At 68.3% G+C, this 56,897-nt stretch carries 53 protein-coding genes (1 of these 53 running past the window's edge); 16 read left to right on the top strand and 37 right to left on the bottom strand.

What is annotated here, in order from left to right; translation table 11 throughout:
* Positions 1-87: 87 nt before the first annotated feature.
* The 18 genes from EII35_RS06580 to EII35_RS06665 form a co-directional block, all read right to left on the bottom strand.
* Positions 88-1,146 carry a hypothetical protein gene (locus tag EII35_RS06580; RefSeq protein ID WP_125227668.1) on the bottom strand — a complete coding sequence of 353 codons (1,059 nt, stop codon included), beginning with the start codon at positions 1,144-1,146 and terminating at the stop codon, positions 88-90.
* Positions 1,143-1,706 (bottom strand): RNA polymerase sigma factor, encoded by a 564-nt coding sequence (locus tag EII35_RS15870; RefSeq protein WP_260465043.1) that lies wholly within the window; start codon positions 1,704-1,706, stop codon positions 1,143-1,145. Before EII35_RS15870 ends, EII35_RS06580 begins: the two co-directional genes overlap by 4 nt.
* 5 nt (positions 1,707-1,711) lie before the next feature.
* Positions 1,712-3,991 (bottom strand): RelA/SpoT family protein, encoded by a 2,280-nt coding sequence (locus tag EII35_RS06590; protein WP_125227670.1) that lies wholly within the window; start codon positions 3,989-3,991, stop codon positions 1,712-1,714.
* A 44-nt stretch (positions 3,992-4,035) separates the two neighbouring features.
* A complete protein-coding gene (locus tag EII35_RS06595; RefSeq protein ID WP_125227671.1) occupies positions 4,036-5,103 on the bottom strand; it encodes a potassium channel family protein in 1,068 nt (355 codons plus the stop codon).
* 2 nt (positions 5,104-5,105) lie between these two features.
* Positions 5,106-5,627, bottom strand: coding sequence for an adenine phosphoribosyltransferase (locus EII35_RS06600; RefSeq protein WP_125227672.1), 522 nt, complete (start codon positions 5,625-5,627; stop codon positions 5,106-5,108).
* On the bottom strand, positions 5,624-6,742 hold the full coding sequence (gene secF / locus EII35_RS06605) for a protein translocase subunit SecF (protein WP_125227673.1): 1,119 nt from the start codon (positions 6,740-6,742) through the stop codon (positions 5,624-5,626). Before secF ends, EII35_RS06600 begins: the two co-directional genes overlap by 4 nt.
* On the bottom strand, positions 6,742-8,214 hold the full coding sequence (secD, locus tag EII35_RS06610) for a protein translocase subunit SecD (RefSeq protein WP_395858231.1): 1,473 nt from the start codon (positions 8,212-8,214) through the stop codon (positions 6,742-6,744). The genes secF and secD overlap by 1 nt, the downstream gene beginning before the upstream one ends.
* A gap of 84 nt (positions 8,215-8,298) precedes the next feature.
* Positions 8,299-8,673: a preprotein translocase subunit YajC gene (yajC, locus tag EII35_RS06615; RefSeq protein ID WP_125227675.1), complete on the bottom strand. Its 375-nt coding sequence runs from the start codon at positions 8,671-8,673 to the stop codon at positions 8,299-8,301.
* A 52-nt stretch (positions 8,674-8,725) separates the two neighbouring features.
* Positions 8,726-9,745: a Holliday junction branch migration DNA helicase RuvB gene (ruvB, locus tag EII35_RS06620; protein ID WP_125227676.1), complete on the bottom strand. Its 1,020-nt coding sequence runs from the start codon at positions 9,743-9,745 to the stop codon at positions 8,726-8,728.
* A 10-nt stretch (positions 9,746-9,755) separates the two neighbouring features.
* The gene (ruvA, locus tag EII35_RS06625) at positions 9,756-10,367 is read right to left on the bottom strand and encodes a Holliday junction branch migration protein RuvA (protein ID WP_125227677.1); all 612 of its coding nucleotides are present in this window, start codon (positions 10,365-10,367) and stop codon (positions 9,756-9,758) included.
* On the bottom strand, positions 10,364-10,876 hold the full coding sequence (gene ruvC, locus EII35_RS06630; protein WP_125227737.1) for a crossover junction endodeoxyribonuclease RuvC: 513 nt from the start codon (positions 10,874-10,876) through the stop codon (positions 10,364-10,366). The genes ruvA and ruvC overlap by 4 nt, the downstream gene beginning before the upstream one ends.
* Positions 10,877-10,915: 39 nt before the next feature.
* The gene (locus EII35_RS06635) at positions 10,916-11,689 is read right to left on the bottom strand and encodes a YebC/PmpR family DNA-binding transcriptional regulator (protein ID WP_125227678.1); all 774 of its coding nucleotides are present in this window, start codon (positions 11,687-11,689) and stop codon (positions 10,916-10,918) included.
* Positions 11,690-11,787: 98 nt separating this feature from the next.
* Complete coding sequence (locus EII35_RS06640) at positions 11,788-12,726, bottom strand: GNAT family N-acetyltransferase (protein ID WP_125227679.1); 939 nt, start codon at positions 12,724-12,726, stop codon at positions 11,788-11,790.
* Between the two features lie 8 nt (positions 12,727-12,734).
* On the bottom strand, positions 12,735-13,475 hold the full coding sequence (locus tag EII35_RS06645; RefSeq protein ID WP_125227680.1) for a lysophospholipid acyltransferase family protein: 741 nt from the start codon (positions 13,473-13,475) through the stop codon (positions 12,735-12,737).
* On the bottom strand, positions 13,472-14,986 hold the full coding sequence (locus tag EII35_RS06650) for a lactate racemase domain-containing protein (protein ID WP_125227681.1): 1,515 nt from the start codon (positions 14,984-14,986) through the stop codon (positions 13,472-13,474). Before EII35_RS06650 ends, EII35_RS06645 begins: the two co-directional genes overlap by 4 nt.
* Positions 14,983-17,334 carry an HAD-IB family hydrolase gene (locus tag EII35_RS06655; protein WP_125227682.1) on the bottom strand — a complete coding sequence of 784 codons (2,352 nt, stop codon included), beginning with the start codon at positions 17,332-17,334 and terminating at the stop codon, positions 14,983-14,985. Before EII35_RS06655 ends, EII35_RS06650 begins: the two co-directional genes overlap by 4 nt.
* Positions 17,331-18,065, bottom strand: a complete 735-nt coding sequence (priA, locus tag EII35_RS06660; protein WP_185744214.1) for a bifunctional 1-(5-phosphoribosyl)-5-((5-phosphoribosylamino)methylideneamino)imidazole-4-carboxamide isomerase/phosphoribosylanthranilate isomerase PriA — start codon at positions 18,063-18,065, stop codon at positions 17,331-17,333. The genes EII35_RS06655 and priA overlap by 4 nt, the downstream gene beginning before the upstream one ends.
* Before the next feature lie 11 nt (positions 18,066-18,076).
* A complete protein-coding gene (locus EII35_RS06665; RefSeq protein ID WP_125227684.1) occupies positions 18,077-18,667 on the bottom strand; it encodes a pyroglutamyl-peptidase I in 591 nt (196 codons plus the stop codon).
* Between the two features lie 77 nt (positions 18,668-18,744).
* Here EII35_RS06665 and EII35_RS06670 point away from each other — a divergent pair, with 77 nt between their 5' ends.
* On the top strand, positions 18,745-19,524 hold the full coding sequence (locus EII35_RS06670; RefSeq protein WP_125227685.1) for an SIR2 family NAD-dependent protein deacylase: 780 nt from the start codon (positions 18,745-18,747) through the stop codon (positions 19,522-19,524).
* Here the strand turns inward: EII35_RS06670 and hisH are convergent.
* The 6 genes from hisH to dnaE are packed head-to-tail and all read right to left on the bottom strand — an operon-like array spanning position 19,515 to position 27,192.
* Entirely contained in the window at positions 19,515-20,120 is a 606-nt protein-coding gene (gene hisH / locus EII35_RS06675) for an imidazole glycerol phosphate synthase subunit HisH (protein WP_185744217.1), read from the bottom strand. The genes EII35_RS06670 and hisH overlap by 10 nt on opposite strands.
* The gene (gene hisB / locus EII35_RS06680) at positions 20,117-20,725 is read right to left on the bottom strand and encodes an imidazoleglycerol-phosphate dehydratase HisB (protein WP_125227686.1); all 609 of its coding nucleotides are present in this window, start codon (positions 20,723-20,725) and stop codon (positions 20,117-20,119) included. The genes hisH and hisB overlap by 4 nt, the downstream gene beginning before the upstream one ends.
* Complete coding sequence (locus tag EII35_RS06685; RefSeq protein WP_125227687.1) at positions 20,722-21,801, bottom strand: histidinol-phosphate transaminase; 1,080 nt, start codon at positions 21,799-21,801, stop codon at positions 20,722-20,724. The genes hisB and EII35_RS06685 overlap by 4 nt, the downstream gene beginning before the upstream one ends.
* Positions 21,798-23,099, bottom strand: coding sequence for a histidinol dehydrogenase (gene hisD, locus EII35_RS06690; RefSeq protein WP_125227688.1), 1,302 nt, complete (start codon positions 23,097-23,099; stop codon positions 21,798-21,800). The genes EII35_RS06685 and hisD overlap by 4 nt, the downstream gene beginning before the upstream one ends.
* A gap of 6 nt (positions 23,100-23,105) precedes the next feature.
* Positions 23,106-23,663, bottom strand: a complete 558-nt coding sequence (locus EII35_RS06695; protein ID WP_125227689.1) for a hypothetical protein — start codon at positions 23,661-23,663, stop codon at positions 23,106-23,108.
* Between the two features lies 1 nt (position 23,664).
* Complete coding sequence (dnaE, locus tag EII35_RS06700; protein WP_125227690.1) at positions 23,665-27,192, bottom strand: DNA polymerase III subunit alpha; 3,528 nt, start codon at positions 27,190-27,192, stop codon at positions 23,665-23,667.
* A gap of 152 nt (positions 27,193-27,344) precedes the next feature.
* On the opposite strand from dnaE, the gene EII35_RS06705 reads away from it, so the two are divergent.
* Together EII35_RS06705 and EII35_RS06710 are read left to right on the top strand one after the other, a co-directional pair.
* Complete coding sequence (locus EII35_RS06705) at positions 27,345-28,607, top strand: sensor histidine kinase (RefSeq protein ID WP_125227691.1); 1,263 nt, start codon at positions 27,345-27,347, stop codon at positions 28,605-28,607.
* On the top strand, positions 28,595-29,239 hold the full coding sequence (locus tag EII35_RS06710; RefSeq protein ID WP_125227692.1) for a response regulator transcription factor: 645 nt from the start codon (positions 28,595-28,597) through the stop codon (positions 29,237-29,239). Before EII35_RS06705 ends, EII35_RS06710 begins: the two co-directional genes overlap by 13 nt.
* 1 nt (position 29,240) lies before the next feature.
* Here EII35_RS06710 and EII35_RS06715 read toward each other — a convergent pair whose 3' ends face one another.
* The 7 genes from EII35_RS06715 to EII35_RS06745 all read right to left on the bottom strand — a co-directional run bounded on the left by EII35_RS06715 (position 29,241) and on the right by EII35_RS06745 (position 36,359).
* Positions 29,241-30,293 (bottom strand): hypothetical protein, encoded by a 1,053-nt coding sequence (locus EII35_RS06715; RefSeq protein WP_125227693.1) that lies wholly within the window; start codon positions 30,291-30,293, stop codon positions 29,241-29,243.
* Between the two features lie 153 nt (positions 30,294-30,446).
* Positions 30,447-31,271: a tryptophan synthase subunit alpha gene (trpA, locus tag EII35_RS06720; protein WP_125227694.1), complete on the bottom strand. Its 825-nt coding sequence runs from the start codon at positions 31,269-31,271 to the stop codon at positions 30,447-30,449.
* Complete coding sequence (gene trpB, locus EII35_RS06725) at positions 31,268-32,506, bottom strand: tryptophan synthase subunit beta (protein WP_125227695.1); 1,239 nt, start codon at positions 32,504-32,506, stop codon at positions 31,268-31,270. Before trpB ends, trpA begins: the two co-directional genes overlap by 4 nt.
* Before the next feature lie 83 nt (positions 32,507-32,589).
* Entirely contained in the window at positions 32,590-33,363 is a 774-nt protein-coding gene (trpC, locus tag EII35_RS06730) for an indole-3-glycerol phosphate synthase TrpC (protein WP_125227696.1), read from the bottom strand.
* Entirely contained in the window at positions 33,360-34,853 is a 1,494-nt protein-coding gene (locus tag EII35_RS06735; RefSeq protein WP_125227697.1) for an anthranilate synthase component I, read from the bottom strand. Before EII35_RS06735 ends, trpC begins: the two co-directional genes overlap by 4 nt.
* A complete protein-coding gene (gene hisI / locus EII35_RS06740; RefSeq protein WP_125227698.1) occupies positions 34,850-35,197 on the bottom strand; it encodes a phosphoribosyl-AMP cyclohydrolase in 348 nt (115 codons plus the stop codon). Before hisI ends, EII35_RS06735 begins: the two co-directional genes overlap by 4 nt.
* 49 nt (positions 35,198-35,246) lie before the next feature.
* Positions 35,247-36,359 (bottom strand): ROK family transcriptional regulator, encoded by a 1,113-nt coding sequence (locus tag EII35_RS06745; protein WP_125227699.1) that lies wholly within the window; start codon positions 36,357-36,359, stop codon positions 35,247-35,249.
* Positions 36,360-36,589: 230 nt separating this feature from the next.
* Here EII35_RS06745 and EII35_RS06750 point away from each other — a divergent pair, with 230 nt between their 5' ends.
* From EII35_RS06750 to EII35_RS06790, 9 genes are all read left to right on the top strand, one after another.
* Positions 36,590-37,861, top strand: a complete 1,272-nt coding sequence (locus EII35_RS06750; protein ID WP_125227700.1) for an ABC transporter substrate-binding protein — start codon at positions 36,590-36,592, stop codon at positions 37,859-37,861.
* The gene (locus tag EII35_RS06755) at positions 37,858-38,757 is read left to right on the top strand and encodes a carbohydrate ABC transporter permease (protein WP_125227701.1); all 900 of its coding nucleotides are present in this window, start codon (positions 37,858-37,860) and stop codon (positions 38,755-38,757) included. The genes EII35_RS06750 and EII35_RS06755 overlap by 4 nt, the downstream gene beginning before the upstream one ends.
* A complete protein-coding gene (locus EII35_RS06760; protein WP_125227702.1) occupies positions 38,747-39,607 on the top strand; it encodes a carbohydrate ABC transporter permease in 861 nt (286 codons plus the stop codon). The genes EII35_RS06755 and EII35_RS06760 overlap by 11 nt, the downstream gene beginning before the upstream one ends.
* A complete protein-coding gene (locus EII35_RS06765) occupies positions 39,604-40,512 on the top strand; it encodes an ROK family protein (RefSeq protein WP_125227703.1) in 909 nt (302 codons plus the stop codon). The genes EII35_RS06760 and EII35_RS06765 overlap by 4 nt, the downstream gene beginning before the upstream one ends.
* 7 nt (positions 40,513-40,519) lie before the next feature.
* Positions 40,520-42,046: a M81 family metallopeptidase gene (locus tag EII35_RS06770; protein WP_125227704.1), complete on the top strand. Its 1,527-nt coding sequence runs from the start codon at positions 40,520-40,522 to the stop codon at positions 42,044-42,046.
* Position 42,047: 1 nt separating this feature from the next.
* Positions 42,048-43,358 carry an alpha-L-fucosidase gene (locus tag EII35_RS06775; protein ID WP_125227705.1) on the top strand — a complete coding sequence of 437 codons (1,311 nt, stop codon included), beginning with the start codon at positions 42,048-42,050 and terminating at the stop codon, positions 43,356-43,358.
* A 19-nt stretch (positions 43,359-43,377) separates the two neighbouring features.
* Entirely contained in the window at positions 43,378-43,959 is a 582-nt protein-coding gene (locus EII35_RS06780; RefSeq protein WP_125227706.1) for a MarR family winged helix-turn-helix transcriptional regulator, read from the top strand.
* Complete coding sequence (locus EII35_RS06785) at positions 43,956-44,492, top strand: hypothetical protein (protein ID WP_125227707.1); 537 nt, start codon at positions 43,956-43,958, stop codon at positions 44,490-44,492. Before EII35_RS06780 ends, EII35_RS06785 begins: the two co-directional genes overlap by 4 nt.
* A 215-nt stretch (positions 44,493-44,707) precedes the next feature.
* Positions 44,708-45,313 carry a TIGR03085 family metal-binding protein gene (locus tag EII35_RS06790; protein ID WP_185744215.1) on the top strand — a complete coding sequence of 202 codons (606 nt, stop codon included), beginning with the start codon at positions 44,708-44,710 and terminating at the stop codon, positions 45,311-45,313.
* Between the two features lie 54 nt (positions 45,314-45,367).
* Here the strand turns inward: EII35_RS06790 and EII35_RS06795 are convergent, their stop codons facing one another.
* From EII35_RS06795 to EII35_RS16630, 6 genes are all read right to left on the bottom strand, one after another.
* The gene (locus EII35_RS06795) at positions 45,368-46,813 is read right to left on the bottom strand and encodes a catalase (RefSeq protein WP_125227709.1); all 1,446 of its coding nucleotides are present in this window, start codon (positions 46,811-46,813) and stop codon (positions 45,368-45,370) included.
* A complete protein-coding gene (locus EII35_RS06800) occupies positions 46,810-47,247 on the bottom strand; it encodes a Fur family transcriptional regulator (RefSeq protein ID WP_125227710.1) in 438 nt (145 codons plus the stop codon). The genes EII35_RS06795 and EII35_RS06800 overlap by 4 nt, the downstream gene beginning before the upstream one ends.
* Positions 47,248-47,309: 62 nt before the next feature.
* Positions 47,310-48,806: an Asp-tRNA(Asn)/Glu-tRNA(Gln) amidotransferase subunit GatB gene (gene gatB / locus EII35_RS06805; RefSeq protein ID WP_125227711.1), complete on the bottom strand. Its 1,497-nt coding sequence runs from the start codon at positions 48,804-48,806 to the stop codon at positions 47,310-47,312.
* Entirely contained in the window at positions 48,803-50,314 is a 1,512-nt protein-coding gene (gene gatA, locus EII35_RS06810) for an Asp-tRNA(Asn)/Glu-tRNA(Gln) amidotransferase subunit GatA (RefSeq protein ID WP_125227712.1), read from the bottom strand. The genes gatB and gatA overlap by 4 nt, the downstream gene beginning before the upstream one ends.
* Positions 50,315-50,317: 3 nt before the next feature.
* Positions 50,318-50,611, bottom strand: coding sequence for an Asp-tRNA(Asn)/Glu-tRNA(Gln) amidotransferase subunit GatC (gatC, locus tag EII35_RS06815; RefSeq protein ID WP_125227713.1), 294 nt, complete (start codon positions 50,609-50,611; stop codon positions 50,318-50,320).
* A 47-nt stretch (positions 50,612-50,658) separates the two neighbouring features.
* A complete protein-coding gene (locus EII35_RS16630) occupies positions 50,659-51,396 on the bottom strand; it encodes a FadR/GntR family transcriptional regulator (RefSeq protein WP_221739692.1) in 738 nt (245 codons plus the stop codon).
* Positions 51,397-51,544: 148 nt separating this feature from the next.
* Between EII35_RS16630 and EII35_RS06825 the strand changes: the two genes are divergently transcribed.
* The 4 genes from EII35_RS06825 to EII35_RS06840 form a co-directional block, all read left to right on the top strand.
* Complete coding sequence (locus EII35_RS06825) at positions 51,545-53,179, top strand: ABC transporter substrate-binding protein (protein WP_125227714.1); 1,635 nt, start codon at positions 51,545-51,547, stop codon at positions 53,177-53,179.
* Positions 53,180-53,250: 71 nt separating this feature from the next.
* The gene (locus EII35_RS06830; RefSeq protein WP_125227715.1) at positions 53,251-54,249 is read left to right on the top strand and encodes an ABC transporter permease; all 999 of its coding nucleotides are present in this window, start codon (positions 53,251-53,253) and stop codon (positions 54,247-54,249) included.
* Positions 54,249-56,333 (top strand): dipeptide/oligopeptide/nickel ABC transporter permease/ATP-binding protein, encoded by a 2,085-nt coding sequence (locus EII35_RS06835; protein WP_125227716.1) that lies wholly within the window; start codon positions 54,249-54,251, stop codon positions 56,331-56,333. The genes EII35_RS06830 and EII35_RS06835 overlap by 1 nt, the downstream gene beginning before the upstream one ends.
* Positions 56,326-56,897 carry the 5' portion of an ATP-binding cassette domain-containing protein gene (locus EII35_RS06840; RefSeq protein ID WP_125227717.1) on the top strand. The gene runs 232 nt beyond the window's last position, so only the first 572 of its 804 coding nucleotides appear in the window; the start codon lies at positions 56,326-56,328; its stop codon lies beyond the right edge, outside the window. Before EII35_RS06835 ends, EII35_RS06840 begins: the two co-directional genes overlap by 8 nt.

Raw genomic sequence — 56,897 nt, forward strand, 5'->3', positions numbered from 1 at the left:
GCGCACTGGATCGTGCGTTCAAGGAGGACAACGTCGTCAGGGGGTCACCGGGGTGACCGCAGTAGATGCGCCTATCCGCGCACCCTCTTAGCTCTCCTCGATGACCGGCTGATCCATCTCCACGCGCTCGGCGCCGAGCCGATCCACGAAGTCCTGCGGCAGCTCCGCGACGTGCTCATCGACGGTCACCGTCGTCCCCCAGGAGAACTTGGCGTCCCTGTCCTGGTCCCCGCCGATGAGGATCCCCTCGGCATTGATGAGCACGCTGTGGCCGCCCTCCGGGTCGAGCGCCGAATCCACGAAGTGGGCGCGATACCCGACCGTGCCATCGGAGATGAGGAGTTCGGTCACGGTGACCTTCGGGTTCGTCGGCACTCCCTCCTTGCCCACGCCCGGTCCTTCCGGGTTCTCGGCGATCCGCTGGAGCACCCGGATCGCCGCGGCACGCACCTCGGGCCGGGTCTGGGCCGAGAGCAGGTTGGTCGCCTCCTTGAACACACGCTCATCCGCGGAGTTGTTGCCGCCCCGCCCGCGCAGCACCGCGTCGAGTTCGACCGGATCGGTGGGCAACTCCCGGTCCTCGTTGGGGGCGAGCTTCAGCCACGTGACCACTCCCGGTTCGACGTCCGAGACCCGTCGTGTCCACGTCCAGCCCTCGGCGTCCATGTAGATCTCGTGGGTGGTCTCGGGGATGACCTCGTTGTTCGGGCCGCGGGATCCGATCACCTCGACGAGGTGGCGGAATCCCTGCCCGGCGGGTTCCACGGCCTTCGTCGAGGCGACAGCCACCTCCTCCAGGACGCTCGGCGCGACCTGGGCGCCTTCCCGCCAGGTCAGCGCCGCCTGCACCCCGGGACTCTCGGCCGGTGGAACGGATGCGGCGGGTGTGGGCGACGCCGTCGCGGGCATGCTGATCCGGGGCTGAGCCGCCGGCGCCGGGCCCGGGCGGTTCAGGTGGACGAGGACGGGAGCGGTCAGGGCCACCGCCGTCACCGCGGCCGCCACCACGCCCAGGGCGACGACGGGTCCTCGACGTCGGGTGGGACCGGTGGCCCGCGTCTCGGTGATCTCCGCGTACAGCGCGGCACGGCGTTGCGGGGTGAACTCGGATTCGAAGTCGGGACGGTGTTTCGACAGATCGGTCATGCTGGGCTCCTCACAGGGATGGGGCGGATGGTGTGGGTGGGGTCGACCAACTCCTCGAAGCGTTGCCGAGCCCGCCCCAGTCGTTTCGTGAACGCGGACTTGCTCATCCCGAGCACCTTGGCCGCCGCCTCATGGCTGAGGCCGTCCCAGCCCACGAGGAGCAACGCCTCACGGTCGGTGTCGGACAGCCGCTCGAGGGCAGCCAGCACCGTCTGCCGTTCGACGACGGCGCTCTCCGGCCCCGGGAGCGAAACGCTCCGCTCGAGGATGTGGATCTGCTCGGTCAGTCGGGCGCGTCGCGATCGGGAGCGTTGATGATCGATCAACGTCCGTCTCGCCGTGGTGATGAGCCACCCCAGGGGCTCCGGCCCCATCGAGTCGAGATGCCGCCACGCCTTGACGAACACCTCCGCCGTGACGGTCTCGGCCAGATCGGGGTCACTGTGCCTTCTCAGGAAGGCGTACACCCGTGGGGATGTCGTCTCGTACAACCCCCTGAATCGGGATTCCGCATCATCGTTCACACCCCGAACACGATCCGCGACCCCACGAGGTGACACGGGATTCAGGAATTCACCCTGAAGGCGTCGTAGACCCCGGGGATGCGCCGCACCTGGGTGAGGACGTGTTGCAGGTGGGTGGGGTCCGGGGCCTCGAAGGTCAACCGTCCCACGAACTTGCGGTTGCGCCCCGTCGTCATCGACACCTCGAGGAGATCCACGTGGGCCTCCGAGATCGCCGCGGAGACATCCATGAGCAGACGGGCCCGGTCGATTCCCTCCACCTGGATGGTGACCTCGAACTGGCCCGCCTCGTCGCCGTCCCATTCCACCGGGACCAGGCGCTCGGGGGTCTCCCGCAGGGCGGGCATGTTGCTGCAGTCCTCGCGGTGCACCGAGACCCCGTCGCCGCGGGTGATGAACCCCGCGATCTCGTCGCCGGGAATCGGGTGGCAGCACTTCGCCAGCTTGACGGTGATCGTCGGGTCACCGTCGACGAGCACCCGCGCCTCACTCGCCGGTCGGGGACGACGGCGGGGACGCACCACCTCGTCCTCGGTGATGGTGTCGACCGCCTCGTCCTCCCCACCGTGCAACTGGATGAGATGGGTGACGACGGACTGGGCGGAGACGTGTCCCTCGCCGATGGCCATGTACAGCGAGGGGACGTCCTGGTGCCTCAGCACGTTCGCCACCGCTGTGAGGTTCTCGAGGGTCAGGAGACGCTGCAGCGGCAGCCCGGTGCGGCGCAGCTGCTTCGCCAGGGACTCCTTGCCGGTCTCAATGGCCTCGTCGCGGCGTTCACGGGAGAAATACTGCTTGATCTTCTGCTTGGCCCTCGTCGAGGCGACGAAGCTCAGCCAGTCCCGGCTGGGACCGGCGTTCTCCGACTTGGAGGTGAGGATCTCGACCTTGTCCCCCTGGACCAGCTTCGCCGACAGCGCGACGAGGCGGCCGTTCACCCGGGCCCCGATGCAGCGGTAGCCGACCTCGGTGTGCACGGAGAATGCGAAGTCGACGGGGGTCGCGCCGACGGGGAGCGCCACGACCTCCCCCTTGGGGGTGAAGACGTAGATCTCGTCCGAATTGATCTCGAACAGCACCGAGTCGAGGAACTCGGTGGGGTCCTCGGTCTCCTTGCTCATCACGCCGAGCTGGTGCATGGCCCGCAGCCCCGCCTGCTCCGGGGTGACGCCGTTGCGGAGGTTCTCCTTGTACTTCCAGTGGGCGGCGACACCGTACTCCGCCCGTCGGTGCATCTCGTGGGTGCGGATCTGGAACTCGACCGGCTCGCCCCTGATCCCGAGCACCGTCGTGTGCAACGACTGGTACATGTTGAACTTCGGGTTCGCGATGTAGTCCTTGAACCGGCCCGGGATCGGCTTCCACTTGGAGTGGGCGACCCCCAGCACCGCGTAGCAGTCGCGCACCTCCTCGACGAGGACCCTCAGCCCGATGAGGTCGTAGATGTCGGCGAAGTCCCGTCCCCGCACCATCATCTTCTGGTAGATCGAGTAGAGGTGCTTGGGGCGGCCGTACACCGTCGCCTTGATGCGGTTCTCCGCCAGCAGCTGCTGGAAGTCGGTGATGAGCTCCCGGAGGTAGCGTTCCCGGCCCGGCGCCTGCTGCGCCACGAGTTCGGAGATCTCCTGAAACACCTTCGGTTCAATCGCCTGGAAACTGAGGTCCTCCAGTTCCCACTTGATGGTGTTCATGCCCAGCCGGTGCGCCAGGGGGGCGAAGATGTTGAGGGTCTCGGTGGCGATCCTCACCTGCTTGTCCGGGCGGAGGAAGGAGATTGTCCGCATGTTGTGGAGCCGGTCGGCGAGCTTGATGACCAGCACCCGGACCTCCTCGGAGGTGGCCATGATCATCTTGCGGATCGTCTCGGCCTTGGCCGTCTCGCCGTAGGTGACCTTGTCGAGCTTGGTCACGCCGTCGACCATGCGTGCCACCTCGTCGGAGAAGTCCGAACGGAGCTGATCGAGGGTGTAGTCGGTGTCCTCGACGGTGTCGTGCAGCAGCGCGGCCGCGATGACCGGCTCGGTCATTCCGAGCTCCGCCAGGATGGTGGCGACGGCGAGCGGGTGGGTGATGTAGGGATCCCCCGACTTGCGCTTCTGGCCGTGATGGTGGTGTTCGGCGATGCGGTAGGCGCGTTCGATGACGTTGAGGTCGGCCTTGGGGTGGCTGGCCTGGATGATCTTGAACAACGGGTCGAGCACGGCGGAGCGGGGCCGCACCGCCCCGAGCCGGGCCAGTCGCTGCCGCATGCGCAGCCGCGGCTGTTCCGGCCCGCCCGCGAAGCGTTGCAACGCTCCTGGTCCACTCACCTGCTCAGCCATGACAGGATTCTAGTGTCACCGCACACCCGCAGGCGATCCGCGCATCAGGACAGCCGATCGAGGTCCGTCTCCGCGCGTTCTGCGCGCCGGACGACAATGAGTTGATCCCCCGTCTCGATCCGGGATGCGGTGGAGTCGTAGAAGCGACGCAGGGTGCCACCACGGATGATGCCGATCACCCTTTCGTTGTGCAGGGAGGACGGCGTCTGGCCGACCTCGTGGGCGGCGGCCTGGCGTTGGCTGACCTCGAGTCCCGTGCCGGCGGTCAGCAGGTCCTGGATGATGGAGCCGAGTTCGGGACCCACGGCCGACAACCCCATGAGCCGCCCCACCGTGTCGGAGGAGGTCACCACGGAGGTCGCGCCGGACTGACGCAGGAGTGGGACGTTCTCCTGTTCCCGCACGGAGACGACGATTGCCGCGCTCGGGTTGAGCTGCCGCACCGTCAGGGTGGAGAGGATGGCGGAGTCGTCGCGGGAGAGACAGATGATGATCTTGCGGGCCTTGCTGATCTCCGCCCGACGCAGCAGCTCACGTTGGGTGGCGTCCCCGAGGAAGGCCGCCAGGCCATCGAGGTTCGCCTCGTTGACGGCGACGTCGTTGTTGTCGATGACGACAATCCTCGCGTCCTTCTCCCCGTGACGCCGCAACGTGTTGACGGCACTGCGTCCCTTGGTGCCGTACCCGATGACCACGACATGGTTTCTCATGGCTCGCCTCCACTGGAGATCACGGATGATTCGGTTGCCCTGATTGGCCAGCACGGCGATCGTGGTCCCGACGAGGACGACGAGGAAGCCGATGCGCATGGGGGTGATGAGGATGGCGTTGAGGAGCCTGGCGTGCGGCGCCAGCGGCGTGATGTCGCCGTAGCCGGTGGTCGTCATCGTGACGGTCGAGTAGTACAGGGCGTCGATGAAGCTGACCCCGTCGTTGCGGACGTTGTCCACGTAGGCGTCCCTGTCCAGCCAGACCGTGATGGTGCTGACCGACAGCAGGACGCAGGCCAGGATGAACCTCTTCGCCAGTTCCCTGAGGGGATGCAGGTCACGCCTCGGCAGGCTCACCATCGACGTGGCGTAGCCTCGCTGGACCAGCTTCCTTGCGGGCATGGCTAGTCCGTCACCACCGCCGAGCAACTGTCGATGCCAGCCTCGAGCAGCCGGGCGCGTCCGCCCAGGGAGGTGAGCTCCAGCAGGACGCTCACGTGGACGAGTTCGGCCCCCAGCCGGGTGAGCAGCGCGGACGTGGCCGCGATCGTGCCCCCCGTGGCCAGGACGTCATCCACGACGAGCACCCGCGCCCCCGCCACCATGGCATCGACGTGCATGGTGAGCGTCTCCGTCCCGTACTCGAGGGCGAAGCTCTCGCTCAGCACCGCCCGCGGCAACTTCCCCGGCTTGCGTACGGGCACGAATCCGGCGCCGAGCCGCAACGCGACGGGGGCCGCGAAGATGAAGCCACGCGCCTCCATCCCGACCACGAAGTCGATGCCGCCCGGCGCGGATTCGGCGATGGCGTCGACCGCCTGCCGGAAGCCCTCCGGGGAGGCGAGCAGCGGGGTGATGTCCTTGAACGTGACCCCGGGTTTGGGCCAGTCCGGGACATCGGTGATGAGGGACCTCACCAGATTCATCGGTTCAGCCTCTTGCGCTGTTCCCGGCTGAGGTGGGTCCGGCGCTGGCGACGCTGCGCCGCCCCGACCATTTCGGCCTCCTCCTGGGGCTCTGCATCGGCCTCCGACGCCTCGGCCGCCCGACGTTCGGCACGGGCCTCCTGACGTTCCTTCCGGCGCTCCAGCGTCTTGCGGTGGGCGATCTGCTCGGGTTCGCGTTCCTTCATCTGGACCAGCAGCGGGGTGGCGATGAAGATCGACGAGTAGGCGCCGGCGATCATGCCGATGAAGAGGGCCAGGCCGAGGTCGGCGAGGGGGCCGCTGTGGAGCATGGATCCGCCGATGAGCAGGGCGGTGACCGGGAGGATGCCGATGAGGGTGGTGTTCAGTGAGCGGATGAGCACCTGGTTGACGGCGAGGTTCGCCGCCTGCCCGTAGGTCTGGCGGCTCTCCTTGATGCCTCGGGTGTTCTCACTCACCCGGTCGAAGACCACGACGGTGTCGTAGAGGGAGTAGCCGAGGATCGTCAGCACACCGATGATGGTGGCGGGGGTGACCGTGAACCCGACCAGCGCGTAGACGCCGATCGTCACGACGAGGTCGTGCGCCAGGGCGATGACGGCGGCCAGGGACATCTTCCAGTTCCTGAACCACACGCCGATGAGGATCATCACGAGCAGGATGAACACAACGAGGGCGATGAGCGCCTGTTGGGACACCTGCTTGCCCCACGAGGCGCCGATCGCGGTGTAGGCGACGTCCTTGGGCTCCTTGCCGGCCATCTCCGCGATCGCGGCGCGTACGATGCTGGTCTCCTCAGGGTTGAGCGCCCTGGTCTGGATCCGAACGGCGGAGTCCCCCAGGGAGAAGACCTGGGCGCCGAGGTTCTTCACCTCGAAGGAGTCGACCTTGCCCCGCACCTCGTCGACGGTGCTGGCGGTCACCTCCATCGGCACCTGGAAGTCCGTGCCGCCCCGGAACTCGATGCCGAGGGCGAGGCCACGCACGAGCAGGCCGACGACACAGATGCCGAGGATGACCGCGGAGAGGATGTACCACGTGCGGCGCTTGCCGACGAAGTCGTAGGAGACCTGCCCCGAGTAGAAACGATGTGCCAGACCGTGCTTGCTGGTCATCAGGCCTCCTTGACGATCTGGGTGGAGCGGCGGCGACGTCCGAGCAGCGAGTCACGGGTGACCCCCATGTGGGAGGCGTCGAGACCCGACAGCTTGTGTCCCTGCCCGAAGAACTTGGTCCTGCCGAGCACCTGGACGAGCGGCTTGGTGAAGAAGAAGCACACCGCCAGGTCGATCAGCGTGGTGAGACCGAGGGCGAAGGCGAAGCCCTTCACACCACCCACCGCGAGGATGAACAGCACCAGCGCGGACAGGATGGACACCATGTCCGCCACGACGATGGTCGACCTGGCCTTCGTCCACCCCGTGGTGAGGGCGGACTTCAGGCTCCTGCCGTCCCGGATCTCGTCGCGAATCCGCTCGAAGTAGATGACGAACGAGTCGGCCGTCACGCCGATGGCCACGATGGCGCCGGCGATGGCGGGCAGGTTGAGCGTGAATCCCATGGCCTCGCCGAGGATGACCATGGAGGCGTAGGTGGCCAGGGCGGCGACGGCGAGCGAGCCGATGACCACGAGGCCCAGGCCACGGTAGTACAGCAGGCAGTACCCGATCACGAGCCCGAGCCCGATGAGGCCGGCGATGAGACCGACCCGCAGCTGCTCGCCGCCGAGGGTGGCGGAGACGGTCTCCACCTGGGAGGGCTCGAAGTTCAGCGGCAGCGAACCGAAACGCAGGATGTTGGCGAGCTGGGCGGCCGACTCGGGCGTGAAGTTGCCGGAGATCTCCGCGTTGCCGTCGTTGATGGCGCTGCGCACAGCGGCATTGGACTCGACGACCCCGTCGAGGACGACGGCGAACTGGTTGGTGGGGTCGGGCTTGTTCACCAGCGCCGTGGTCATGGCGCGCAGCTGCTCCGTGCCCTCCGCGTCGAAGGAGAGCACGACGACGTTCTGCACCTGGCCGGCGTGGACCGTCGACGCGGCGTTCGTGACCCGCTCCCCGATGATCGCGACGGGGCCGAGCAGGAACTTCATGGTCTTGGTCGAGTCGCAGGCGTAGGTGGCCTTGTCGAGGGGCTCGACCACCTCGTCGCCACACTGGTAGCTGTGGAACGCGCTCTGCTCCTCGGCGCTCGCCTGGTAGGCGACCACCTGATCGACGGGCAGCTGGGTGCCGACGGCTCCCGGCTCCGGGGTCGGGGTGGGGAGTCGGTCGACACCGTTCTCCTCGACCGGGGCGACCGGCTGGTAGCTCAGCACCGGCCGGAAGGACAGCTGGGCCGTGCTCCCGATGAGGTCGACCAGGTCGTCGCGCTGGACGTTGGGGGCCGAGACGACGATGTGCCGATCACCCGAGGTGGTGACGGCGGCCTCGCTCACCCCGAGGCTGTCGACGCGGTTCTGGATGATCTGTCGCGCGAGTTCGAGATTGTCCGCCTCCACCGTGGAGTTGGTTGCGGTGAGGGTGATGGTCATGCCGCCCTGGAGGTCGAGACCGAGTTTCGGGGTCCAGATCCGCCCGATGGCCATGATGCCGAACAGCGCGGCGACACAGACCAGGAAGATCGTCAGGACGAGCCCCGGACGGGGCTTGCGGGATGTGGTTGCCATGGATCAGTTCTTCTCGTCGGCCTCATCCGGGATGACGGGGGCGACGTCGGCGTCCTCGGTGAGGTCCTTGACCTCCTCCACCCCGAGGTCATCCGCCTCGTCGTCGAACTCGAACTCCTCCTCGTCCGCGGTGGCGGCGCGCATGATGGCGGCCTTGAGGATGGTGACCTCGGTGCCGGGGGCCAGTTCCACGATGGCCTGCCGGTCCCCGACATGGGTGATGGTGCCATAGATGCCGCTCTGCATCAGCACACGCGCTCCCGGGCCGAGGGCGTTGACCGCTTCCTGCTGTTCCCGCATTCTCCGCTGCTGCGGACGAATGAGCAGGAAGTACATGATGGCGAAGATTCCCACCATCATGAGCATCATTTCAATCATGGAACAAGTCCTTCAAGAGTTGTGGGCGTGACAGACCGATGGTCAGGATAGCTCAATCGAACAGAGAAGCCCCATCGACGGGCGGCTGCAAACCCATGTGCCGCCATCCCGCCCCCGTCGCCACCCTGCCCCGTGGGGTCCGCATCATGAGTCCCTCCCTGATGAGGAAGGGTTCGGCCACCTCGGAGACGGTCTCCGTCTCCTCCCCCACACTGAGCGCCAGGGTGGACAGGCCCACGGGTCCCCCGCCGAAGAGGGTGCAGAGATTGCCCAGCACGGCACGGTCCAGTCGGTCGAGCCCGCGGGCGTCGACCTCGTAGAGGTCCAGGGCGGCCCGGGCGTGATCGACACCGACGCTCGCCTCCCCGGCGACCTGGGCGTAGTCCCGAACCCGCCGGAGCAGGCGATTCGCGATCCGGGGGGTGCCGCGGGAACGCCCAGCGATCTCCCGTGCCGCATCCGGCACCAATGCCACCCCCAATTTCTGGGCCGATCCCGCGACGATTCCCGCCAGATCCGCCGAATCGTAGAACTCGAGTTGTGCGGTGAATCCGAAACGATCGCGGAGCGGGCCCGGCAACAATCCGGCTCTCGTGGTCGCACCGACGAGGGTGAAGGGTGGCAGGTCGATGGGAATTGCCGTCGCGCCGGGTCCCTTGCCGACGACGACATCGACGCGGAAGTCCTCCATGGCGAGATAGAGCATCTCCTCCGCCGGGCGCGCGAGCCGGTGGATCTCGTCGAGGAACAACACATCCCCTTCATCCAGCCCGGAAAGGATGGCGGCGAGATCCCCCGCGTGCTGGATGGCCGGCCCGGAGGAGATCCGGAGGTTCACCCCCAGCTCGGCGGCGATGATCATGGCCAGGGTGGTCTTGCCGAGTCCCGGCGGCCCCGAGAGCAGCACGTGATCGGGGCTCGTCCCACGGTGACGGGCCGCGTCCAGCACCAGCCCCAGCTGGTTGCGCACCCGGGGCTGCCCCTCGAACTCCGCCAGCCGCTTGGGACGCAGTGCCGCCTCGAAGTCCTTCTCCTCGCCGCGACGGTTCGGATCGACCGCTGACTCGTCCATCGTCGCCTCCTCAGCGCTTCGCCAGTGAGCTCAGGGCCGCGCGCATGAGCTCCCCCACGGGGGCCCCGGCGGCCGCCCGATCCGCCACCGCGTCGCAGGCCTGGGCCGCATCCTTCGCCGACCATCCGAGCCCCTGGAGCCCCTCGGTGAGCTGATCCCGCCATTCCTCGCCGGCCCCGGGTGCCGGGCGGGGTGTGTCGACGCCGGAGTCGTCGAGGGCCAGCAGGGCCGGCTTGTCCCGCAACTCGAGGATGATCTTCTGGGCCATCTTCGGCCCCACCCCCGGCGCCTTGGAGATGGCGCGGGCATCGTCGGCGAGCACCGCCCGCTTGAGCTCCGCGGGGGCCAGGACCGAGCAGATGCCCAGCGCCACCTTGGGACCCACCCCGCTGGGTGCCTGCACGAGTTCAAAGGTGTCCCGTTCCACGTCGGTGGCGAACCCGAACAGGGTCAGGGAGTCCTCGCGCACCACCATGGAGGTGTGGACGGTGGCCTGCTCCCCGGGGCGGAGCGCCGCCGCCGTCGAAGGGGTGCACTGGGCGTGGAAGCCCACTCCCCCCACATCGATGACGAACCATGTGGTCCCGGCGCGGACGACGGTTCCCGAGAGCTGAGCGATCATGACCTTCCCTTGGCTGCCGCGACGAGAGCGGCGTAACGATTGGTGTGTCCACCCCGCCAGGCATGGCAGACGGCGAGGGCCAGGGCGTCGGCGGCGTCGGCGGGCCTGGGCGGCGCGTCGAGTCTGAGGATGGCGGTGACCATCGCCGTCACCTGGGCCTTGTCGGCCCGACCCGATCCACTCACCGCGGCCTTGACCTCACTCGGCGTGTGATGGGTGACGGGGATGCCCCTTCGGGCGGCGACGAGGGCGGCCACCCCGGCCGCCTGCGCCGTGTCGATGACGGATGCCCGGTTGTGCTGCGCGAAGACCCGCTCGATGGCCACCACATCGGGCAGACACCGGTCGAACCACTCCTCGAGTCCTACCTCGAGGGCAAGGAGCCGACGTGCGACGTCGAGTTCGGTGGGGGTGCGCACCACCCCCACCGCGACGAAGGACGGCGGGCGCCCGACCGATCCGTGCACCACCCCGATACCGCATCGGGTGAGGCCGGGGTCGATCCCCAGAATTCGCTTGCTCTCGAACATCAGTTCGATGGTAGCGGATCAGTCCTCGTTCTCGAGGGCCGCCGCGACCTCATCCGTGAGATCAAGGTTGGTGTAGACGTTCTGCACGTCGTCGGAGTCCTCGAGGGCATCGATGATCCGGAAGGCCTTGGTGGCCACGTCGACGCTGTCGACCTGCTGGTCGAAGGAGGCGACGAACTGCACCTCGGCCGAGTCGTACTCGAAACCGGCGGCCTCCACGGCCTTGCGCACCTCGACGGTGTCGTTCGGGTCGCAGATCGCCTCCCAGTTCTCGCCCTCGTCGCTGACCTCCTCGAGCCCCGCCTCAAGGGCGGCCTCCAGCAGATCGTCCTCGGTGAGCTCCCGCTCCCCCTGCTGCTTGGGCACCACGACGACTCCCTTGCGGGAGAACAGCCGCTGCACCGAACCGACATCCGCCATGGTGCCGCCGTTGCGGGTCACGGACACCCGGACGTCCGAGGCGGATCGGTTCCGGTTGTCGGTGAGGCACTCGATGAGGATGGCGATCCCGGAGGGCCCGTAGGCCTCGTACATGATCGTCTCGTAGTCGGCACCACCGGATTCGGCCCCGGAGCCCCGCTTCACCGCCCTGTCGATGTTGTCATTGGGCACCGACGACTTCTTCGCCTTCTGGATGGCGTCGTAGAGGGTCGGGTTGCCGGCGGGGTCCCCGCCACCCAGTCGCGCCGCGACCTCGACATTCTTGATGAGTTTCGCGAACAGCTTGCCGCGCTTGGCATCGATGACTGCCTTCTTGTGCTTCGTCGTCGCCCATTTGGAGTGGCCGCTCATTCGTCCCCGTCCTTGCGTGGTGGTCTCAACTGCAAGGCGCAGCATAGCTCAGTGACCGGGTCCGGGCAGTCATCGCCGTCCCCGAGCGGCCATGTCGGTCAGTCGATCACGAGTTCCAGGGAGGCGACGCTGTCGCACTCGACGTAGCCCAGCACCCGGGTCAGCCACTCGGAGATGCCGCGGCTGGGGACGTCGACGCTGATGCCACACGACTGGATGCCGTCAGCGGCCATGGCCCGCATCGACCGGGCCAGCATCGCCTCGGCGATCCCATGACCCCGCTCCTCGGGGGCCACCCCCAACCGGTCGCACCAGCCCTGGTCCTCAACACCCTCGGTGTGACTGACGAGGCCGTTCAGGCAGTACCCGATGAGGCGTTTGTCCCGGAGCGCGACGACCGACCAGTCGGCGCGGAAACTGGGGGCCGACAACGATTCGGCCCACCGCTGCGCGCAGAAGGGCGCCTCGAAGCACACCCGATGAAGAGCCAGGACCTCCTGGCTGAACCGTTCGGAGAACTCGACGAGTTCCACCCCCTGGGGAACCTGCACCGAGGGGAGGGGGTGGAGCGGCCGGGTCATGTCGGCGAGGCAGCGGATCAGCCGGAAGCCCCGCTGGACCAGCAGCTGCTCCTGGGCCGGATTGCCCTCCACGAAGCACTGGAGCCGCAGCGGCTCGCCCGGCCGCGTCACGTCACGCCACTCCACGGCACGGTCGATCTGCCACTGCAACAGGTTGGCCCCGATCCCGAGGTGCCGGTGCGTGGGATGGATGGTCCCGAGGAGATGGACGAGGGGATCGGTCGCATCCGGGTCCACGTGGTTCCAGGCGAACGCGAGCAGGCTGCCGTAGTCGTCCCAGCCTCCCACCGCGATCCCGCGTTCGCTGCCCTCGGGCAGCGATTCCAGCAGGTCGAGCACCGGGGTCACCAGCGGCTCGTCGATGATGGCCACCTGCGCCTGCAACTCGGTCACGGCCACCCAGTCGTCCCCCTCGACGGGACGCCAGTTCAGGTGCGGTTCAACGAATGGATCCACGTCGCTGCCTAGGGGCTCCGCCAGATGCCGGGCCCGTGCCCGGGACGAGGGGCCGTCTGCTGCCAGCGTCGACGCCACCGCGGCATCAGCGGCTCCTCCGCCGTGAGCGGGCGCCGCTGCTGCAGCGACCACCACGAAACGTCGTTGCGATGGAACAGCGCCCCGACGGCGGCCTGGAGTTCCGCCGTGGCCTCGTCGATCGACTGACCGCGCACATAGATGGGGGCGCCGAATCGCACGGACACCTTGGGACGGCGTTTGAGGGCCAGCCGCAGGACCTCCTTGAGGTGGTACGTGCCGACGAGGGCGACCGGCACGACGGGCACGTTGTGGAGGTTCGCCAGCTCCGCCGGCACCGTGGAGAACTCACCGACGGCCCCGTCGATGTCGGACGGCTCGGAGAACACCACTGCGCTCCGCTGTCGACCGAGCGCTTGGTTCGGACGCCTCATCGTGGCCCGGAGCCGGGGCGGCAGGGCCGCCTTGAGGACCCGCCAGTCGAGCACCCCCTGCTCGTTGCAGGCGAGGATGACGGGGGCGTCGAGTCCGTTCAGCGCGTCCAGGCCCGCCACCTGGTACTCCAACCGCCAGGCCAGCTGGTTGAGCATGCTGGGGGTCTCGCTGAGGTCGCCGCGTCCCAGCCGATGACGACGTCGAGGGGCCCGCGGGGGCGCCCCCTCGGGCCTGCCGTTGCGCAGCCCGAACCCGGTCCGGGCGAATCGGACCAGATCGGCGAACCAGGTGATCACCGGCACTCCCCTGCCGCCAGACCGGGACCGTGGAGGTAGGTGATCCGCTCCACGTCGGCGCGTTCCCGCGCCAGTTCGAGGGCGTCGTCGAGGGTCGTCGCGGCGCGATGCCCCAGCACCGCTGCGGAACTGCGGGAGCCACCGACCCAGATCACCTCGGCCAGCCGCGACGTCACCTCCTGGATCCGGTACCACGAGTGGAACACGGCCAACGGATGGTGGGCATGGTGCTCCCGATAGAGCTTGAGGTGCCAGTCATCCTCGAGGGCCTGCGGCTCGAAACGTTGCCGGATCTCGTGGGGGTCCCGCGTCACCGGCAACACCTTCTCGAAGAAATCGGAGGTCGGGGACTGCAGGCGGTTGGAGAACGCACGGGTGAGGGGATGGAGGGCCAGCGCCACCCCGCCCTCACGCACGAGGGGCTGGTCGCCGTGGCTGCCCACCCGCTCGACGAGGGCGTGGTGCGCGGCGTTGATGGGCGAGCCGATGGGGTCGCCGGGGTCGAAACTGCTGCCCCACACGGAGGTGATGACCACATCCGCGGTGGGGACGGAGACGGCGTTCGCCGCGTGCCACACCTCCGAGGCCTGGGGCACCACGGCGGCCGCGTCCCCGGCCACGATGTCGAGCAGTTCGTAGTCCGCCCGGGGCGCCGCGTAGAGCCGGTGCGAGCCATGCATCGGCATGAGACCGATGAACTGTCGCGTCGCCGCGAAGGACAACTGTTCCGGCAACCGCCACTCCCACTCCCGCTCGTTGAGGAAGCCGAGGGGACCGCGCATGAGGGGCTGGCCGAGCACGGCGGAGATGGCGAAGACGTTGACGGCCCTGCCGATGGCGGCCGAGACGGTGTCGACGGCGTCGCGGGAACCGTCGATCCCGGCGACCCGGTTGATCGTGGCCACATCGGTGGCTCCCGTGGCCAGGACGCAGCCTGCGCCTCGGCCGTGACACAGGTCGACCACGACGACGAGGTCGGATTCGGCGATCCGCGGATCCACCCGGACCGGTTGGCCATCGACACTGGTGACCTCGACCAGATCCGGGGAGGCCACGTCGTGGCTGTGCACGAACCCATCGGGCAGGAAGGACGCCGCGACACGATCCCCCAGGGCCGCCACGACGTCCTGCGTGGCCCAGCGGGGGGTCAGACCGGCCGCGATGACGATGGCCACATCGTCCACCCCGGCCCTGGCGGCATGTTCCAGCACCCGTTCCACGATGCTGCGCCGGATGTCGAAACGCATCCGGGGCTGCACGGGATGGACGCTCCCCACGACGATGGTGAGTTTCATCCCGGGCCGCAGCACGGCCGGTAGCGGGTCACTCGCGATGGGGGCCGCGAGGGCCCCGTCGATGAGGAGCACCGGATCGCTCGAGGGGGAGGCATCCGGCGGGTACACCACCTGGGTCCCGGCCGGGAAGCGCTGCAGCTGCACCCGGCTGCCGGCGAGCGTCAGCAGGTCGGGGGTTCGTTCGTCGACCGTGAGGACGAATCCTGGACGTGTCATGAGGGCAACTTCCAACGAGGCTGAACGGAGTGGGACGGCCAGTCGATGATCGACCAGCCGGAGGTCCGTGCCGCCCGCATGAGACCGACGTCGGGGCTGACGGCGACCGGGTTGCCGACGGTCCGCAGCATCGGCAGGTCGACGTGGCTGTCCGCGTAGGCGAACGAGGCCCCCAGATCGATGCCGTGCAGTCCGGCGTAGTGGGTGAGCCAGGCGGCCCTTGAGTCACCCACCATCGGGGGCCCGGTGAGGAAGCCGGTGCACACCCCGTCCGCGTCCGTCGCGAGGTCGGCCGCGATGATGTGGTCGAAGAGTCCCTCGAAGGGACGCGTCAACGGCCGGATGACCCCGGTGATGAGGATGGTGGTGTGTCCCGCCTCCTTGTGCTCGCGGATCCGGCGGACCGCCTCCGGGGACGTGCGGTCGAGCACGAAGGGGGTGACCTTCTCGTCGACGAATCGTTCGAGCTCGGCCAGGTTCGCCCCCTCGTAGCGTCGGTACACCTGCCGGAGGAACACCCCGCGGTCCTTGCGTTCGGCGCCGAGATAGTTCGGCAGCTGCCCGATGACCTTCGCCAACTCGCCCATCCGCGCGGACAGGCTCATCTCCGGCAGCCGCAGCCACAGGTAGGTCTCGATGACGTTGGTCCTCATCACCGTGCCGTCGAGGTCGAAGGCGGCGAGCACCGTGCCCGGCTCGGAGGGCTTCAACTCCTTGTAGGTGGCTGCCCGGACCCGGCGCCGTTTGCGGGCCGCCTCCAAGCGCCGAACGGGATCCGTCACGGCCGGCGCGTGGACCTCCTCGATGTAGTGGGTCCAGTCGAGATCGGCCGAGTCGAAGCCGAAGGACTTCTTGTCGTCGTCGTGGAGGGAGGTGTGCAGGGCGAGGGTGCAGTCGTCGACGAAGTGCAGTTCCGACTGCAGGTACTCCCCGTACAGCCCCAGGTACTTGTTGAGGAAGTCCAGCTGCTTCGCCGTCCGGTCAAGGGCCCTGGCGGCACCGAGGGTCCGTCGGCCACGTGGGGCGAAACTGAGCAGTCGGTTGCCGATGTTCACCCCGAGGCCGGCGAACCAGAGCTTGCGTTCCACCGGTTCGGGGCCGGGGAAGTTCCACGTGGCGAGCTTCGAGGAGTCCTGGCCCTCACGGTAGGGGTGCCGCGAGAAGTAGGCGCGGATGTGCTCGTAGATGCCGCGGAAGGTCAGGGGGTTCCGGGCGCCCGAGGAGCAGTGGTAGTACTCCGGCTGACCGATCTCCGGCTGGGTGGCGCACACCGCCACGATGGCGTTGACGACGTAGTCGCACGGGATGATGTCGATGACGGCGTCCGGTGATGCGGGGAACTCCGGGAGCTGTCCCTTGCCGTAGGCGAGGATGATGGGGTCGGCCATCTTGAAGCCCTCGATCCAGCCGGGGTGCGGATGGCGCAGGGAGGATTCCACGATGGCGGGCCGCACGATGGACACCCGCATGTCGCGGCACAGGTCGGCGACGACGGCCTCCCCCATGGCCTTCGCGAACGTGTACACATCGGTCCAGCCGAGGGAACGGGCCCGTTCGGTCCCCGCCGCGATGAGTTCCTGCTTCACCCATTCGACACGGCGTCGTTCGGTGTCCTCGCTCGTGGTGAGGTATCCGGCGCGGCGGTGCAGCTTCTCCGCCTCCTTGCGGAGCAGGGTCAACTGCTCCGAGGTACGGGAGCGGGCCTCCACCATGGCGGCCATCGCCAGTGCCGCGTCGGTTTCCCGCGCGTAGTCGACGGAATGCGGATGCGCGGCCTCCGGGATCGGACCGCGGCGTCGCCCGGCCGTGTAGGCGGTGGAGATGTGGACATAGTGCGGCACCCGCTCGAGGTTGCCCTCCCGATCGGAGCAGGACTCCCTGAATCGGGCCAGCAACGCCTCGGTGCCGAGCACGTTGGTCTTGAAGGCCTGGTCGATCGGGGGATCGAAGGAGACGTCCCCCGCACAGTGCACGAGCACGTCGATGTCGCGCGGGAGCACCGGCACGTCGGGGAGGTCACCCTCGATGACCTGCACCCGCGCGGCCATCAGCTCCTCGACGGAACCGGCCGCCTCGACGACCTCCTTGAACACGGGCTTCCTCAGCAGGGAGCGGACCCGATCCTCGGCGCTGAGCGACCCCTTGCGTCTCACGAGGACGGCCGTGCGGGTGTCCGGGCACTCGGTGAGGACCTTCCAGAGGAGCTGCTCCCCGATGAATCCCGTGACCCCTGTCAGGGCGATCTTCTCGCCCGCGAGCAGGTCCCGGATCCGGCCGGTCAGCAGCGGCGGCGTGTGGAGTCTCGTGGTCTCGGAGGCACCGAAACTGGTGCGCGGCGCCGGGGTCATCGTGGTCTCCTCTCGGGCTGGGGGCCGGCCACGTCGATGGCCTCGGCGAGGGTGAAACGCCCCAGGTACAGGGCGGTCCCGATGATCGCGCCCTCAACGAGTCCCCGCAACCCGGCCAGGTCGGCGAGGGACGATATCCCCCCGGAGGCCACGATCGCGGCCTCGGTGCGTTCGCTGACCTCAGCCAGCAGTTCACGATTCGGCCCCGTCAGCATGCCGTCCGAGTTCACATCCGTCACCACGAACCGCGGGCATCCCGCCGCCGAGAGGCGGTCGAGGGTCTCCGCCCAGGGCCCGCCCTCCGTCGTCCATCCGCGGGCGGCCAGTCTCTCCCCCCGAACATCGAGGCCGATGGCGATCCGCTCCCCGTGCTCGACGATCACCCGCTCACACCACTGGGGATCCTCCAGGGCCGCGGTGCCGATGTTGACCCGCCGGCATCCCGTCGCCAACGCCCGACGCAGTGACTCATCGTCACGGATGCCACCCGACAACTCGACGTCGATGTCGAGTCGGTCGATGATCCGGGCCAGCAACTCCGCGTTCGAGCCGCGCCCGAAGGCGGCGTCGAGGTCCACGAGATGGACCCAGGCCGCGCCCTGCTCCTGCCATCGGAGCGCCGCCGCCATCGGATCCCCGAACTCCTTCTGGGTTCCCGCCACGCCCTGGACGAGCTGGACGGCCTGCCCGTCCTGCACATCCACCGCGGGCAACAACTGCAATGTGTCCACGAGCGGCAACCCTACCGCCTCACGGCGTCACCCGTGAGAACGTTCAGGGCCGCACGGAGCCCCCGCTCCTGGGAGTCGAGGTCGAGGGTCGCGACCGGGGGCACGTGCACGAAGCCGCACCGGGGCCGATCCCCCTCCGGACGACGCCCGGCCTCCGTGAGCAGGGTGTACAGCAGGGCGTTGCAGACGTAGGCCCCGGCACTCAGGGACAGCTCCGCCGGCACGTCCACGGCTCGGGTGGCCGCCATCATCTCCTTGACGGGCAAACCCACCCACAGAGCATCGGGACCGCCCTCGACCACGGGAACATCGACCGGCTGTTGCTCCGCGTTGTCCGCGATGGGGGCGTCGATGAGGTTGAGCGCCACGCGTTCGTAGATGATGCCCGTGGCCCTGGCGGACAGCCCGAGCGAGACGACGTGGGTGGGACGCCACTGCTCCATCAGCTCGTTGACCCGTTGCCGAAGGTTCCGGAACTCAACGGGCAACACCACCCCCGGGTGGGTGTCGGCGAGTCGCTCGACGAGCTGTTCGGAAGGATTGGTGTCGTCGCCCCCGAACGGTTCGAAGCCGGTGACGAGTACCCGTGCGGTCGTGGTCATGGTGTCGTGTTCCTCCTGCTGCCGGTTCGGCAGCACAGTCTGGCACGAAGTGTTGCGGCGAGTGCAAGGATGGGGGAATGAACGAGCCTCACTCCTTCGTCCCCGAGGCCCTCGTGGAGCGGGCCGGGGCGGCCCGGCGCGTCCTGGTCCTGACCGGCGCGGGCATGTCCGCCGAGTCGGGGGTGCCCACCTTCCGCGACGAGTCGGCGGGCCTGTGGGCACGCTGGTCGCCCGAGGCGATGGCCACCGAGCAGGGGTGGCGGGCCGACCCCGAGCTGGTGTGGGCCTGGTACCTGTGGCGGATCGGCATCGTCGCCGGGACCCGCCCCAACGCGGGACACCGTGCCCTGGGCCGGTGGCAGCACAGCGGGTCCCTCGAGCGGCTGGACATCGTCACCCAGAACATCGACGACCTGCACGAACGTGGCGGCGCCGAGGTGCTGGCCCACCTGCACGGGCGACTCGACCGGTTCCACTGCCTCGACTGCGGATCCCCCGGTCAGCCGGACCTCTCCCCCGCCGGGTCCGAGCCCGTCCTCAGGCATCCCCCCTCGCCGTGTCCCCGGTGTGGCGGGGATCTCCGGCCCAGCATCGTGTTCTTCGGTGAGGCCCTCGACCCCGTCGACATCGACAACGCCGTGGCGGCGGCGCAGAGCGCGGACCTGACCCTCGTGGTCGGTACCTCCTCCATCGTGTACCCGGCCGCGGCGCTCCCGGGGGTGGCACGACGCAGCGGTTCCTTCGTCGTGGAGATCAATCCCCACCCGACCGATCTGGACTGCGACCTGCACTGGGCCACCACGGCGGCCGTCGGGCTTCCGGCCCTCGTGGCGGCCTTGGGCCCCGATCAGGCCTGAGCCACCCAGTTCCGCAGCAGGAGCGCCCCGGCCTGCCCGGACTTCTCGGGATGGAACTGGGTGGAGGAGACGTTGCCCCGCTCCACGGCCGCGACGAAGCCCCCGTCGTGATCGGCGGTGCTGACGAGGGCGTCCCGCGGCGGCGTGAGGCAGGCGTAGCTGTGGACGAAGTAGAACCGCTGTCCGTCGAGCCCCGCGAACAGGCGGCTGTCGTGGGGCGCCGTCACCGTGTTCCATCCCATGTGCGGCAGCCTGCGGGCGGGAAGGCGCTCCACCTCGCCGTCCCACACCCCGATGCCCTCCACCCGGATACCGTGCTCCGTGCCTGCGTCGAAGAGCACCTGATGCCCCACGCAGATTCCCAGCAGGGGCCGCCCTGAGCCGACCCAGTCGCGGACGAGCGCCTCCCCGTCGGCGGAACGCAACCCGGCCATGCAGGCCGCGAAGGCCCCCACCCCGGGGACGACGAGCCCGGCGCACGCCTCGAGCTCCGCACGCGAGGAGGACTGAACCACCTCGGCCCCCGCCGCCTTCAGGGCGCGACGCACTGAGTGCAGGTTGCCCGACCCGTGGTCGAGCAACCCGATCCTGGTCAGAGCGCACCCTTCGTCGAGGGGATGTCCGTGACGCGGGGATCGATGGCGATCGCATCCCTCAGCGCCCGGGCGAGGGCCTTGAACTCCGCCTCCACGATGTGGTGGGGGTCGCGTCCGGCCAGCAGCCGCAGATGGATGCACAGCCCGGCGTTGAGGGCGAGCGATTCGACGACGTGGTAGGTCATGGAACCGGCATAGGGCACGCCGCTGCCGCCGATGCGGGCCAGGACCTGGCTGTCCGGCTCACCGGAGCACACCGCGTAGGGTCGTCCCGCCACATCCACGACGCAGTGCGCGAGGGCCTCGTCGAGGGGCACCGTGGCGTCGGCGTAGCGGCGGATGCCGACCTTGTCGCCGAGGGCCTGCCGCAGGGCCTGACCCAGCACGATGGCGGTGTCCTCGACGACGTGGTGCCCGTCGATGTGGACATCCCCCTCGGCGGCGATCTCCATGTCGATGAGGGAGTGCTTGGACAGCGCGGTGAGCATGTGGTCGTAGAACCCCACACCCGTGGAGATCGTGGAACGACCCTGCCCGTCGAGGTTGACGGTGACCGTGATGCGGGACTCGCTGGTCGTCCGGGTGCAGGTCGCGGTGCGGCTCATGACTGTGGTCCTTCCGGGTGGAGGCTGACGAGGGCGTCACGGAGCGCGGCCATCTCCTCGGCCGTCCCCGCCGAGGCGCGGAGGAACCCGTCGGGACCGGTCTCCCGGATGAGGACCCCCTGGTCGAGGAGCCCCTGCCAGACGGCGTGTCGATCCCGGAACCGTCCGAAGAGCACGAAGTTCGCATCGGAGGGGACCACCTCATAGCCGCGTTGGCCGAGCCAGACCTGGAACTCCCGCGCCTGCCGTCCCAGTTCGGCCACCCCCGCGAGCAGCTCGTCCCGGTGCGCCAGGGCGACCCGGGCCAGGACCTGCGTCTGGAGGCTGAGGTGGTAGGGCAACCGCACGATCCGGCACGCGTCCACGATCTCCGTGCCCGCCGCCAGGTATCCGACCCGCCCCCCGGCCATCGCGAAGGCCTTGCTCATGGTCCTGGCCACCACGAGGTTGACGTGGTGGTCGAGGAGGGAGACGCTGCTCGGTTGGGTCGAGAACTCCTGGTACGCCTCGTCCACGACGACGACCGCCTCCGTCTGGCGGCACACCTCGTCGATCACCGCCGGGGGTACGGAGGTCCCCGTCGGGTTGTTGGGCGTGGTGATGATGACCACGCTGGGCCGGTGCCGCTCGATCCCCTCCAGCACGAGCGGGGCATCCACTGTGTGGTCGGGATGTCGGGCCTCGGTGACGTAACGGGTGCACGTGTTGCGGGCGTACTCCGGGTACATCGAGTACGTCGGCGTGAACGTGAGGACGTTGCGACCGGGACCTCCGAAGGCGGTCAGGAGCTGGGTCATGACCTCATTGGACCCGTTTGCCACCCAGATGTTCTCCGACCGGAGTCCGTGCCCGAGATACCCGGCCAGGTCCTCCCTCAACCCGAGCGCCTCCCGATCGGGGTACCTGTTGAGCCGGCCAGTTGCCTCGTGAATGGCCTCGGCGAAGGCCCGTCTGAGGGCCTCGGAGGGACTGTGGGGGTTCTCGTTGACGTTGAGCACCACCCTGGCGTCCAGTTGCGGGGCCCCGTACGGCTCCTGACCGACCAGGTCCTCCCGCAACGGCAGGCCGGCCCTCACGGCCGCCTCCGGACGCTGATGGCGTTCGCGTGGCCAGGCAGGTCCTCGGCCAGGGCGAAACGCTCGACCCCATCGGCGATCTCCAGCAGGGCCGCCTCGGAGTAGTGGATGACATGGACGGTACGCATGAACGAGCGCACACTCAGCCCGGAGCTGTGGCAGGCGCAGCCCGCGGTCGGCAGCACGTGCGTGGAGCCCGCCGAGTAGTCGCCGAGGCTCACCGGGGAATGGGGACCGACGAAGATCGCCCCCGCATTGCGGATCCGTGCCGCGACCTCGGCGGCGGCCCGGGTGTGGATCTCCAGGTGCTCGGCCGCGTAGGCGTCGGCAACGGCGATCCCCTGCTCGAGATCCCGCACCAGGAGCACCGCCGACTGCTCCCCGGTCAGGGCCGTCCGGATGCGCTCCGCGTGCCTCGCCGTCGCCACCTGGGCCTCGACCTCCCGCTGCACGGCGGCCGCCAGGTCCCTCGAGTCGGTGATGAGCACGGAGGCGGCCATCGGGTCGTGCTCCGCCTGGGAGATGAGGTCGGCGGCGATGAAGCGCGGGTCCGCCTGGTCGTCGGCGAGGATCGCGATCTCCGTCGGGCCGGCCTCGGAGTCGATGCCGACGATCCCCCTGAGAAGGCGCTTGGCCGCGACGACGTGGATGTTGCCGGGGCCCGTGACCATGGCGACGGGAGCGCACAGCCCCTCCACCCCGAGCGCGAACATCGCGATGGCCTGGGCCCCGCCGATGGCGTGGACCTCGGTCACCCCCAGCATGTGGCACAGGGCGAGGATGTTGGGATGGGGCCAGCCGCCGTGATCGGCCTGGGGCGGGGAGGCCACCGCGATCTCCGTCACACCCGCGACCTGGGCGGGGACGACGTTCATGATGACGCTGGAAGCCAGCGGCGCCAGACCACCGGGAACGTAGAGCCCGACACGGTCCACGGGGATGTTTCGCAGCCCGACCTCGGCGCCCTTCGCCAGGACGGCCGGCCTGGGGTCAGGGTCCAGTTCCAGGGTGGTGGCCACCTCACGCCGCCGCCGGATCGCCTCCTCGAAGGCCGATCGCAGCTGAGGATCGAGTTCGGCCTCGGCACGCTGCAGCACCTCGGCCGGGACCCGGAACGAGGGGGGTACCACGCGGTCGAACCGACGCGAGTACTCCTCAAGCGCCTCGACGCCTCGGGTCCGCACGTCGTCGACGATGCCTCGCACCGCCTCCATGGCGCGGCTGACATCCATGGGCGACCTCGGGATGAGCCGCCGGTGGTCGCCTCGCTCGGCGGTCAGGTCAACGGTTCGCAACACGACCACTCAGTCTACCGTCGCGATACGCCGGGCTTCCGGGGCCGATCGGCTTGTGGACGGGTTCTCCGGCCAGAAGGCCGCGAAGAACATCACCGGGGTGATGGCGCCGAAGGGCCCCACCAGCAAGGCAGCCAGGGAGTGCAGGGCCAGGTCGATCGGGACCCGGTCCCCGGCCACGGCTGTGGCGAGCCGTTGATCGAAGTCGTCCGGGGAGAACAACATGCCGAGCTGCCAGATCACCAGGGCAGCCGCGAAACCGCCGAGGATGGCCTGGACACACACCAGCCAGCCGGTGTCCCTGAACTTCACCCAGGCGACCACCCCGGTCAAGAGCCCGCACAGAGCGGCGAGCCCCACGTAGAGGGCGTCGGAGGAGAACACGTCGGCCTGCCCCCGCTCGCTGAGGTAGGCGCCGAGTTCCTCGGTGACCACATAACTCGGCCGATGCGCGAACACGGCCCAGGCTCCGGCCGCCAGGGCGGAGATCCCGAGCACGAAGACCGTGAACCAGAGGGCCGACCACGTCCATGCGGGTCGGGCCCGGGTCGGTAGGGACTCACTCATCTCAGCTCCCCTTCCCGAAACTGACCGCGCTCGGACCCAGCAGTGCCTTGAGATCGGCGAACAGCGGGGAACTCGGCGCCACCTTGAAGCCGTCCCCCAACCGGAAGGTCGTGTGGCTGCTGCCGGAACGCAACTGGAGATGCACCTCGGCACTGCCCGGGTGACCGGACAGCACCTGTTTGAGGTTGGTGACCACGCCCGGGGTGCAGCGTACCGAGGCCAGCGTCAGCACGACAGGACCCACCCCTCCCTCCGCGTTCACCTGGGGGGCGTGGACGTCCGCGGCACGCATCCGGACCCGGTCCTCGGAGTCCTCGACGGTGCCACGCACCGCCACGATGGTGTCAGGGGCGAGACAGTGGGCGACCGCATCGTAGACCCGGGGGAACACCGTGACCTCGATGGCGGCGTCGAGGTCCTCGAGGGTGATGATGGCGTAGAAGGCGCCGGACTTGTTGACCTTGCGGTTGACGTGGGTGATGAGCCCGCAGACGGTGGTCTCCCCCCGGGCACCCCCCTCGCCGAACAGCGAACCGATGGAATGCTTGCCGTGCTGGAGCAGCACGTGTTCCAGACCGTTGAGTGGGTGATCGGACACGTAGAGCCCCAGCATCTCCCGCTCGAAGGCGAGCTTGGTGCGCTTGTCCCACTCGGGAAGATCGGGTACCGCCTTGAGGTCAACCCCGCCCGAACTCTCCCCCTCCAGACCGCCGAAGAGGTCGAACTGTCCGTTCTCCTCGTTCTTCTTCAGGTCGATGACCGAGTCCACCGCCTCCTCGTAGATCTCCATGAGGGAGCGTCGGGTGTGGCCGAGCTCGTCGAAAGCACCGGCCTTGATGAGCGACTCGATGACCCGCTTGTTGCACATGAGCAGCGGCGCCTTGTCGAGGAAGTCGTTGAAGTCCCTCGCCGGACCGACCTCGGCACGCTCCGTCGTCCAGGCCGACACCACCTTGTCGCCGACGTTGCGCACCGCACCCAGACCGAAGCGGATGTCCTTGCCGACCGGGGTGAAGGCGATCTCGGACGAGTTGACGTCCGGGGGCAGCACGTTGATCCCCATGTGACGGCACTCGGCGAGGTACCCGGCGGACTTGTCCTTGTCGTCGCGCACCGACTGAAGCAGGGCGGCCATGTACTCGGTGGGATGGTTCGCCTTGAGGTAGGCGGTCCAGTACGAGACCACACCGTAGGCGGCGGAGTGCGCCTTGTTGAACGCGTAGTCGGAGAAGGGCAGCAGGATGTTCCACAGCACGTCGATGGGCTCCTGGTGGAACCCCCGTTCCTTCATGCCGTTGCTGAACCGCTCGTAGTGGGCGTCCAGCTCCGCCTTCTTCTTCTTGCCCATGGCGCGGCGGAGCATGTCGGCGCCACCCAGCGTGTACCCGGCCAGCTGCTGGGCGATGGCCATCACCTGCTCCTGGTAGACGATCAGGCCGTAGGTCTCCCCAAGGATCGGCTCCAGGGCCTCCGCGAGCTCCGGATGGATGGGTTCGACCTCCTCGCGACCCGTCTTGCGTCTGGCGTACTTGTTGTGCGAGTCGGCACCCATCGGGCCGGGGCGGTACAGCGCGCCGACGGCGGAGATGTCGTCGAAGCAGTCGGGCTGCATGGAACGCAGCAGCGCCCGCATGGGGCCGCCATCGAGCTGGAACACCCCGAGTGTGTCGCCGCGTTGCAGCAGTTCATAGGTGGCGGGGTCCGTCAGCGGCAGATCCTCCAGCACCACGTCGATGCCCTTGTTGATCTTGATGTTGCGCACCGCGTCGTCGATGACGGTGAGGTTCCGCAACCCCAGGAAGTCCATCTTGATCAGACCGAGGGACTCACATCCGGGGTAGTCGAACTGGGTGATGATCGCCCCGTCGGACTCCCGTTTCATGACGGGGATGACGTCCTGGAGCGGGGTGCTCGACATGATGACCCCGGCGGCGTGGACCCCCCACTGGCGTTTCAGCCCCTCGATGCCCTTGGCCGCCTCGACGACGGTGCGCACGTCAGGGTCGGAGTTGTACAGGTCCCGGAACTCCGAGCCCTCGGCGTACCGCTTGTGCTCCTCGTTGAAGAGGTCCGGCAGGGCCACGCCCTTGCCCATCACGTCGGCGGGCATGGCCTTGGTGATCTTCTCCCCCACCGCGTAGGGCATGTCGAGGACCCGGGAGGCGTCCTTGACCGCAGCCTTGGCCTTGATGGAGCCGTAGGTGACGATCTGGGCGACCTTGTCGGAGCCGTACTTGCGGGTGACGTACTGGATGACCTCCCCGCGACGACGATCGTCGAAGTCGATGTCGAAGTCCGGCATGGAGACCCGTTCCGGGTTGAGGAAGCGCTCGAAGAGCAGGCCGTGCTCGATGGGGTCGAGGTCGGTGATCCTCAGGGCGTAGGCGCACATCGATCCGGCACCGGAGCCACGCCCCGGCCCCACCCGGATGCCGTTGTCCTTGGCCCAGTTGATGAAGTCGGCGACGACGAGGAAGTAACCGGTGAACCCCATCTTCGCGATGATCCCCGACTCGAAGGCGGCCCGCTCCACCACCTCGTCCGGGATCCCGTCCGGGTAGCGCTCGTGCAGGCCACGGTCCACCTCCTTGTGGAACCAGGAGTCCTCGTCCTCCCCGTCGGGGCAGTCGAAGCGGGGCATGAACGTGCCCATGCCCTCCTCGAAGGCCGTTTCGATGCGTTCCGCGATGGCGAGGGTGTTGTCGCAGGCCTCCGGGAGTTCGCTGAAGAGTGCCCGCATCTCCTCGGGGCTCTTGAGGTAGTAGCCGGAGCCGTCGAACTTGAACCGGTCCGTCTGGGCCTTCCGGGAGCCGGCCGACACGCACAGCAGGGTGTCGTGGGCGTCGGCGTCGTGGGCGTGGACGTAGTGCAGGTCGTTCGTGGCCACCAGCGGGAGCTTGAGTTCCTTGGCCAACCGCAGCAGGTCCTGCCTGACCCGGTTCTCGATCTCCAGACCGTGGTCCATGAGTTCCACGTAGAAGTTCCCCGCCCCGAAGATGTCCCGGAACTCGGCCGCCGCCGCGAGCGCGTTGTCGTACTGCCCGAGCCTGAGGAAGGTCTGGACCTCGCCCGAGGGGCAGCCGGTCGTCGCGATGAGCCCCTTGCCATAGTCGTTGAGGAGTTCCCGGTCGGCCCGTGGCTTGTAGAAGAACCCCTCCAGCGAACTCCGCGAGCTCAGCCTGAACAGGTTGTGCATGGCGGCCTGGTCGGAGGCCCACATCGTCATGTGGGTGTAGGCGCCCTTGGAGGCGACGTCGTCGCCCGTGCCGTCGCCGAACTGGACCCGTTTGCGTTCCGACCGGTGGGTGCGCGGGGTGAGGTACGCCTCGAGCCCGATGATCGGTTTGACGTCGTAGTTCTTCGAGGCCTTGTAGAACTCGTAGGCGCCGAAGAGATTGCCGTGGTCGGTCATGGCGAGGGCGGGCATCCCCATGCGTTCGGCTCCGGCGAACAGGTCGTGGATCCGGGCCGCCCCGTCGAGCATCGAGAACTCCGTGTGACAGTGCAGGTGCACGAACGAATCCGCCACGCCAACTCCTCTTCCATCGGCCGGTGCCCAACCCTACCCCTCCCGCCCCGTTTTGCCGTCAGGCATGCTGGTCGGTGTTCGGGGTGGCCCGAACATCACAGACACCAGCCAGCGGGATGGTCCCCGGTGGCTCGAAGGAGAAGGCTTGACCCATGACCACTCCATCATGGAACGCAATCACCTGGCGTCGTCTCGGCTACCTGCTCCTCGGTCTCCCCCTGCATCTGGCGGCGTTCACCGTCACCGTCACCCTCGTCACCCTGGGGTTGGGGGTTTCGATCCTCGTGTTCGGGGCCTTCATCCTGGCGGCCGGGCTGCTGTTCGCCCGCGCCTGCGCCACCGCCGAACGGCAGGTCATGCACACCCTCCTGGGCGGCGCACCGGCACCTCAGCTGGTGTACCGGCCTGCTCACGGATCCAGGCTCCAGCGACTCCGGATCCTGCTCACCGACCCACAGAGCTGGTTGGATGTCGCCTGGGTGGCGCTGGCCTTCATCACCTCGGTGTTGACCTGGTCGCTGACCATCATCCTCCTCACTCTCGCTGTCGGCTCCGTGCTGGGGCCGATCATGGTCCTGCTGTTCAACGGGCCGCTCGGGCATCTCGACGGAAGCATGGGGATCGGGGAACTGCTCGGGCTACCGATGGCATGGCTGGTCGACATCGGCCTCTACCTGCTACTGGGGTTCGCGGCGGTACGTCTCGGCCCCGCCGCCATCGCGGGTCTGACCTCGCTCCAGTCAGGGGTGGGTGAGTTCCTGCTCAACTCCCGTGCCCGGCAGGAGCAGCGCTACGACGACCTCTTCGACTCCCGGCAGGCCGCGCACCGTGCAGAGGCGGATTCACTACGACGGTTGGAGCGGGACATCCACGACGGCCCCCAGCAGCGGCTGGTGCGGCTGAACATGGACCTGGCCCGGGCCCGCCGGAAGATGGCCACCTCCCCGGAGACCGCCGAGGATCTGCTGGTCCAGGCGATGCAGCAGACCCAGGACACCCTGGCCGAGTTGCGGAACCTCTCCCGGGGCATCGCCCCTCCGGTGTTGGTCGACCGTGGCCTCGCCGCAGCCGTGGAGGAGGTGGTGGCGAACTCCACCATCCCCGCACGGTGCAGCGTCACCTCCTTGGCCCTGCCACCCCACGTGGAACAGGCCGCCTACTTCGTCGTTGCCGAGGCCCTGACCAATGCCAACAAGCACTCCGGTGCCCAGCGGATCCTCGTTGAGGTCCTCGGCGAGCCGGATGCGGTGCAGATCACCGTCGCCGATGACGGTGCCGGTGGCGCGGACCTCGCCAAGGGACACGGTCTGGCCGGACTGGAGCAACGGCTCCAAGGGCTGGGCGGTACCCTGACGGTGGCGTCCCCCGCCGGAGGGCCCACGATCCTGGAGGCAGTCATCCCATGCGCATCCTGACCGCTGACGACTCGGTGCTGCTGCGCGAGGGGCTCAATCTGATCCTCCTCGAGGAGGGGCACGAGATCGTCGCCACCGTCGGCGACGGGGAGACCCTGGTGGAGACCGCACTCGACCTTCGTCCCGACCTGGTCATCACGGACATCCGGATGCCGCCCAGTCACACGGATGAGGGGCTGCGGGCCGCCGTCGCCATCCGCTCCCGCTGGCCGGAGGCCCCGGTGCTGCTGCTGAGCCAGTACGTGGTCCCCGCCTATGTCGCGGATCTCCTCGCCACCGGGGACGCGCACCTGGGGTATCTGTTGAAGGACAGGATCTCGGACCTCGGTACCTTCCTCGACGCCGTGTCCCGGGTGGCCGAGGGTGGGCTGGTGCTGGATCCGGAGGTGGTCTCGCGGGCGCTGCGTCGCGGGCGTGCCCAGGATCCGGTGGCCACCCTCACCCCTCGGGAGAAGGAGGTGCTGGAGCTGATGGCGGAGGGGCACACCAACGCGGGTATCGCCGCTCGCCTCGTCGTCACCGAGGGGGCGGTGGAGAAACACACCCAGCGCATCTTCAGCAAGCTGGGGCTCGCCCCGGACGCCTCGGTGCACCGTCGGGTCAAGGCCGTGCTGGCCCTGCTCCAACGGTGATTCAGTTGGGCACGTAGGAACTGAGGATCTGGCGTTCGAGCGTCAGCCCCAGTTCGCCCTCCTTGCCCACTCGGCTGACCATGACCATCACGGCGATCTGAGATGGATCACCGCCCGAGCGGGTCACCACGGAGACCCGCATGGCGGGGAAGTCACATTCGCCGGGGTGCTTCGGCACGAAGGTCACGGTGGACAGGTATCCCTTCACCCCATCGGCGAAGGGGAACTCCATCGTCACGGGTTCGGGGACGAGATAGTAGTCCCCTTCCCACTGGGTGTTGATGAGCAGGGACCACGAACTGGCCATGAACTCGGCCAGGGCATCCTGACGCTTCCCCTCGATCGGCTTCATGGTGCCCACGAAGGCAAGATCCTCTCCTTGGCACTGGTCCTTGCCAAACACCGATGAATCCCTGACGATGAGGGTCTTGGCCATCGTGTCGTAACCACGCAGGACATCGATGTCGACGACCCAGTCGGCGGGAACTGCGTAGCGGCCGCGTTCCCCGACCACCTGCTGCCAGGACCCGGTCCACGGGCCGGGGTCCGCGATGGTCGGCCACTCCTGGGCCGGGGTGGCGTCGGGTGCCTCGATCGGGGGGCGCTCCGCCCGGGGCTCCTTGAACCCTCCTCGCCCCTTCTCCGGATCGTAGCCCGGGTTGAGGGGGTCGGGACCTGCCTCGGTCGGGGTTGCCGCCGGAATGTCGGGGTTGACCGTCGGGAGGTCACTCGGCACCACGGGAGGAGCCTCCCCGGACGCGGGCGCATTGGTCGCCGGCGGCACGGTCGTCCCTGTTGCGGTGCTCGGAGCGGAGGTGGCGGAGGGGCTGGGAGGTTCCTCACTGGTGGTAGGCGATGCCGGTGCCGAGGGGGACTGCGACGGGGAGGCCGCTGGCGGTTCAGCGGTCTGCTCCCCCTTCGGCCAGAGCACGTACCCGACGAGCACCGCGGCAACGATGAGCACCGCGACCAGAGCCACGATGAGCCCCGTGTTGCCATCGGAGGGCGGGGGCGGGCCGGGAGGGGGCTGGTGCCATCCCCCGTTCGGTGGCATGGGCGGCATCGGCCCGGAAGGCGGATAGGAGAAGGAAGGGGGCTGGCCGGGGGGTGGGGCAGGAGGCTGCTGCGGGGGGTACCACCCCTGGGGTGGTTGACCGTGGGGGGCGTTGAACCGTGGGTCGGGACCGGGCTGGGTCACGGCACTCTCCTACTGCTTGACTCCTGCGGCCAATTCTGCCGTGAGGCGGGTCAACCGGTCGAGGTCCTGGTCAAGATCCTCACCGTCCGGTCCGAGACACCGCACGAGGGCGGAGCCGACGATGACGGCGTCCGCGTACCTGGCCACCTCCGCCGCCTGCGCGGCGGTTCCTACGCCGAGACCGATCCCGACCGGCAGCCCCGGGTCGATCTCCCGGGCCCGGGAGGCGATGATGGGGGCCGCGGCTGAGGTGGTGGTTCTGACCCCCGTCACCCCCATGACGCTGGTGGCGTACACCCAGCCACGGCAGGCTGCCATCGTCATGGCGATCCGTTCGGGCGTGCTGGACGGCGCGATGAGGAAGATCCGGTCGAGGCCGTGGGCATCCGTGGCGGCGAACCACTCCTCGGCCTCGTCGGGCGTGAGGTCCGGGGTGATGACGCCTGCCCCGCCGGCGGCAGCGAGGTCCCGCGCGAAGGAGTCGGGCCCGTACTGCTCGATGAGGTTCCAGTAGGTCATCACGACGGGGGTCCGCCCCGCCTCCGCCACGGTCTCGGCGGCGCGAAGGGCGTCGGTGGTCCGAACCCCACGTTGGAGTGCGCGGGTGGTGGCGTGCTGGATCACCGTGCCGTCCAGGAAGGGATCCGTGTAGGGCATGCCGATCTCGACGATGTCCGCCGACTCGGCGAGCGCCCGGAAGGCCCTGAGGCCGCCGTCGACGGTCGGGTAGCCGACGGGGAGGTAGCCGATGAAGGCGGCCCTGCCCTCGTCGCGGCACCGGGCGATGACCCTGCCGGAGATGCCGAGTCGGGCGGGGTCGGTGAAGCTGCTCATTCGAGTCCTCCCACGGTGCGATCCGGGATCCCTGGCATGTCGAACCAGTCGAAGGCGGTGGCCACGTCCTTGTCCCCTCGGCCCGAGAGGCAGACGAGTATCCGTGGTTCCGTCCCGGGTTGCTCCTCCGCCAGTCGCAGCCCGAGTCGTCGGGCTCCTGCGACGGCGTGCGCCGATTCGATGGCCGGGATGATGCCCTCGGTGCGGCTGAGCAGCCGGAACGCATCCATGGCCTCGTGGTCCGTGACCGGTTCGTAGCTGGCCCGTCCCGTGTCGGCGAGCCATGCGTGTTCGGGGCCGACCCCGGGATAGTCGAGACCTGCGGAGATGGAGTGTGACTCGATCGTCTGGCCGTCCTCGTCCTGGAGGATGTAGGTGCGGGCACCGTGCAGTACCCCGGGCCGCCCGGCGAGGATCGTCGCGGCATGCCGCCCGGTCTCCACACCGTCGCCGGCCGCCTCGATGCCGAGCAGCCCCACCTCTGGGTCGGGGATGAAGTCGGCGAAGGCTCCGATCGCGTTCGAGCCGCCGCCGACGGCCGCGACCACCCAGTCGGGCAGGCCGCCGTGCTCGTCGAGGAGTTGCTGTCTGGCCTCGGTGGAGATCACGCGTTGGAGTTCCCTCACCAGGTAGGGGAAGGGATGGGGGCCGCCCACGGTGCCGATGAGGTAGTGGGTGTGCTCGACGGTGGACACCCAGTCCCGCATTGCCTCGTTCATGGCGTCCTTGAGGGTGCGGGAGCCGGAGGCGACGGCGTGGACCTCGGCTCCGAGCAGCTGCATCCTGGCCACGTTGAGGGCCTGGCGTTCGGTGTCGATCTGCCCCATGTAGATGCGGCACTCGAGGCCGAGCAGGGCCGCGGCCGTCGCCGTTGCGACCCCGTGCTGGCCCGCGCCGGTCTCGGCGATGACGCGTTTCTTGCCCATGCGTCGGGTCAGGAGGGCTTGGCCGAGCACGTTGTTGATCTTGTGGGCGCCCGTGTGGTTGAGGTCCTCCCGTTTCAGCAGGATCGTGGCGTTGCCGCACTCGCGGGAGAAGTTGCGGGCCACCGTCACCGGGGTGGGTCGCCCCGCGTAGTTGCGTTGGAGGTCGGCGAGCTCGGCCCGGAAATCGGGATCCTTGCGCGCCGCCTCGAACTCGGCCTCCAACTCGGCGAGGGCGGCGCGCAACGCCTCCGGGACGAAGGTCCCACCGAATCGACCGAAGTGACCGCGGGCATCGGGCAAGGAAGTCATGCGCGGCATCCTACGCGCCCCGCCACGCTCCCGGAGCTCGTCTCCCAGTGGGAACACCTGCCCTCCGCCATGTCATGCCGCTGTCACGGCATCAGACCCAACTCGCCGATCGCCTCGAGTGGGTTGCCGTGTTTCACGAGGGCCTCGCCGACGAGGATCGCGTCGGCTCCTTCCTCACGCACCCGGCGGGAGTCGTCGGCGGTGAAGATGCCGGACTCGGCGACCCGGGTGCAGGTCTCGGGGATGAGGGAGGCGAGTCTGCCGAACTGGGCGAGGTCGACCTCGAGGGTCTTGAGATTGCGGTTGTTGACGCCGATGATCTCGGCTCCCGCCACGAGGGCGCGCTCGACCTCCTCCTCGGTGTGCGTCTCGACGAGGGGGGTCATCCCGAGTTCGCGGCTCAGGACGAGGAAATCCCCGAGCTGGGCGTCGTCGAGGGCGGCGACGATGAGGAGCACGAGGTCCGCCCCGTGAGCCCGGGCCTCGTGGAACTGGTAGGGGTCGACCATGAAGTCCTTGCGCAGGACCGGCGCGTGCACGCGGGCGCGAACGGCGTCGAGATCCTCCAGCGACCCACCGAACCTCCGCGGTTCGGTGAGGACGGAGATGGCGGCGGCCCCTCCAGACTCGTAGGCGGCCGCCAGGGATGCCGGATCGGGGATCTCGGCCAGATCGCCCTTGCTCGGTGAGCGGCGTTTGACCTCGGCGATCACCGCGAGGCTGTCTCGTTTCAGGCACACGGGGCGGGCGGGGATGGCCGCCCGAGCCGCTGCCTCGATCTCCGCATCCGGGACGGTGGCACGTCGTGTCTCGAGGTCCTCGCGGACGCCCTGGATGATGTCGTCGAGGACGGTCATGACTGTTCTCCCATCGTGGCGGCGCGCCTGAGCGCGGTGATGACGGCGGCGGCCTTGTGCGAACACTCGGCGTCCTCCATCTCGGGGCGCGAGTCCGCGACGATCCCCGCCCCGGCCTGGACGTGGGCCACCCCGTTCTTCAGGACGGCGGTGCGGATGGCGATGGCGACATCCGAGTTCCCCGCGAAGTCGAAGTAGCCCACCACCCCACCGTAGAGGCCGCGCCGGGAGACCTCCAGGTCGTCGATGATCTCCATGGCCCTGACCTTGGGCGCCCCGGAGAGCGTGCCGGCGGGGAAACATGACAGCGTGGCGTCGAGCGCGGTGCTCCCCTCGGCCAGGGTGCCGGAGACGGCGGCCTCGAGGTGCATGATGTGGCTGTAGCGGTGGATGCGCATGAACTCGTGGACGGTGACGCTGCCGGGTCGGCAGATCCGTCCCAGATCGTTGCGCCCCAGATCGACGAGCATGATGTGTTCGGCGCGTTCCTTGGGGTCGGCCAGCAGTTCGTCGGCGAGTTCCCTGTCCTCCGCCTCCGTGCGGCCCCGGGGCCGTGATCCCGCGATGGGGCGGGTGGTGGCCACCTGGTCCTTGACGGTGACGAGGGCCTCCGGGCTCGAACCGACAACGGCGAAACCCGGCAGACGCATCAGGTACAGGTAGGGACTGGGGTTCGTCAGGCGCAACGCGCGGTACACGTCGAGGGCGTCGCTGGAGGTCTCGACGTCGAAGCGCTGGGAGAGCACCACCTGGAAGGCCTCGCCCGCCTCGATCTCCTCGATCACGGTCCGCACCGCCTGCTGGTAGTCGTCGGCGCTGCGTTGTCGGCGCACCGGCAGGTCGACCAGCCCTTCGGGAGCGGGCGCGGCGAGGGAGGCGATGGGCTCGGCCAGGGTGCGTGCCATCTCCTCGATGGCGACCACGGCCTCGTGGTGTGCCCGTTCGACTCCCTCGTCGGTGCCGTCGTGGTTGATGGCGTTGGCGATGAGGATGACCTCGTTGAGGTGGTGGTCGAACACCGCCAGCTGGGAGGTCAGCATCATGACAACCTCCGGCAGCTTCAGGTCGTCGACGCAGCCGTCCGGCAGCCGCTCCAATCGGCGGACCACGTCGTAGCCGAGATACCCGACCATTCCGGCGTGGAAGGGCGGCAGTCCCTCGACCGCAGGGGTGGCGAACTCCTCCAGGGTCTGCCGCAGCACCGCCAGGGGGTCGCCCTCCCCGATCCCCGCGAGTTCACGTCCCAGCCAGACCGCCCGGCCGTTGCGTTCGGTGAGAGTCGCCGCCGCCCTGACACCAACGAAGGACCACCGGGACCACACCCCCTGGGTCGCCGACTCCAGCAGGAAGGTGCCCTCACGGGCCCCGCACAGGCTGGAGTACAGCGCGATCGGGGTGAGGTGGTCGGCGGTGAGGCGGGCATGGACGCTGATGACGCGTCGGGTGCGGGCCAGTTCGGTGAACTCGGCCAGGTCAGGGGTGATCCTCATGCGAGATCCTCCGTGGTCAGTTCGGTGAAGAAGCAGGTCGGGTTGCCCGTGTGGCAGGCCGCGCCGGTCTGCTCGACCCGCAACAGGATGGTGTCACCGTCGCAGTCGAGCCCGACGGAGACCACCCGTTGGACATGCCCGCTGGTCTCGCCCTTCACCCAGTACTCCTGTCGACTGCGGGACCAGTAGGTGGCCCGCCCCGTCGTGAGGGTCCGGGCCAGGGCCTCAGCGTCCATCCACGCCAGCATCAACACCTCGCCGGTGGCCGCGTCCTGCGCCACGGCGGGCACGAGACCGTCGGCGTTGAACTTCAGCCGGGCGGCGAGGTCAGGGGAGAACTGCATGGAGCCATTGTGTCGCCTGGGCCACGTGGCGCTCCAGCGTGACCACGATTCAGCGTGCCGCCTCGGCCTCGGCTGCGGCGAGGAGAGCCATGCCGTGCAGCCCGGCATCGGGCCCCAAGGAGGCTGCCTCGATCCGCAACGCCTCGGTCATCAGGGGGTGGCAGCCGTCGTAGATCCTGGCCCGCACGGCGGAGACGAAGTGCTGTGAGGCGGCCAGTCCACCGGTGAGGAACAGGGCGTCGGGGTTGAAGAAGCTCACCACCGGGCTCAGCACCTCCCCCAGATGCGCTCCGGCGGTGCGGATCATCGTGGTGGCGATCGGGTCACCGTCAGCGGTCAGCGCCAGCACATCGGCGGTGCTGTCGACCCGGCTCCCCTGCTCCCGAAGCCGGGACACGATGCCCGCCCCGGAGGCGATGGTCTCGAGGCAACCGAGCTTTCCACAGGTGCAGGGACGCGGGCCCGCGGCCTCGACCCAGGTGTGGGTGACATCCCCCGACGCGGATGTCGCTCCCCGGTAGAGCTGACCGTCGACGATGATGCCGGAACCGATGGCGGTCCCCGCTTTGACCGTGATCGAGTGGCCGTGGCTGCCGAACTGTGACCGGTGCTCGCCAAGGGCCATGGCGTTCGCGTCGTTCTCCACGACGACGGGGGCCCCGAAACGCTCCATGGCGGCCTGGCGGACCGGGTATCCGGCCCACCCGGGCATCCGTGAGGGCAACCGGACCGACCCATCCGGCTGGACCGGGCCCGGAAGGGCCAGACCGACGGCCAGTGTCGGCCCGTGGGCCTCGAGGTGTGTCACCACCTCATGGAGCGCGTCCAGCACAGCGACGGGGCCCTGACCGATCACCACTTCGGCGGTGACGACCTCGGTGATGTCCCCCCGCAGATCCGCGACCCCGACCCGGGCATGGTGTCCCCCCAGGTCGACAACGAGGAGATGTCCGGCTGGCTGGGTCAGTCGCAGGCGACGTCGCGGCCTGCCCCCCTGGGAGGCGAGCGCCCCGTCCTCGACCACGACCCCCTCGGCGATGAGCTGGCCCACCCACGCCGAGGCCGTCGATGCGGAGACCCCCAGCTGCCGTGCCAACTCCGTCCTCGACGTGACAGAACCGTCTGCCAGCAGCTGCCGAATGGAGAGATCAGGTCGAGCCATACCCCCACTTTAGCCAGTCCTGCAATAACTGGTCATGCCAACATGGGTTTCGCACTGAGCCCACCAAGGAGTTCTCCAGAACGAGACCGCTCCAGAGTCTCCGGCATGATCACGGTTCCGCAACGGTCCTCTCTCCACCCCTTGCGCAACCGGACGTACACCCCTACCCTCAGTTGTGCCAAGCAGGCAAGAAACTTAATTCGAGGAAGAATTAAGGACAAGGAGGATCAATGAAGGTCAACTTCCGCAAGGTCATCACGCTGGGGGCCGTCGCTGCCCTCGCGCTCACCGGTTGCGGTGGCGGAAAGGGGGACGGGGCCCAGACCGGCTCGGACGGCCGCGCCAAGATCATCGTCGACATGTGGGCGGGCGGGGACAAGGACATCGCCGCGATCAAGAAGCAGGTGGAGATCGCGCAGGCCTCGCTGCCCGACATCGAGATCGAACTTCGCACCGCTCCGTGGGGCGACTTCTTCACCAAGCTGACCTCCAACATGGGGACCGGCAACATGGCATGCGTCACCGGCATGAACTCCGGGAAGCTCACGGACTTCAAGGAGGGGTTCGTGGAGTTGACCGAGGCGGACCTCACGACAGCGGGTCTCAAGACCTCCGACCTCGCGCCCGGTGCCACCGAGATTCTCAGCGACGCGGGCAAGATGTACGGGGTTCCCTTCGACATGGCCACCATGTTGGTCTACTACAACGCCGACATGATCACGGCCAATGGTGCTCCCGAGCCGAGCAATGGATGGAGTTTCGACGACTTCGAGGCCACCGCCAAGGCAGCCACCACCGCCGACAAACAGGGATTCGCCGTCGGGATGGGTGACTTCCAGTGGCAGGCCCTGCCCATCGCCAGGGCCGGGATGCAACCCGTCACCGCGGAGGGCGGACTCGACATCGCCAACCCGGCCTTCGTCGAGGCCGCCACCTGGTACTCCGGTCTCGTGACCGACCAGAAGGTCGCCCTGCCGGTTGCTTCCGCATCCGATGCCGGCTGGGGCGAGGAGCAGTTCAGCAACGGCAACGCAGCCATGGCCGTGGACGGTACCTGGAACGCCGTCAGTTACCTCGGCAACGACGCGGGCTTCGAGGTCGGCATGGTGAATCTGCCCGCGGGCGAGGGGGGCACCTCGCTGGGGCTGGTCCTTGGCTCGGGCTACGGTGTCGCCAAGACCTGCCAGAACAAGGAGGCCGCACTGAAGGTGATGGGGGCGCTGCTGAGCAAGGAGGCCCAGGACCACATCGCCAGCTCGGGCCGTTCCTACCCGGCCCGGGCCGAGTCGCAGCCGTTGTACTTCACCTCCATCGAGGAGAAGTACCGGGAGCGGGTCCAGCAGGCCTACGACGCCGCTTTCGCCAACGTCGAGGGGCAGCACGTCTCGCCCAACTGGTCCAAGGTGAACGCCTACATCCAGCCCGAACTGGTGAGCGTCTACACCGGCGCCAAGCCGATGTCCGAGGTGCTCCAGAGCGCACAGCAGCAGTTCCAGCAGTGACCAGATCAACCGCTGGCGCGCTGCGCCGAGCCGAGGAACGCCAGGCGCTGGGCTTCATCAGCCCGGCTCTGGTGGGCCTCGGCCTGTTCACCCTCTTCCCCGTCGGGTTGTCCATCGTCATGAGCCTGTTCGACTGGCCAACATTCGGGACAAGAACCTTCACGGGCCTCGGCAACTACCTCAAGCTGTTCACTGCCAGCCCAGATTTCTGGCCGGCATTGCGCAACACCTTCGTCTACGCGATCGCCTACGTTCCCGTCAACATCGCCCTTTCCCTCGGCCTGGCGGTGGCCCTCAGCTCCCGGATCCGGGGACGTGGGGCCCTCAGGGTGCTGTTCTTCATCCCCGTGGTGACCCCAATGGTGGCGAACATCCTGGTGTGGAAGATGCTGTTGCAGCCCCAGGGTGCCCTCAACGGTGTCAGTCAGGGCTGGTTCGGTCTCAGCCTGCCGAACTTCCTCGCGGACCCCCACTGGGCGATGACCATGGTGGTGGTGATGTCGGTGTGGCAGGGCATGGGCTACAACATGCTCATCTTCTCCGCGGTGCTGGAGCAGCTGCCGGAGACCGTCCTCGAGGCCGCTCGGATCGACGGGGCGACGGGGGCCAGACTGTTCTTCCAGGTGACACTGCCCATGATCTCCCCGGCACTGTTCTTCGCCACCGTCATGACGATGATCGGCTCGCTCCAGGTCTTCGCCCAACCCCAGTTGTTGACCGGTGGCGGGCCCGGCAATGCGACCCAACCCATCGTCCAGTTCATCTACAACCAGGGCTTCCGATTCCAGGATCTCGGCCTCGCAGCAGCCGCGGCATGGATCCTGTTCGCGATCATCATCATCCTGACCGCCCTGCAGTTCAAGGCGCAGAAGAGGTGGGTGCACTATGAACACTGACACCCATGGGCAGCGACAGGGCCGTACCACACGGCTCCGTCTGATCCTGGCCCACCTGACGATCTACCTGGCGGCCCTGCTGTTCGCCTCCCCCTTGATCTACGCAGTGTTCTCGGCGATGAAACCCAACAACGAGATTTTCGCCTCCCCACCTCGACTGATCGGCTCCCAACTCAAGTGGACGAACTTTCTCGAGGTCTTCACCTATGGCCCTTTCATCACCTACATCTCGAACTCCCTGTTCGTGTCCGTGACCGGCACCCTGCTGGTGCTGTTCGTCTCCTCCACAGCTGCTTTCGCCTTCGCCCGGCTGCGGTGGCGCGGGCGGGACGTGGTCTTCGTCCTCTTCCTGGCCACGCTCATGGTGCCCGCCGAGGTTGTCGTCATCCCGCTCTACACCCTCATGGGCTGGTTCGGCTGGGTCAACTCCTACCAGGCCCTCATCATCCCGTTCGCCTTCAGCGCCTTCGGCACCTTCCTGCTGCGGCAGTTCTACCGAGGCATCCCCTACGAACTCGATGAGGCGGCCCGGGTGGACGGCGCCGGAGCGATCCGTATCTATTGGAGCATCATCCTGCCCCTGTCCCGCTCGGCGCTGGCCGTGCTCGCGGTGTTCACCTTCCTCGGTTTCTGGAACTCCTACCTGTGGCCCCTCATCGTCACCGTCGACTACTCGACAATGGGGACCCTGCCCATCGGCCTGGCCTCCTTCTCCACCCAACAGGGCACCCGCTGGGACCTTCAGATGGCAGCCGCCGTGATCTCGATGCTGCCCACCACCCTGCTGGTCATCGCCCTGCAGAAACACCTGGTGCGGGGCATCGCGATGGCCGGTCTGGGGGGCCGATGATGGTCACCGCCGGCATCGACATCGGTGGTACCAAGACCAGCGCCGTCCTCGCCGACGTCGACGGCAGCGTGTTGGCGACCCGGACCGTGACCTCGGGTAGCGGCGGAGCGGCCCTCATCGACGGGGCAGCGGATCTGCTGAACCAGCTGGAGCTCTCCTCAGGGCTGCGGGCCGAGGCCGTGGGCGTCGGTGCCGCCGGGGTGATCGCGCCGGACACCGGTGAGGTACTGGCCGCCTCCGGCATCTTCCCCGACTGGGTGGGACGCCACCCCGGCAACGCGCTGGCGACACGTCTGGGGCGTCCCGTACACCTGGTCAACGACGTCAACGCCTTCCTGGCTGGCGAGGCGCGGTGGGGAGCCCTGCGTGGGGTCCGAAACGCCCTCGCCCTCATGCTCGGCACCGGCGTCGGTGGGGCACTGCTGCTCGACGGTCAGCTGTACCACGGACCCCGTGGCAGCGCCGGGGAGATCGGCCACACCCCGGGCTACTCCCACCTGGACTGCACCTGCGGCGGCGTGGGCCACCTGGAAACCCTGGCCTCCGGACGCTCGTTGGGACTACGCTACGGCGAACTCACCGGTGTGACGGGGCTGGGAGGCCGAGAGGTCGCGGAGCGGGCCCGTCGGGGGGACGCAGCTGCAACGAGCGTCTTCGCTCAAGCCGCGAGCGCCCTCGCCCAAGCCATCGTCGTGGCCACCACGATGCTGGATCTCACCGATGTCGTCGTGGGTGGCGGGGTCAGCGCCGCCTGGGACCTGTTGGAGCCTCCACTCACCGCATCACTGACGTCGGCGCCCCCGGTCACCGTCCCGCTCCCCCGGCTGCACCGGGCTTCCCTGTCCAGCACGGCACTGGGGGCCGCCGCACTGGCACAACCCATCCGATTCGAACCGATCCCATGAGGAAGACATGACTGCTGCTGACATCTGGTGCCCACCCCTGCCGCCCGTCACCGACGGACTTGCCCGGCCCCGCATCGGGATCGCCGGCATCTCGATCGAGGCCAGCGTCTTCTCCCCTCATTTGAGTGGCGACGAGGCCTTCACCCTCCGGGAGGGCGAGGAGTTGCTGTCCTACTACCCGTTCCTCGCACCCGGCCGGGAGCTCCGAGAGGCCGCCGACTGGGTTCCGCTGCACCACGGCCGATCGCTGCCCGGGGGACCCGTTGTGCCCGCCACCTATCAGCGGATGAAGCAACGCATCCTCGACCTTGCCGCCTCGCAGGGACCCTTCGACGGATTCCTGCTCGACCTCCACGGCGCCATGACCGTCGTCGGGATGCGCGACGCCGAGGCCGACCTCACCACGGCCCTGCGCGAGGTGCTCGGCCCCGACTGCCTCATCTCCTGCACCCAGGATCTGCACGGCAACGTCTCCGCCGAACTCGTGGAGCAGGTCGACCTCATCACCTGCTACCGCATGGCCCCCCACGAGGACTGGCTCAACACGAAGGAACGGGCCACCCACAACCTGCTCCTGAGGCTCCGCTCCGGTGCGGGTCGGCCATGGAAGGCCTTCATCCCGATCCCCCTGCTGCTCCCCGGGGAGAAGACCAGCACCCGGGTGGAGCCCGCCGCCGGTCACTACCGTCGGGTCGCGGAGGTCGCGGCCCGCGACGGCGTGCTGGATGCCTCCCTCTGGGTGGGCTACGCCTGGGCCGACGAACCTCGGTGCCACGCCGCCGTCGTCGTCACCGGCGACGATCCCGACGAGGTCAGCCGTGGGGCCTCGGAGCTGGCGGAGGGCTGGTGGGCAAGCCGCGACGACTTCCAGTTCGTCGGCCCCACGGATTCCCTCCAGGGCGCCCTGGACCGGGCACTCGCCGAGGGGGCACCCCGCCCCTATGTCATCTCGGATTCCGGCGACAACCCGACGGCGGGAGGTGCGGGCGACGTCTCCTGGACGCTCCGGGCGCTGCTCGCCGACCCGAGACTCGTCGACGAGGCCCTCACCGTCATCCACGCCTCAACCTTCGACCCGGCGGCCGTCGCCCAGTGCTTCAAGGCTGGTCTCGGGTCCCGGGTACGGCTGCGGGTGGGTGGCAACGTCGACCGCACCGCTGCCCCGGCCGAGATCCACGGCGAGGTGGTTTCCCTCACCGACGGGGATCCCGTCGCGGGCCGACAGGCCGTGGTGAGGCAGGGCGGGGTTCACGTCGTCATCACCGAGAAACGAAAACCCTTCCATCTGCTGGCCGATTTCCAGCAGCTCGGTCTTGACCCTGTCACCGCCGACCTCGTGGTGGTGAAGATCGGCTACCTCGAGCCCGAGCTGTTCGACCTGGCCGCGGGCTGGACGATGGCCCTCACCCCGGGCGGCGTGGACCAGGACCTCCTGCGATTGGGCCATCGACATCTGGCGCCGGGAACCTGGCCCTTCGACCGTTCGCAGCCGAATCCTGACCTGACCCCCATCTTGACCCGCCGGGAGAACTGACATGCTGTACTTCGACGAACGCACCGGCCCCGACCTCGGGGTCACCTACCCGGATGTCACCCCTCCCACCTGGTACCGGGACGCCAAACTCGGTGTCTTCATCCACTGGGGCCTGTTCTCCATCCCGGCCTGGGCGGAGACCCACGACGGGCGGGTCCCGGTCGAGGACGCCTTCACCCGTCACCGCTACGCCGAGTGGTACGGCAACACCGTGCGCATCCAGGAGTCCTCCGCCCGCGCCCACCACCTGGCGCGGTTCGGCGAGGGGACGACCTACGAGGACCTGGCTGACCACTGGCAGCTGCCATCGTTCCGCGCCCCCGAACTCATCGCCTCGGTGCTGCGGTCCGGGGCCCGCTACGTGATACCCGTCACCAAGCACCACGACGGCTTCTGCCTGTGGGACACCAGCACAACGGGGTTCAATGCGGTTCGACGCGGCCCCGGCAGGGACCTGATCCAAGAACTCGCCGACGCCACCCGGGCGGCTGGCGCCCGTTTCGGGGTGTACTTCTCCGGGGCGTTGGACTGGCACGTCAGCGATCTGCCGCCGATCAGGAGCGAGCGGGACCTGTTCGTCCTGAGACGCAACGACCCGTCCTTCGCGCGGTACGCGGCCGCACAACTCGGCGAGCTGATCGAACGGTTCTCCCCCGACGTGCTGTGGAACGACATCGAGTGGCCGGACTCCGGCAAGGGCGGCGACGACTTCGGCGTGGCGGCCCTGTGGCGACGGTACCTGACGGCCGTCCCTCATGGCGTGGTCAACGACCGGTGGGGGGTTCCCGCCCATGGCCACCTGACCCGCGAGTACCTCGATGTGGCGGAGATCCAGGATCAGGTGTGGGAGTCGACGCGGGGGCTGGGTCAGTCCTTCGGCTACAACGCCGCGGAGGATGAGTCACACTCCCTCTCGGCCCCGGATCTCATCCGGCACCTCGTCGACGTGGTCGCCAAGAACGGCAACCTGCTCATCAACGTCGGCCCCCGCGCCGACGGTTCGGTGCCGGACGTGCAGCAGCGTGCCCTCGACGGCCTGGGACAGTGGTTGGTGGTCAACGGGCAGGCCGTCTTCGGCTCGCGGCCGTGGCTGCGGGCCGGGGAGGGCACGGTGCGCCACACCGTGGTCGATGGTCAGGTGTTCGCCCATGTGCTCGACCCGCAGCAGGGCAGGCTCCGTCTCCCACCCGAGCTGTGTGGGACGACGAGTGTGAACTGGCTGGGAGGAGATGAGGCTCCGGTCCACGACGGTGAGGCCGAGATCCCGGAGCCGCTGAGGAACACCGCAGTGGCGGTGGCCAGGATCGGATAACTTCCGATATCGTTGGATTATGCAACGATATCGCGACAACCCCAGGGGGTCCTCGCTCCTCCTGGAGGCATGGTTCCTCAACCAGGTGGTGTCCCGCTGGATGACCGACCGGCTGGGCGACAGCCCAGTGAGTCCGGATGAGTTGGGCCTGTGTGCTGCCCTGGTGCTGCACGGCGACGCCGCGACCTCCCAGATCTGCGACCTCACCGGAGCGGCCACCTCCACCATCGCGAGCATGGGCAACCGCCTGGCTGGACGCGGGCTGCTGGAACAGATCCCCCACCCGAATGATCGCCGCGTCCGGCTGTGGCGCCTCACCTCGGCCGGAGGTGAGGTGGTTCATGAAGCGATGGAGCGGTTCGCTGAGGCCTACCGGAGCTTGCTCGCGGCCACCGCACTGCGGGCCGAGCAGGCCCGGAGCGGACTCAACGACCTCGAGCAGGCCCTTCGACACGACCTCGACCTGCCACAGCGCCCATTGCTCGGGGACTGCACCACCGAGGATTCGGAACTCACCCCGGCTGAGCAGCAGGAACTGCGTCAGTTCAGGCAATGGTTGATCCATCGTCGCGGCCGCCACAGCTCCGAGGTGACGCAGTGACTCGCCCACCCCGCACCCTGCTCATCGCAGTGACCTCCGCATGCGGCCTCGTCGCAGCCGTCATCTTCCTCCATGCTCTTCCCGAGGTCACGGCCACCTGTGGCCTACCACCGCTCGACACCCGCCCGTTCTGGACCCGGACGGAGGCAATCGAGCTCGCTCGCGCCTGTGATGGACCAGGCATCGCCGCATACACCAGGCTGGCCCTGTTGGACCTGCTGCACCCCGCACTGGTGGCTGGCACCCTGGTTCTGTGGGTCAGATGGAGCCGAAGTCCTCGCCCACGGGCAGCCATCGCCGTCCAGACGATCATCGTGCTCGGTGCCGTGGCGGACTATCTCGAGAACTGGACGGTCTGGACCTTCCTGCGAGGCGGCCCTGATCTCGCCACCTCGATCCCGCTCACCGTCGGGGGTGGCTTCAGTCTCGCCAAGAACGTCCTGGTCCTGCTCGGAGTCCTGGCGGCTGCCGTCCTGATCCTCGACGCGATGCGACACCGTGCCCTGTCTCGGAGGGCAGCTCGAGAAACGTGACCGGGGCGCTCCCCGACACCATGACGATCCTCTGTCCGCGCGTCAGAGGTTGCTCGGATGGGGGTCACTGAAGGATGAGGGTGGGCACCAATCGCCGCTTTGCTTCGGCGAGATCATGGCGATGTCAACGCTGCCACCGAGTCAGGACGGCGATTCGTGACCGTGTTGGTCCTCGTCACGATCCCCCTAGCCGCGCACCCTCTAAGCTGTGCTCCATGAGTCTTGCCGCCCGTCAGCGCGCCGCCCTGTGTGACCTCATGGCCGACCTGGGAGCCACGGCTCCCACCCGCTGCGCGGGCTGGCAGGTCCAGGACCTCGCCGCGCACCTGTGGATCCGGGAACACCGTCCCGCTGCGCTGCCCGGCATCGGACTCGCCCGCTTCGCCGACCGCACCGAACGCATCCAGCAGGAGACTCTCCACCTCAAGGGTTTCGAGACCCTCGTGACCGAGCTCCGGCGCCCCGGCTGGGTCATGCGCCCCTTGGATCGACTGGTCAATGCGGTGGAGTTCTTCATCCATCACGAGGACGTGCTCCGCGCCAACGACCGCAGCCAGAGGCTCACCGATGCGGAGCAGGGCCAGCTGTGGCGGGTTGCCCGGCTGCTCGCGCGAAAGGTGCAACGGTCCTGGGGCGGGCAGCTGATCCTGCAGCCGACGGACCGCCCCGCGGTGCGGTACGGCCAGGGCCCGCGACCGGTGCGGTTGAACGGTCAGCCCTCCGAGCTGCTGTTGTTCCTCAGCGGCCGCGACGCCGATGTCACGGTCGCCGCGGAACCCGACGTGGCACGAGACCTGAAGGTGTCCATCGGCGCACTGTGACCCGGACATGTTGCTCGGCGGGACCTCGGGGTCCCGCCGAGCAACATGGGAAGATCACATCCGGAACTTGGCCTCGATGGCCGCACCGACCTCGGCATCAATGTTCTTCCAGTACTGGAAGACCCGGCCGAGCACCGGCTCGTTCACACCCGCCAGCGACCCCACGACGGTCTCGACGAGGCGCTCCCGCTGGGCGTCGTCGTAGACCTCGCGCACCAGGGTGTGGGCCTGGCCGAAGTCGTCGTCCTCCGCATGGAGGGTGTAGGCGGAGCGCACGAGCGCACCGTCAGCCTCCCAACCGTTGTCCGCCGGCCCCTGCGTCTCGGCGTAGGGACGGCCGAAGGAGTTCGGCGCGTACACGGGGGAGGCTCCGGTGTGGACGTACTCCATGTTCGCCTGCGAGGCGTAGTTGTTCACCGGGCACACCGGCTGGTTGACGGGCAGCTGGTGGAAGTTCGCACCGATCCGGGCCCGCTGGGCATCCGGGTAGGCGAAGACGCGGGCCATGAGCATCTTGTCCGGCGAGATCCCCGTTCCGGGCACCATGTTCGAGGGGCTGAATGCGGCCTGCTCGATCTCGGCGAAGAAGTTGGTCGGGTTCTCGTTGAGTTCGAGACGGCCGACCTCGATGCGCGGGTAGTCCTTCAGCGACCAGACCTTGGTGAGGTCGAACGGGTTGAAGCGGTAGTCCTTGGCCTCGGCGTAGGGCATCACCTGGACGTGGAGGGTCCAGCTGGGGAACTCCCCCTTGGCGATGGAGTCGAACAGGTCGCGGCGGTGGAACTCAGCGTCCACACCCGCCATCTCCGTCGCCTCGGCGCCGGTCATGTTCTCGACACCCTGGTTGCTGAGGAAGTGGTACTTGACCCAGAACTTCTCCCCCTCAGCGTTGACCCACATGTAGGTGTGGGAGCCGTAGCCGTTCATGTGGCGCCAGGTGCGGGGAAGACCCCGATCACCCATGAGGTAGGACACCTGGTGGGCGCTCTCGGGGGACAGGGTCCAGAAGTCCCACTGCATCTCGGCGTCACGCAGCCCGGAGGCAGGCATGCGCTTCTGGGAGCGGATGAAGTGCGGGAACTTCATGGGGTCGCGGAGGAAGAACACCGGGGTGTTGTTGCCGACGATGTCGAGATTGCCCTCGGTGCTGTAGAAGCGCACCGAGAAACCGCGCACGTCGCGCCACGTGTCCGGGGACCCCTGCTCACCGGCGACGGTGGAGAACCGCAGCAGGGACCGGGTCGTGGCACCCGGCTGGAACACGGCCGCCTTGGTGTAGGCGGAGACATCACCGGTGACGGTGAAGGTTCCGAATGCACCAGCCCCCTTGGCATGGGGGCTGCGCTCCGGGACCCGCTCCCGGTTGAAGTGGGCGAGCTGCTCCACGAGGTGGACGTCGTGGAGGACGATCGGGCCGTCTGGCCCGACTGTCAGCGAGTGGGAGTCACTCTGGACGGGGGATCCGTTGAGATGGGTGGACGGGGTCTCGTTGGCGTTCATGCCGTTCCTTCCGCTTCGAGGCAGGCGGGGCAGGTGCCCCAGTAGATGACCTCAGCCTCCTCCACACGGAAGCCCGCGGAATCCACCGGTTCCAGACAGGGAGCCGCCCCGATGTGGCAGGCGACGTCCCTGAGCTCACCGCAGCTGCGGCACTTCAGGTGGTGGTGGTTGTCGCCCGTGGCCAACTCGAACCGGGGCGCGGACCCGGCCGGCTCCACGCGACGGATCAGGCCGGCCCCGTGGAGGGCGGCGAGCACATCGTAGGTGGCCTGGACAGAGAGAGATCCGGTCCTGCTGATGACGAGATCGCGCGTCTGTTCGATGGTGGCATGGGGGCATTCCGCCAGGGCCTCGAGGACCCCCAGCCGCGCCGACGTGACCCTCAGGCCAGCCGAACGCAGCGAGGCCGCGTGGTCAGAGACGGTTGAGGACATGGTGTCACTCTAGCCCTTTTCTGGAAGAATTCCAAAAAGCGTAGTCATCAAGTGAGACCGGTTCAGCTGGACTCCCCCACCCGCTCCAACAACAGTTCCCTCACCCGGGCCGCATCGGCCTGGCCGCGCATGGCCTTCATGACCTGCCCGATGATGGCCCCGGCCGCGGCGACCTTCCCGCCCCGGATCTTCGCCACGATGTCGGGATTCGCGGCGATGGCCTCGTCCACCGCGGCCGTGAGGGCCCCCTCGTCGGAGACGACCTTGAGCCCACGCCTCGCCACGACCTCGGCCGGGGATCCCTCCCCCGCTATGACGCCGTCGAAGACGGCACGGGCCAGCTTGTCCGTCAGCTCCCCCGCGTCGACAAGGGCCTGGGTGGCGGCGACATCGGCAGGGCTCACCCCGAGTTCCTCCAGTTCCACCCCGGACTCGTTCGCGCGGCGGGCCAGCTCGGACATCCACCATTTCCGCGAAGCCTGGGGGCTGGCCCCGGCGGCCACCGTCGCCTCGATGAGGTCCAGTGCCCCCGCGGCCACGATGGCCTGCATCGTGCGGTCATCGACCTCCCATTCCTGCGCCAACCGCCGACGACGCTGCGCGGGCGGCTCGGGCAGGGTGGCGCGGAGTTCCTCGATCCACTCGGCCGACGGCGCAATCGGGACAAGATCCGGCTCCGCGAAGTAGCGGTAGTCCTGGGCCTCCTCCTTCGAGCGCCCCGGGCTGGTCGACCCGTCGGCCTCGTGGAAGTGACGGGTCTCCTGGATCACCGACCCTCCCGACGCGAGGATGGCCGCCTGCCTGCGCATCTCATGGGTGACGGCCCGTTCGATGGAGCGCAGCGAGTTCACGTTCTTCGTCTCCGTGCGGGTGCCGAGCTGCGAATCCCCCTTCAGGGCGAGCGAGACGTTGGCATCACAGCGGAGGCTCCCCTGCTCCATCCGCACGTCGGAGACGTCGAGGGCGCGCATGAGATCCCGCAGGTGGGCGACATAGGCCCTCGCCACCTGGGGGGCCTTCGCCCCGGTCCCGAGGATCGGGCGGGTGACGATCTCGATCAGCGGCATCCCGGCACGGTTGTAGTCAACCACGGAGTAGTCGGCCCCGTGGATTCGACCGCTCGACCCGACGTGGGTGAGCTTGCCGGCGTCCTCCTCCATGTGGGCCCGTTCGATCTCGATGACGAAGACCTCCCCGTCGACCTCCACCTCGACCCGACCGTCATGGGCGATGGGTTCGTCGTACTGTGAGGTCTGGAAGTTCTTCGTCATGTCCGGATAGAAGTAGTTCTTCCTCGCGAATCGCCCCCAGGGGGCGATCTCACAGCCCAGCGCCAGACCGATGCGGATGGCCGATTCCACCGCCTTGGCATTGACGACGGGCAGCGCACCGGGCAGTCCGAGGCACACCGGGCAGGTCTGGGTGTTGGGCTCCGCCCCGAAGGTCGTCGCACAGCCACAGAACATCTTCGACGCCGTGTTGAGCTCTACGTGCACCTCGAGCCCGAGGGCCGGGTCGAAGCGCTCGAGCACCTCGTCGTAGTCCATGAGTTCGCTCATCGCCACACCGCCTTGGATCCGGGAAGGGCGGCGGCCCTGGCCAGCAGCGGCCCGCCCTGTGATTCGAGTCGCGTCTCGAGGAACCCCCCGACACGGTAGAGCCGGTCGTCCGCCAGGGGCGGCGCGACCACCTGGAGACCCACCGGGAGCCCTTCGGAGCTGAGCCCGACCGGGAAACTGGCGGCCGCGTTGCCCGCCAGGTTGGACGGGATGGTGCACAGATCGGCCCGGTACATCGCCATCGGGTCGCTCATCCGCTCCCCCAGCCGGAAGGCCACGGTGGGCGTGGTCGGCGTGACGAGCACGTCGCAGACCTCGAAGGCCCGCTCGAAGTCCCGCGCCACCAAGGTGCGCACCTTCTGCGCGGACCCGTAGTACTGGTCGTGGTATCCGCTGGACAGGGCGTAGGTGCCGATGATGAGGCGGCGCTTGGCCTCGCGCCCGAATCCCTGCCCCCGGGTGAGGGAGGTGACGGCCTCCATGCCGTTGCTGCCGTCATCACCCAGACGCAGACCGTAGCGGACCGCGTCGAAGCGGGCGAGGTTGGAGGACAGCTCCGCAGGCATGATGAGGTAGTAGGCGGCCAGGGCGTGCTCGAAGCTCGGACAGGAGACCTCGACCACCTCTGCGCCGGCCTCCTCGAGCCATGCCACCGCCTCACCGAAGCGGGCCTCGACATCGGCCTCGTAGCCGTCCCCGGCCAGTTCCTTCACCACACCCACCCGGAGACCGGAGACGTCACGACGGTGCGCCGCCGCCACGATTGCGGGAAGGGGCTCGGCGATCGAGGTCGCATCCATGGGATCGTGGCCGCCCATGACCTCATGCAGCAGTGCGGCATCAACCACGGACCGGGTCACGGGTCCGGGTTGGTCCAGGGAGGAGGCCATGGCGACGACCCCGTAGCGGGACACGCCGCCATAGGTCGGCTTCACCCCGATGGTTCCCGTCACCGCGCCGGGCTGGCGGATGGACCCACCCGTGTCGGAGCCGAGCGCCAAGGGGGCCATGCAGGCGGCGACGGCGGCAGCCGACCCCCCACCGGAACCGCCGGGGATCCGCTCCAGGTCCCAAGGGTTGCGGGTGGGGCCGAAGGCGGAGGTCTCCGTGGAGGAGCCCATCGCGAACTCGTCCATGTTCGTCTTGCCGAGCAACACCAGTCCGGCCGCCCTCAGGCGGGCCACGACGGTGGCCTCGTAGGGAGGCACCCAACCCTCGAGCATCCGCGAGCCGCAGGTGGTCGGCATGCCGAGGGTGCAGAAGTTGTCCTTGACCGCGATGGGCACACCGTCCAACAGCGACAGTCGCTGGCCGGCCTCGCGACGACGATCGGCCGCGGCGGCGGCCTCGAGGGCCTCGTCGGCGGCGACGTGGAGGAAAGCGTTGAGGTCACCGTTGAGCGCCTCGATCTGGTCCAGGTGGGCGCGGGTCACCTCGACGGAGTTGGTCTCCCCCGTTGCGATGAGCTCCGCCAGTTCATGCGCGGATCGGGTCAGCAGATCACTCATGGCTCAGTCCTCACTCAGGATCCGCGGGACACGGAAGCGCCCCTCCTCGACGTCGGGTGCGCCCGCGAGAACGGCCTCAACCGGGAGGCTGGGGCGCACCTCGTCGGGACGCATCACGTTGGTCAGGGGCAGGGCGTGCGTCATGAGCGGCACGTCAGGACCCACCACCTCGGCCACGCGGGACACCGAGGTGAGGATGACGTCCAGCTCCGGGGCGAGTTCAGCACACTCTGCTTCCGTCAGATCGAGTCGTGCGAGCCCAGCGAGCCGCGCGACCTCCTCAGCGGTCAGGGCCACGATTCCTCCAGGGATGTCTCGACCCACGGGCGTGGGCCGAGGTCATCCTAGCTGTCGACGCTGACGTCGAGCACCCTGCAGAGTGGCTCGTAGTGCTGCAGCACTGCCCGCCGATAGGCCGCAACGTCACCGGCCTCGGCGGCCTGGAGCATGTCGCCGTGGGTCCGGGCGGTCGACTCGATGTCATCGGGTGCAGGAATGGACAGTTGGGGCAGCACCGCGCTGTGGACGTCCCAGAAGGCCGCCACGAGCTGGGAGGCGATGTCGAGTCCGGTCCGTTTGAGCAGCGTGGTGTGGAACTCGCGGTCCTCCTCGGCGAAGGAACGCCTCTCCTCCGCGGCCACGACCATGGTGGCCACGAGTTCGTGCAGTTCTGCGTTCTCCGTACCCTTGAGCCGGGAGCACACGCGTTCGGCCACGCTGAGGTCAAGACTCTGCCGCACCTCCAGGACCTCGCGCAACGCCCGGAAGTCGTCCCCCGGCACCAGCACGGCCCGGAAGACCAGCGTCTCCACCAGGGGCTGCAGCGAGGCCTCCCCGACGAAGGTGCCGCGACCGTGCTTGACCTCCACGATCTCCAAGGTGTTGAGCATGCGGATGGCCTCACGGACGGAGCTGCGGGAGACCCCCAGACGTTCGCACAGCTCGGCCTCGCTGGGCAACGGATCCCCGGGCCGCAGGTTGCTGGCGATGATGAACTGCTTGATCTGGCTGGCCGTCTGACGGGCCAGGGTCCTTCCGTCGCGGGCACCACGCCTGGCGCTCTCGAGCCGTTCCAACCTCATGGCCCTACCTGTCCTCCGAAAGGATTGTTCAAATCTGTCGATCGTGACCGAATCGTGACATGGCGGTCGTTGAACGACGCCTGTTGATGTGCTTAGTATATCCACAACGTCAGTCATCAGACGTCTGAACATTGTTAGGAGTTCAACGATGCATCTCCCCCAGGAGAACAGCTTCACCCGCCGCTCGTTCGTCAAGCTGCTCGGCGCCACGAGCGCGGCTGCAGGCATCGCGGCTGGCCTGGCGGCCTGCGGCACCACCACGAAGCAGGGCGACGCGAAGACGTCCACCCCCGGCTCCACCGGTGCCGCCCCCTCCGCCACCAAGGGTGACGGCACGATCACTGCCGGCATCTCCTACGAGCTCGGCACGAACGGTTACGACCCCATGACCACCACCGCGGCCCTCACCGTCGCCGCGAACTGGCACACGATGGAGGGACTCACCGAACTCCACCCCGACACCCGCGAGGTGTACCCGGCACTCGGCAAGGAACTGCCCAAGCAGATCGACGACACCACCTGGGAGGTCGCGCTGCGTGACGGCGCCGTCTTCACCAATGGCGAGAAGGTCACCACCGACGACGTCGTGTTCTCCTTCGAGCGGGTGCTCAACCCCGAGAACAAGTCGCTCTACGCGGCCTTCCTGCCCTTCCTGGAGTCGGTGACCAAGAAGGACGACACCACCGTCGTCGTCAAGACCAAGTACGCCTTCTCCCTCGTCCCCGAGCGCCTGTCGGTGGTCAAGGTCGTCCCGAAGGCGGCCGTCGAGGCCGACGCCAAGGCCTTCGACCTCAACCCCGTCGGCACCGGCCCGTGGAAGATGACCGACAACGGCGCCGCCTCGAAGAAGATCCTCTTCGAGCGCAACGACGCCTACACCGGCCCCCGCCCGGCCCTGGCCAAGAGCATGGTCTGGGAGATCCTTCCCGACAACGCCACCCGCGTGAACGCCATCTCCTCCGACTCCGTCCAGGCCATCGACGCGGTGCCGGCCACGGACCTCGCCACCCTCGGTTCGTCGAAGAAGGTCGCCGCCGAGCAGGGCTTCGGTCTGGTCTTCATGATGTTCAACTGCGGCTCCGCCCCCATGAACGACGTGAAGAACCGTCAGGCGATGCTCTACGCCCTCGACATCGAGAAGATCTGCAAGACGGGCATGAGCGACCTCGCCACCCCCGCCACCTGCTTCGTGCAGCAGGAGCACCCCGCCTACAAGAAGGCCGCGACGGTCTACACCCAGGACCAGGAGAAGGCCAAGGCCCTCCTCGCCGAGACCGGGCTCACCGCCGTGCGTCTCCTCTGCTCCGACCACGGCTGGTTCTCCGCGGTCCGCCCGATCATCAAGGAATCCCTGGAGGCCGTCGGGCTGACGGTCACCTACGAGGAGAAGAAGTCCTCGGACGTCTACGGCACCATCGACGGCAAGCCCGAGGCCTACGACATCGTCGTGGCCCCCGGCGATCCGTCGGTCTTCGGCGACGACGCGGACCTGCTGCTGCGCTGGTGGTACGCCGGCGACACCTGGACCGACTCCCGCATGCACTGGAAGGGTCAGGAGTCCTACACCAAGGTGCAGACCCTGCTGGAGGAGGCCGGCGCCGCCACGGGAGACGCCCAGAAGGCCAAGTGGCACGAGATCTTCGACGTTGTCGCGGAGAACGTTCCGCTCTACCCGCTGTTCCACCGCAAGACGCCCACCGCGTACGACGACAAGACGCTGACCGACTTCAAGCCGATCGCCATCACCGGCCTGTCCTTCATCGACGTTTCCAGCTCCAAGTGATGTGAGCACCGGGGGGTCCGACGCATTGCGCGTCCGGACCCCCCGCCACGTCCAACCAAGGAAATCACCCCATGTCCACCTTTCTCCGTCTCCTCGGCAGACGACTCCTGGTGCTCCCCCTGATGGTGGTCGGCGTCACGTTCCTCGTCTTCTTCGTGATGTCCTTCTCCACGGCGGATCCGGCCCGTCTGGCCCTCGGTGAATCAGCGGATGCCGCGGCCCTCGAGGCCTACCGCGAGACCCACGGGCTGAACCGGCCCCTGCTGGTGCGGTTCGGCGACTACCTCTGGCGCCTGGTCACCCCCGAGGTCTCGTTCAACCCCTTCCACGTCAAGATCAACCTGGGCGAGTCCTTCACCGGCACCGACATCTACTCCATGGTGGAGACCGCCTTCCCCATCACCCTCCAGCTGACGTTCCTCGGCCTGCTCATCGCCGTCGTCCTCGCCGGCGTCCTCGGTGTCGTGGCGGCCCTCTACCGGGACCGCTGGCCCGATCAGGTCATCCGCGTCTTCTCGATCGCGTGCCTCGCCACCCCGTCGTTCTGGTTGGCCCTGCTGCTCATCCAGTGGTTGGGCAACATTCCGGGTGGCGCCAGCGTCTTCCCCGCCGTCATCACCGAATGGGTCGGGCTGTTCGAGGACCCCGCCCGGTACATCGACCAGGTGACCCTGCCCGCCATCGCCCTCGGGGTGCCCGTGGCGGGTTCGCTCACCCGGGTGGTCCGCACCGCGATGGTGGAGGAGCTCGACCGCGACTACGTCCGCACGGCCATCGGCGCCGGCATCCCGAAGCACGTCGTCGTGGCACGCAATGTCCTGCGCAACGCCCTGATCACGCCGATCACCGTCCTCGGCCTGCGGGTCGGCTACCTCATGGGTGGTGCGGTGGTCATCGAGATGATCTTCAACATCAAGGGGATGGGTGACCTCATCTTCCAGGGCATCACGCGCAACGACGTGAACATCGTGCAGGGCGTCACCATCACGGTCGCCGTCGCCTTCATCTTCATCAACATCGTCGTCGACCTGCTCTACGTGCTGGTCAACCCGCGAATCAGGAGCGTGTGATGCTGTCCGCGGAATCCAAGAAGAAGCTCCAGACCCCCGGGCTGCGGCTGCCGAGCCTCAGCGCTCTGCCCATCGGCTCCCGGATCGCGCTCGGCATCCTCGCGCTCGTGGCGCTCATGGCGGTGTTCGCCCCGTGGCTCGCCCCCTTCTCCCCCGACGCCACCGGCCTCGTCCCCGAGGACAAGGTCGTGCAGGTGGAGACCGAGATCGAGGGTGTCGGGAAGCAGCTCATCCCCGACCACTCGATCCCGCCGGATTCGCAGTTCTGGTTCGGCACCGACCAGGGTGGCCGTGACGTCCTGTCCCGCATCATGCACGGTGCCCGGGTCTCCCTGACCGTGGGCCTCGCCGCGACGGGTCTCGCCCTCCTCGTGGCCGCCGTGCTCGGCTCCATCGCCGCGACGGCCAGGAAATGGGTGTCCGAGACCCTCATGCGGGTGCTCGACATCATCATGAGCTTCCCCGGCATCGCGCTGGCGGCCGTCCTCGTGACCGCCCTGTCCTCCCGGGTGTCGAGCATCCTCGTCGTGGTCATCATCTCGATCGCGTTCCTCTACGTCCCCCAGCTCACCCGGGTGGTGCGCGCCAACGTCCTCTCGCAGTTCGGCGAGGACTACGTCGCCGCCTCCAAGGTCATGGGGGCGAGGACCTGGTGGATCCTCGTCAAGCACGTGGCCCGCAACTGCCTCGCACCCATCATGGTGTTCGCCACCGTGCTGGTCGCCGACGCGATCGTCTTCGAGGCCTCGTTGTCCTTCATCGGGACCGGCATCACCTCGGTCAACACGCCGACCTGGGGCAACATGCTCTCCGAGGGCAAGGCCCTGCTGCTGTCCGGACACTGGTGGGTGACCTTCTTCCCCGGTCTGTTCATCCTCATCACCACCCTGTGCCTCAACGTGCTCTCCGAGGGTCTCACCGATGCGCTGGCCAGCCCCCGCATCCGGGTCCGCACCAACGTCGAGGCCGACGAGCTCGCCGCGCAGGGCTCCCGGGACGAGGTCATCGCCGCCGCCCACGCCGCCCAGGCCGCCAAGCTCCGGGAACGTCTCGCGCACCTGCGGACCTCGGAACTCGCCCGTACCGACCGGTTGCAGCTGGCCGACCCCGCGTCGAAGCCCCTGCTCGAGGTGAAGAACCTCTCCATCTCGTTCCCCGGGGCCCACGGTGAGGTCGCCATCGTCGATGACATCTCCTTCACCGTGCGTCCCGGCGAGACCATGGGGCTGGTCGGCGAATCCGGATGCGGCAAGTCGATCACCTCGATGGCGATCATGGGCCTGCTGCCCAGGACGGCCAGGATCGAGGGGCAGATCCTGTTCGACGGCGTCGACCTGCTCACCCTGAACGCCCGCGAGCGCAACGCGTTGCGCGGCCACGAGATGGCGATGATCTACCAGGACGCCCTGAGCTCCCTCAACCCGTCCATGCTCATCCGTTCCCAGATGAAGCAGCTCACGTCCCGCGGCGGGAAGCGTTCCGCCGCGGAACTCCTCGAGCTGGTGGGCCTCGACCCGGTGCGGACCCTGAAGTCCTACCCGCACGAGCTCTCCGGCGGCCAGCGCCAGCGCGTGCTCATCGCCATGGCCCTCACCCGGAACCCCCGCCTCGTGATCGCCGACGAGCCCACCACGGCCCTCGACGTCACGGTCCAGGCCCAGGTCGTGGAGCTCCTCAACGAACTGCGCACCCAGCTGGGCTTCGCCATGGTGTTCGTCAGCCACGACCTCGCGCTGGTCGCCGAGGTGGCCCACCGGATCACCGTCATGTACGCCGGCCAGGTGGTGGAGCAAGCGGCCACCCCCGAGCTGCTCGCCAACCCCGTGCACGAGTACACCCAGGGCCTACTCGGCGCGGTTCTCTCCATCGAGGAGGGGGCCGGCCGGTTGCACCAGGTTCCGGGCACCGTGCCCAGTCCCCGCGAGTTCGTCCCCGGCGACCGCTTCGCGCCACGCAGCTCCCACCCGAGCGTGGGGCTGGAGACCAAGCCCGAGCTCAGGCTCGTCGAGGGAACCGAGGACCACTACTGGGCCACCACCCCCGAACTGCTCGCGGTGTTGAAGAAGGAGGCCACCCATGGCTGAGGCACCCGTCATCGAACTGCGCAACGTGCACGTCATCCACAAGGCGCGCACGGGGAAGCTGTTCCGCCCCAACCTCGTCCATGCCGTCAACGACGTCTCACTCAGCGTCTCCCGCGGTGAGACGGTCGGGATCGTCGGCGAGTCCGGCTGCGGCAAGTCCACCACCGCACGCGTCATGGTGGGGCTGCAGCCCGTCACCAAGGGGGAGATCCTGTTCAAGGGCAGGTCCCTGGGACGCTCCGCCAGGGACCGCGCCGAGTTGGGCCGGTCGGTCTCCGTGGTCTTCCAGGACCCCGCCACCGCCCTCAACCCCCGGCTCACGGTCCGCGAGACCCTGCTGGACCCCTTCCGGGTCCACGGCATCGGGGATCCGGCGTCCCGGCTGACCAGGGTGAAGGAGCTGCTCAACCTGGTCGGTCTCCCGCAGTCCGCCCTCGACGTCCTCCCCCGCCAGATCTCCGGCGGCCAGCGTCAACGCGTCGCCATCGCCCGGGCCCTGGCCCTGGAACCCGACGTCATCATCGCCGACGAACCCACCTCCGCCCTCGACGTCTCGGTCCGCGC

The sequence above is a fragment of the Arachnia propionica genome (genome assembly GCF_003932785.1).
In the GTDB taxonomy this organism is placed as follows: domain Bacteria; phylum Actinomycetota; class Actinomycetes; order Propionibacteriales; family Propionibacteriaceae; genus Arachnia; species Arachnia propionica_B.

Coding starts and splice junctions, on each gene's coding strand:
- EII35_RS06765 (WP_125227703.1), top strand. CDS start 39,604: ATGATGGTCACCGCCGGCATCGACATCGGTGGTACCAAGACCAGCGCC.
- gatA (WP_125227712.1), bottom strand. CDS start 50,314: ATGAGTGATCTGCTGACCCGATCCGCGCATGAACTGGCGGAGCTCATC.
- hisB (WP_125227686.1), bottom strand. CDS start 20,725: ATGAGCCGCACCGCGACCTGCACCCGGACGACCAGCGAGTCCCGCATC.
- EII35_RS06770 (WP_125227704.1), top strand. CDS start 40,520: ATGACTGCTGCTGACATCTGGTGCCCACCCCTGCCGCCCGTCACCGAC.
- EII35_RS06595 (WP_125227671.1), bottom strand. CDS start 5,103: ATGCCCGCAAGGAAGCTGGTCCAGCGAGGCTACGCCACGTCGATGGTG.
- EII35_RS06780 (WP_125227706.1), top strand. CDS start 43,378: ATGCAACGATATCGCGACAACCCCAGGGGGTCCTCGCTCCTCCTGGAG.
- gatB (WP_125227711.1), bottom strand. CDS start 48,806: ATGAGCGAACTCATGGACTACGACGAGGTGCTCGAGCGCTTCGACCCG.
- EII35_RS06760 (WP_125227702.1), top strand. CDS start 38,747: ATGAACACTGACACCCATGGGCAGCGACAGGGCCGTACCACACGGCTC.
- EII35_RS06580 (WP_125227668.1), bottom strand. CDS start 1,146: ATGACCGATCTGTCGAAACACCGTCCCGACTTCGAATCCGAGTTCACC.
- EII35_RS06825 (WP_125227714.1), top strand. CDS start 51,545: ATGCATCTCCCCCAGGAGAACAGCTTCACCCGCCGCTCGTTCGTCAAG.
- EII35_RS06750 (WP_125227700.1), top strand. CDS start 36,590: ATGAAGGTCAACTTCCGCAAGGTCATCACGCTGGGGGCCGTCGCTGCC.
- EII35_RS06715 (WP_125227693.1), bottom strand. CDS start 30,293: ATGCCACCGAACGGGGGATGGCACCAGCCCCCTCCCGGCCCGCCCCCG.
- EII35_RS06735 (WP_125227697.1), bottom strand. CDS start 34,853: ATGAGGATCACCCCTGACCTGGCCGAGTTCACCGAACTGGCCCGCACC.
- trpA (WP_125227694.1), bottom strand. CDS start 31,271: ATGAGCAGCTTCACCGACCCCGCCCGACTCGGCATCTCCGGCAGGGTC.
- EII35_RS06745 (WP_125227699.1), bottom strand. CDS start 36,359: ATGGCTCGACCTGATCTCTCCATTCGGCAGCTGCTGGCAGACGGTTCT.
- yajC (WP_125227675.1), bottom strand. CDS start 8,673: ATGATTGAAATGATGCTCATGATGGTGGGAATCTTCGCCATCATGTAC.
- EII35_RS06655 (WP_125227682.1), bottom strand. CDS start 17,334: ATGACCCCGGCGCCGCGCACCAGTTTCGGTGCCTCCGAGACCACGAGA.
- EII35_RS16630 (WP_221739692.1), bottom strand. CDS start 51,396: ATGAGGTTGGAACGGCTCGAGAGCGCCAGGCGTGGTGCCCGCGACGGA.
- EII35_RS06590 (WP_125227670.1), bottom strand. CDS start 3,991: ATGGCTGAGCAGGTGAGTGGACCAGGAGCGTTGCAACGCTTCGCGGGC.
- EII35_RS06775 (WP_125227705.1), top strand. CDS start 42,048: ATGCTGTACTTCGACGAACGCACCGGCCCCGACCTCGGGGTCACCTAC.
- EII35_RS06795 (WP_125227709.1), bottom strand. CDS start 46,813: ATGAACGCCAACGAGACCCCGTCCACCCATCTCAACGGATCCCCCGTC.
- EII35_RS06705 (WP_125227691.1), top strand. CDS start 27,345: ATGACCACTCCATCATGGAACGCAATCACCTGGCGTCGTCTCGGCTAC.
- trpC (WP_125227696.1), bottom strand. CDS start 33,363: ATGACCGTCCTCGACGACATCATCCAGGGCGTCCGCGAGGACCTCGAG.
- trpB (WP_125227695.1), bottom strand. CDS start 32,506: ATGACTTCCTTGCCCGATGCCCGCGGTCACTTCGGTCGATTCGGTGGG.
- EII35_RS06835 (WP_125227716.1), top strand. CDS start 54,249: ATGCTGTCCGCGGAATCCAAGAAGAAGCTCCAGACCCCCGGGCTGCGG.
- EII35_RS06600 (WP_125227672.1), bottom strand. CDS start 5,627: ATGAATCTGGTGAGGTCCCTCATCACCGATGTCCCGGACTGGCCCAAA.
- hisI (WP_125227698.1), bottom strand. CDS start 35,197: ATGCAGTTCTCCCCTGACCTCGCCGCCCGGCTGAAGTTCAACGCCGAC.
- secF (WP_125227673.1), bottom strand. CDS start 6,742: ATGACCAGCAAGCACGGTCTGGCACATCGTTTCTACTCGGGGCAGGTC.
- EII35_RS06830 (WP_125227715.1), top strand. CDS start 53,251: ATGTCCACCTTTCTCCGTCTCCTCGGCAGACGACTCCTGGTGCTCCCC.
- ruvB (WP_125227676.1), bottom strand. CDS start 9,745: ATGGACGAGTCAGCGGTCGATCCGAACCGTCGCGGCGAGGAGAAGGAC.
- EII35_RS06695 (WP_125227689.1), bottom strand. CDS start 23,663: ATGAGTGAGTCCCTACCGACCCGGGCCCGACCCGCATGGACGTGGTCG.
- secD (WP_395858231.1), bottom strand. CDS start 8,214: ATGGCCATCGGGCGGATCTGGACCCCGAAACTCGGTCTCGACCTCCAG.
- EII35_RS06670 (WP_125227685.1), top strand. CDS start 18,745: ATGAACGAGCCTCACTCCTTCGTCCCCGAGGCCCTCGTGGAGCGGGCC.
- EII35_RS06650 (WP_125227681.1), bottom strand. CDS start 14,986: ATGACACGTCCAGGATTCGTCCTCACGGTCGACGAACGAACCCCCGAC.
- EII35_RS06710 (WP_125227692.1), top strand. CDS start 28,595: ATGCGCATCCTGACCGCTGACGACTCGGTGCTGCTGCGCGAGGGGCTC.
- EII35_RS06635 (WP_125227678.1), bottom strand. CDS start 11,689: ATGAGCGGCCACTCCAAATGGGCGACGACGAAGCACAAGAAGGCAGTC.
- ruvA (WP_125227677.1), bottom strand. CDS start 10,367: ATGATCGCTCAGCTCTCGGGAACCGTCGTCCGCGCCGGGACCACATGG.
- EII35_RS06790 (WP_185744215.1), top strand. CDS start 44,708: ATGAGTCTTGCCGCCCGTCAGCGCGCCGCCCTGTGTGACCTCATGGCC.
- EII35_RS06665 (WP_125227684.1), bottom strand. CDS start 18,667: ATGACCACGACCGCACGGGTACTCGTCACCGGCTTCGAACCGTTCGGG.
- EII35_RS06800 (WP_125227710.1), bottom strand. CDS start 47,247: ATGTCCTCAACCGTCTCTGACCACGCGGCCTCGCTGCGTTCGGCTGGC.